This window comes from Pseudomonas delhiensis (assembly GCF_900187975.1).
Lineage (GTDB): Bacteria > Pseudomonadota > Gammaproteobacteria > Pseudomonadales > Pseudomonadaceae > Pseudomonas > Pseudomonas delhiensis.
In genome coordinates, this window is sequence record NZ_FZPC01000021.1 from 1 (window position 1) to 56,159 (window position 56,159).

49 protein-coding genes and 2 pseudogenes (1 of these 51 running past the window's edge) are annotated in these 56,159 nt (G+C 68.2%); 20 read left to right on the forward strand and 31 right to left on the reverse strand.

All coding sequences use genetic code 11. From position 1 onward, the window contains the following. Positions 1-233: 233 nt before the first annotated feature. From rarD to CHC02_RS19050, 4 genes are all read right to left on the reverse strand, one after another. Positions 234-1,139 (reverse strand): EamA family transporter RarD, encoded by a 906-nt coding sequence (gene rarD / locus CHC02_RS19035; protein WP_089393011.1) that lies wholly within the window; start codon positions 1,137-1,139, stop codon positions 234-236. Then, positions 1,136-1,999, reverse strand: a complete 864-nt coding sequence (locus CHC02_RS19040) for a carboxylate/amino acid/amine transporter (protein WP_089393012.1) — start codon at positions 1,997-1,999, stop codon at positions 1,136-1,138. The genes rarD and CHC02_RS19040 overlap by 4 nt, the downstream gene beginning before the upstream one ends. Before the next feature lie 573 nt (positions 2,000-2,572). Continuing rightward, positions 2,573-3,172 (reverse strand): FMN-dependent NADH-azoreductase, encoded by a 600-nt coding sequence (locus tag CHC02_RS19045; RefSeq protein ID WP_089393013.1) that lies wholly within the window; start codon positions 3,170-3,172, stop codon positions 2,573-2,575. A gap of 149 nt (positions 3,173-3,321) precedes the next feature. Further along, complete coding sequence (locus CHC02_RS19050) at positions 3,322-3,636, reverse strand: 3-phosphoglycerate kinase (protein WP_089393014.1); 315 nt, start codon at positions 3,634-3,636, stop codon at positions 3,322-3,324. Positions 3,637-3,691: 55 nt separating this feature from the next. Here CHC02_RS19050 and CHC02_RS19055 point away from each other — a divergent pair, with 55 nt between their 5' ends. The 6 genes from CHC02_RS19055 to CHC02_RS19080 all read left to right on the forward strand — a co-directional run bounded on the left by CHC02_RS19055 (position 3,692) and on the right by CHC02_RS19080 (position 9,413). After that, positions 3,692-4,615 carry a PA3225 family LysR-type transcriptional regulator gene (locus tag CHC02_RS19055; RefSeq protein WP_089393015.1) on the forward strand — a complete coding sequence of 308 codons (924 nt, stop codon included), beginning with the start codon at positions 3,692-3,694 and terminating at the stop codon, positions 4,613-4,615. Positions 4,616-4,630: 15 nt separating this feature from the next. Then, on the forward strand, positions 4,631-5,422 hold the full coding sequence (locus CHC02_RS19060; protein WP_089393016.1) for an alpha/beta fold hydrolase: 792 nt from the start codon (positions 4,631-4,633) through the stop codon (positions 5,420-5,422). 30 nt (positions 5,423-5,452) lie between these two features. Next, positions 5,453-6,013, forward strand: coding sequence for a peptidylprolyl isomerase (locus CHC02_RS19065; protein WP_089393137.1), 561 nt, complete (start codon positions 5,453-5,455; stop codon positions 6,011-6,013). Between the two features lie 72 nt (positions 6,014-6,085). Continuing rightward, complete coding sequence (locus CHC02_RS19070; RefSeq protein ID WP_089393017.1) at positions 6,086-7,918, forward strand: ABC transporter ATP-binding protein; 1,833 nt, start codon at positions 6,086-6,088, stop codon at positions 7,916-7,918. A gap of 138 nt (positions 7,919-8,056) precedes the next feature. Beyond that, a complete protein-coding gene (locus tag CHC02_RS19075) occupies positions 8,057-8,521 on the forward strand; it encodes an REP-associated tyrosine transposase (protein ID WP_089393018.1) in 465 nt (154 codons plus the stop codon). A 625-nt stretch (positions 8,522-9,146) separates the two neighbouring features. Next, the gene (locus CHC02_RS19080; RefSeq protein ID WP_089393019.1) at positions 9,147-9,413 is read left to right on the forward strand and encodes a DUF2790 domain-containing protein; all 267 of its coding nucleotides are present in this window, start codon (positions 9,147-9,149) and stop codon (positions 9,411-9,413) included. 91 nt (positions 9,414-9,504) lie between these two features. Here CHC02_RS19080 and CHC02_RS19085 read toward each other — a convergent pair whose 3' ends face one another. Beyond that, the gene (locus CHC02_RS19085; protein ID WP_089393020.1) at positions 9,505-10,629 is read right to left on the reverse strand and encodes a GNAT family N-acetyltransferase; all 1,125 of its coding nucleotides are present in this window, start codon (positions 10,627-10,629) and stop codon (positions 9,505-9,507) included. Positions 10,630-10,839: 210 nt separating this feature from the next. On the opposite strand from CHC02_RS19085, the gene CHC02_RS19090 reads away from it, so the two are divergent. Continuing rightward, positions 10,840-11,091: a hypothetical protein gene (locus CHC02_RS19090; RefSeq protein WP_009620418.1), complete on the forward strand. Its 252-nt coding sequence runs from the start codon at positions 10,840-10,842 to the stop codon at positions 11,089-11,091. A gap of 3 nt (positions 11,092-11,094) precedes the next feature. Here the strand turns inward: CHC02_RS19090 and CHC02_RS19095 are convergent, their stop codons facing one another. Next, positions 11,095-12,117 (reverse strand): glycosyltransferase family 4 protein, encoded by a 1,023-nt coding sequence (locus tag CHC02_RS19095; RefSeq protein ID WP_089393021.1) that lies wholly within the window; start codon positions 12,115-12,117, stop codon positions 11,095-11,097. Continuing rightward, positions 12,114-12,926, reverse strand: a complete 813-nt coding sequence (locus tag CHC02_RS19100) for a UDP-2,3-diacylglucosamine diphosphatase (protein WP_089393022.1) — start codon at positions 12,924-12,926, stop codon at positions 12,114-12,116. The genes CHC02_RS19095 and CHC02_RS19100 overlap by 4 nt, the downstream gene beginning before the upstream one ends. Before the next feature lie 124 nt (positions 12,927-13,050). Between CHC02_RS19100 and CHC02_RS19105 the strand changes: the two genes are divergently transcribed. From CHC02_RS19105 to CHC02_RS19115, 3 genes are all read left to right on the forward strand, one after another. Further along, complete coding sequence (locus CHC02_RS19105) at positions 13,051-13,812, forward strand: helix-turn-helix transcriptional regulator (protein WP_089393023.1); 762 nt, start codon at positions 13,051-13,053, stop codon at positions 13,810-13,812. Between the two features lie 62 nt (positions 13,813-13,874). Further along, positions 13,875-14,216: a tRNA-binding protein gene (locus CHC02_RS19110; RefSeq protein WP_089393024.1), complete on the forward strand. Its 342-nt coding sequence runs from the start codon at positions 13,875-13,877 to the stop codon at positions 14,214-14,216. Positions 14,217-14,267: 51 nt separating this feature from the next. Continuing rightward, positions 14,268-15,131, forward strand: a complete 864-nt coding sequence (locus CHC02_RS19115; protein ID WP_244161012.1) for a DMT family transporter — start codon at positions 14,268-14,270, stop codon at positions 15,129-15,131. A gap of 437 nt (positions 15,132-15,568) precedes the next feature. Here the strand turns inward: CHC02_RS19115 and CHC02_RS19120 are convergent. The 6 genes and pseudogenes from CHC02_RS19120 to CHC02_RS19145 form a co-directional block, all read right to left on the reverse strand. Then, a pseudogene (locus CHC02_RS19120) lies at positions 15,569-16,059 on the reverse strand (hypothetical protein). 172 nt (positions 16,060-16,231) lie between these two features. Further along, on the reverse strand, positions 16,232-16,669 hold the full coding sequence (locus CHC02_RS19125) for a DUF1493 family protein (protein WP_089393025.1): 438 nt from the start codon (positions 16,667-16,669) through the stop codon (positions 16,232-16,234). Beyond that, positions 16,666-17,100: an STM2901 family protein gene (locus CHC02_RS19130; RefSeq protein ID WP_089393026.1), complete on the reverse strand. Its 435-nt coding sequence runs from the start codon at positions 17,098-17,100 to the stop codon at positions 16,666-16,668. The genes CHC02_RS19125 and CHC02_RS19130 overlap by 4 nt, the downstream gene beginning before the upstream one ends. Positions 17,101-17,514: 414 nt before the next feature. Continuing rightward, a complete protein-coding gene (locus CHC02_RS19135) occupies positions 17,515-19,086 on the reverse strand; it encodes an aldehyde dehydrogenase (NADP(+)) (RefSeq protein WP_089393027.1) in 1,572 nt (523 codons plus the stop codon). A gap of 144 nt (positions 19,087-19,230) precedes the next feature. Continuing rightward, the gene (araD1, locus tag CHC02_RS19140; protein WP_089393028.1) at positions 19,231-20,223 is read right to left on the reverse strand and encodes an AraD1 family protein; all 993 of its coding nucleotides are present in this window, start codon (positions 20,221-20,223) and stop codon (positions 19,231-19,233) included. 28 nt (positions 20,224-20,251) lie between these two features. Then, the gene (locus CHC02_RS19145; protein WP_089393029.1) at positions 20,252-21,556 is read right to left on the reverse strand and encodes an MFS transporter; all 1,305 of its coding nucleotides are present in this window, start codon (positions 21,554-21,556) and stop codon (positions 20,252-20,254) included. A 187-nt stretch (positions 21,557-21,743) separates the two neighbouring features. On the opposite strand from CHC02_RS19145, the gene CHC02_RS19150 reads away from it, so the two are divergent. Further along, the gene (locus tag CHC02_RS19150; protein ID WP_089393030.1) at positions 21,744-23,477 is read left to right on the forward strand and encodes an IlvD/Edd family dehydratase; all 1,734 of its coding nucleotides are present in this window, start codon (positions 21,744-21,746) and stop codon (positions 23,475-23,477) included. A 91-nt stretch (positions 23,478-23,568) separates the two neighbouring features. Further along, complete coding sequence (locus CHC02_RS19155; protein WP_089393031.1) at positions 23,569-24,291, forward strand: FadR/GntR family transcriptional regulator; 723 nt, start codon at positions 23,569-23,571, stop codon at positions 24,289-24,291. 16 nt (positions 24,292-24,307) lie between these two features. Here the strand turns inward: CHC02_RS19155 and rfaD are convergent, their stop codons facing one another. Beyond that, a complete protein-coding gene (rfaD, locus tag CHC02_RS19160; protein ID WP_089393032.1) occupies positions 24,308-25,294 on the reverse strand; it encodes an ADP-glyceromanno-heptose 6-epimerase in 987 nt (328 codons plus the stop codon). Between the two features lie 106 nt (positions 25,295-25,400). Further along, complete coding sequence (locus CHC02_RS19165) at positions 25,401-25,685, reverse strand: Rdx family protein (RefSeq protein WP_089393033.1); 285 nt, start codon at positions 25,683-25,685, stop codon at positions 25,401-25,403. 65 nt (positions 25,686-25,750) lie between these two features. Between CHC02_RS19165 and CHC02_RS19170 the strand changes: the two genes are divergently transcribed. Continuing rightward, entirely contained in the window at positions 25,751-27,937 is a 2,187-nt protein-coding gene (locus tag CHC02_RS19170) for a patatin-like phospholipase family protein (RefSeq protein WP_089393034.1), read from the forward strand. A gap of 270 nt (positions 27,938-28,207) precedes the next feature. On the opposite strand, the gene CHC02_RS19175 is transcribed toward CHC02_RS19170, so the two are convergent. From CHC02_RS19175 to recQ, 6 genes are all read right to left on the reverse strand, one after another. Then, on the reverse strand, positions 28,208-30,295 hold the full coding sequence (locus CHC02_RS19175; protein WP_089393035.1) for a motility hub landmark protein FimV: 2,088 nt from the start codon (positions 30,293-30,295) through the stop codon (positions 28,208-28,210). Positions 30,296-30,576: 281 nt separating this feature from the next. After that, the gene (gene slyA, locus CHC02_RS19180) at positions 30,577-31,011 is read right to left on the reverse strand and encodes a transcriptional regulator SlyA (protein WP_089393036.1); all 435 of its coding nucleotides are present in this window, start codon (positions 31,009-31,011) and stop codon (positions 30,577-30,579) included. Between the two features lie 95 nt (positions 31,012-31,106). Further along, the gene (locus CHC02_RS19185) at positions 31,107-32,123 is read right to left on the reverse strand and encodes a DUF2804 domain-containing protein (protein ID WP_089393037.1); all 1,017 of its coding nucleotides are present in this window, start codon (positions 32,121-32,123) and stop codon (positions 31,107-31,109) included. 94 nt (positions 32,124-32,217) lie between these two features. After that, the gene (locus tag CHC02_RS19190; RefSeq protein ID WP_089393038.1) at positions 32,218-33,375 is read right to left on the reverse strand and encodes a GGDEF domain-containing protein; all 1,158 of its coding nucleotides are present in this window, start codon (positions 33,373-33,375) and stop codon (positions 32,218-32,220) included. 34 nt (positions 33,376-33,409) lie between these two features. After that, positions 33,410-33,694 (reverse strand): hypothetical protein, encoded by a 285-nt coding sequence (locus CHC02_RS19195; RefSeq protein ID WP_089393039.1) that lies wholly within the window; start codon positions 33,692-33,694, stop codon positions 33,410-33,412. Positions 33,695-33,779: 85 nt separating this feature from the next. After that, positions 33,780-35,924, reverse strand: coding sequence for a DNA helicase RecQ (recQ, locus tag CHC02_RS19200; RefSeq protein WP_089393040.1), 2,145 nt, complete (start codon positions 35,922-35,924; stop codon positions 33,780-33,782). 874 nt (positions 35,925-36,798) lie between these two features. On the opposite strand from recQ, the gene CHC02_RS19205 reads away from it, so the two are divergent. Together CHC02_RS19205 and CHC02_RS19210 are read left to right on the forward strand one after the other, a co-directional pair. Beyond that, entirely contained in the window at positions 36,799-37,386 is a 588-nt protein-coding gene (locus CHC02_RS19205; protein ID WP_089393041.1) for a UPF0149 family protein, read from the forward strand. A 162-nt stretch (positions 37,387-37,548) separates the two neighbouring features. After that, complete coding sequence (locus CHC02_RS19210) at positions 37,549-37,947, forward strand: YbaN family protein (protein ID WP_089393042.1); 399 nt, start codon at positions 37,549-37,551, stop codon at positions 37,945-37,947. A gap of 3 nt (positions 37,948-37,950) precedes the next feature. Here CHC02_RS19210 and CHC02_RS19215 read toward each other — a convergent pair whose 3' ends face one another. Genes CHC02_RS19215 through CHC02_RS19230 form a run of 4 tightly spaced genes read right to left on the reverse strand, consistent with a single transcriptional unit; the run spans position 37,951 to position 44,315 of the window. Next, on the reverse strand, positions 37,951-39,369 hold the full coding sequence (locus tag CHC02_RS19215; protein ID WP_089393043.1) for a heavy metal sensor histidine kinase: 1,419 nt from the start codon (positions 39,367-39,369) through the stop codon (positions 37,951-37,953). Further along, on the reverse strand, positions 39,366-40,058 hold the full coding sequence (locus CHC02_RS19220) for a heavy metal response regulator transcription factor (RefSeq protein ID WP_089393044.1): 693 nt from the start codon (positions 40,056-40,058) through the stop codon (positions 39,366-39,368). The genes CHC02_RS19215 and CHC02_RS19220 overlap by 4 nt, the downstream gene beginning before the upstream one ends. 46 nt (positions 40,059-40,104) lie before the next feature. After that, on the reverse strand, positions 40,105-43,194 hold the full coding sequence (locus tag CHC02_RS19225) for a multidrug efflux RND transporter permease subunit (protein ID WP_089393045.1): 3,090 nt from the start codon (positions 43,192-43,194) through the stop codon (positions 40,105-40,107). Then, complete coding sequence (locus CHC02_RS19230) at positions 43,191-44,315, reverse strand: efflux RND transporter periplasmic adaptor subunit (protein WP_089393046.1); 1,125 nt, start codon at positions 44,313-44,315, stop codon at positions 43,191-43,193. The genes CHC02_RS19225 and CHC02_RS19230 overlap by 4 nt, the downstream gene beginning before the upstream one ends. A gap of 190 nt (positions 44,316-44,505) precedes the next feature. Here CHC02_RS19230 and lapG point away from each other — a divergent pair, with 190 nt between their 5' ends. Both lapG and lapD read left to right on the forward strand, forming a co-directional pair. Further along, positions 44,506-45,201, forward strand: coding sequence for a cysteine protease LapG (gene lapG / locus CHC02_RS19235; protein WP_089393047.1), 696 nt, complete (start codon positions 44,506-44,508; stop codon positions 45,199-45,201). Positions 45,202-45,210: 9 nt separating this feature from the next. Next, positions 45,211-47,163: a cyclic di-GMP receptor LapD gene (gene lapD / locus CHC02_RS19240; RefSeq protein ID WP_089393048.1), complete on the forward strand. Its 1,953-nt coding sequence runs from the start codon at positions 45,211-45,213 to the stop codon at positions 47,161-47,163. Between the two features lie 90 nt (positions 47,164-47,253). Here lapD and CHC02_RS19245 read toward each other — a convergent pair whose 3' ends face one another. From CHC02_RS19245 to CHC02_RS19260, 4 genes are read right to left on the reverse strand one after another with little or no spacing between them, the layout of a single operon-like run. Further along, entirely contained in the window at positions 47,254-48,018 is a 765-nt protein-coding gene (locus CHC02_RS19245) for an enoyl-CoA hydratase (protein WP_089393049.1), read from the reverse strand. Positions 48,019-48,041: 23 nt separating this feature from the next. Then, positions 48,042-49,262, reverse strand: coding sequence for a CaiB/BaiF CoA transferase family protein (locus tag CHC02_RS19250; protein WP_089393050.1), 1,221 nt, complete (start codon positions 49,260-49,262; stop codon positions 48,042-48,044). A 21-nt stretch (positions 49,263-49,283) separates the two neighbouring features. Further along, positions 49,284-50,648: an MFS transporter gene (locus tag CHC02_RS19255; RefSeq protein ID WP_089393051.1), complete on the reverse strand. Its 1,365-nt coding sequence runs from the start codon at positions 50,646-50,648 to the stop codon at positions 49,284-49,286. Between the two features lie 53 nt (positions 50,649-50,701). Then, the gene (locus CHC02_RS19260; protein WP_089393052.1) at positions 50,702-51,184 is read right to left on the reverse strand and encodes a MaoC family dehydratase; all 483 of its coding nucleotides are present in this window, start codon (positions 51,182-51,184) and stop codon (positions 50,702-50,704) included. A gap of 242 nt (positions 51,185-51,426) precedes the next feature. Here CHC02_RS19260 and CHC02_RS19265 point away from each other — a divergent pair, with 242 nt between their 5' ends. Further along, positions 51,427-52,302 (forward strand): LysR family transcriptional regulator, encoded by an 876-nt coding sequence (locus tag CHC02_RS19265; RefSeq protein ID WP_058072880.1) that lies wholly within the window; start codon positions 51,427-51,429, stop codon positions 52,300-52,302. A gap of 133 nt (positions 52,303-52,435) precedes the next feature. Then, a pseudogene (locus CHC02_RS19270) lies at positions 52,436-52,671 on the forward strand (EAL domain-containing protein); the annotation flags it as partial. 260 nt (positions 52,672-52,931) lie between these two features. Here the strand turns inward: CHC02_RS19270 and CHC02_RS19275 are convergent. Further along, positions 52,932-53,264: a tryptophan synthase subunit beta gene (locus CHC02_RS19275; protein WP_089393053.1), complete on the reverse strand. Its 333-nt coding sequence runs from the start codon at positions 53,262-53,264 to the stop codon at positions 52,932-52,934. Positions 53,265-53,280: 16 nt separating this feature from the next. After that, the gene (gene pap / locus CHC02_RS19280) at positions 53,281-54,771 is read right to left on the reverse strand and encodes a polyphosphate:AMP phosphotransferase (RefSeq protein ID WP_089393054.1); all 1,491 of its coding nucleotides are present in this window, start codon (positions 54,769-54,771) and stop codon (positions 53,281-53,283) included. 107 nt (positions 54,772-54,878) lie between these two features. Here pap and mnmC point away from each other — a divergent pair, with 107 nt between their 5' ends. Then, on the forward strand, positions 54,879-56,159 hold the 5' portion of the coding sequence (mnmC, locus tag CHC02_RS19285; protein ID WP_089393055.1) for a bifunctional tRNA (5-methylaminomethyl-2-thiouridine)(34)-methyltransferase MnmC2/FAD-dependent 5-carboxymethylaminomethyl-2-thiouridine(34) oxidoreductase MnmC1. The gene runs 678 nt beyond the window's last position; the window shows 1,281 of its 1,959 coding nt (coding positions 1-1,281); its start codon is at positions 54,879-54,881; the stop codon falls past the right edge of the window.

Below are 56,159 nucleotides of genomic sequence, written 5' to 3' on the forward strand. Positions count from 1 at the left end.
TGCAGGTTAGAAACTGTTACCCATGTGCCTGAACCGATTTGTCACCTATGTGGGTGAGTCGTACCGGCAAGCCTTTTTGGTTACTTTTGTGGCGATTGACAAAAGTGACTCGCCCGAGGGGGCGGAACAAGAAGCATCAACGCACTCGGAGCGGCGCGCTACACCCAAACCCGACATTTTTTTGGTTCCCGCGTTCACGGGAACGACGATATGTAGGGCGAACGATTATCCTCCTACTCACCCCGCCGCTCACGCCGCGCCTGCTTGCGCAGCAGCCGCGCGCTGTCCCAGCCGGTGAGCAGGATGGCCAGCCAGATCGGCCCGTAGGTCCACATCTGCTGCGGCTGGAACGCCTCGCCGAGGAGCAGCACCGCCAGCAGGAACAGCAGCATGGGCTCGACATAGCTGAGGATGCCGAACAGCCCCATGGGCAGCAGCCGGCTGGACGCCATCATGGCGGCGAAGGCCAGGGCGCTGATCAGCCCGAGCACCGGCAGCAGCGCCCACAGGCGCGGCGTTTCGGCGAACACCTGGCGGTCGCCGAAGTGCCAGATGGTCCACAGGGCGAAGGGCAGCAGCACCAGCATCTCGAAGACGAAGCCGGACAGCGCGTCCACGCCCATGCGCCGGCGCAGCATGAAATACGGTGGATAACCCAGGGCGGTGATCAGGCTGAACCAGGAGAAAGCGCGGGTCAGCCACAGCTCGTGGAGCACGCCGACCAGCGCGCAGGCCACGGCAATGCCCTGCAGCGGCGTCAGGCGCTCGCCATAGAACAGCCGGCCGCAAAGCACCATGGTCAGCGGCAGCAGGAAGTAGCCCAGGGACAGCTGCAGGGTCTGGCCGACCATGGGCGCGTAGATGAACACGCCCCACTGCACCAGCATCATCGCCGCGCTCAGCGGGAAGCACAGCAGCAGCCAGCGCTCGCGCAGCAGGCGCCGGCCGGCCGCGCGCAGCACCTCGCCCTGGCCGGTGAAGGCCACCAGCAGCAGGACCATGGGGATCGACCAGACCACCCGGTGCGCCACGATCTGGATGCTGTCCAGCGGCGCCAGCCAGCGCAGGTAGCCCGGCAGGGTGACGAAGAGTACCGAGGCGGCCAGGGACAGGGCCACGCCGCGACCGGAGATGTTCATGCCACGGCCCTCCGCGCCAGCCCCAGGCGGTTCACCCCGAGCGAGGCCACTATCACCGCGCCGCCCAGGGCCAGGCGGGCCAGGTCGGCGTGCTCGTTCCAGATCAGCAGGTTGATCAGCAGCCCCACCGGCACGTGCAGGTTGTTCATCACCGCCAGGGTGCCGCCGTCCACCAGGGTAGCGCCCTTGTTCCACCAGAACTGCCCCAGGGCGGTGGCCAGCAGGCCCATGAACAGCAGCACCAGCCACTGCACCTCGGTGGTCGGCAGCTTGGCCGGGTTGCCCAGCAGCAGCCAGCCGGGCAGCGCGACCAGCAGCGCGCCGACGAAGAAGTAGCCGAAGCGCCGGTACTGCGGGATGTCCGACGGGTAGCGCGCCGCCAGGTGCTTGTACAGCACCTGGCCGGCGGCGAAGGTGGCGTTGGCCAGCTGCAGCAGCAGGAAGCCCTCGATGAAGTCGCCGCTGACGCCGTCGTAGCGGATGATCGCCGCGCCCAGCACGGCCACCGCCGCGGCCAGCAGCGCCCAGGGGTTGAAGCGGCGGTTCAGGGCGTCGTCGATCAGCGCCACGTGCAGCGGCGTGAGCACGGTGAACAGCAGCACCTCGGGCACCGTCAGCACGCGGAAGCTCTGGTACAGGCAGACGTAGGTGATGCCGAACTGCAGCGCGCCGACCAGCATCACCCCGGCGATGAAGCGCGGCGCCACCCCGCGCCAGCGGGTCAGCGGCAGGAACACCGCGCCGGCCAGCAGCACCCGGGTGAGCACGGCGAAATAGCTGTCGACCTGGCCGGCAAGGTACTCGCCGATCAGGCTGAAGGAAAACGCCCAGAGGACGGTTACGAAAAGCAGGTAAGGCATGACCGGACAGGCGCACCGAAAAGGGGCGTGGAAAATAGCGGTTTTGCGTGGGTGAAGGAAGGCCCGCGGGCCCGCCGGAGGACGGCCGGGGCCTGGCCGTGAATATAGCGTAGGCGCGGATTTATCCACGACTCCGCTGGCGAGGCCGGCGCCCGGGCCATCGCGGACGGAGTCCTACCCCACCACCGCTGCCCCACCTGTAGGAGCGCGCCCTGCGCGCGATTCGCGGGCAGAGCCCGCTACGACGGTGTTTCCCATAGGGCGGGTTCAAGAGCGCCCTCTCCCCAACCCTCTCCCGCAAGCGGGAGAGGGGGCTGTCCCGAGCGGCCTGGGGGTCTGGCGCCGTCCTTCCCCCTCGTCATTCCCGCGAACGGGAACCCAGTGGGTAGGAGCAACTGTCTTGCAGTTCGCGCCGAGTTGCTCTTCGTAGGATCGAGGGGGACGCCTAGTTCTTGCTCGCGAACCCCGGCAAAGAAAAAGCCCGGTCGACATTCGCGGGGGGAAGTGCGTCGACCGGGCGTCGCGCCCAGGAGCGACGGGCGCGCAAGCGGAAAAGCGGAATCCGCGCGGCGCTCAGGCCACCGCGGCGAGTTGCTCGCGGGCCTTGGCCAGGCCCTTCTCGGCGAACTCGGCGCCCATGTTCAGGCCCTCGGCGTGGACGAAGGTGACGTCGTGGATGCCGATGAAGGCCAGGGCCTGGCGCAGGTAGGGTTCCTGGTGGTCCAGCGGGCCGCCGGCGTAGACGCCGCCGCGGCTGGTCAGGATGTAGGCGCGCTTGCCGCCGAGCAGGCCCTGGGGGCCGGTCTCGGTGTACTTGAAGGTGACGCCGGCGCGCAGCACGTGGTCCAGCCAGGACTTCAGGGTGCTGGGGATGGCGAAGTTGTACATGGGCGCGGCCAGCACCAGCACGTCGGCGGCCAGCAGCTCCTCGGTGAGCAGGTTGGAGCGCTGCAGCGCGGCCTGCTCGGCGGCGCTGTGCTGTTCGGCCGGCTTCATCCAGCCGCCCAGCAGGTCGGCGTCCAGGTGCGGCACCTGTTCCACGGCCAGGTCGCGGACCTGGACCTCGTCGGCCGGGTGGGCGGCGCGCCAGTTGGCGATGAATTCGGCGGTCAGCTGGCGGGAGACCGAACCTTGTTGGCGGGCACTGCTTTCGATGACCAGGACACGGGACATGGGCTTGACCTCCAGCGGTCGATTGCGTCGATGGAGGCCAGCTTAGGGCGGAGCAGATCGATAAAAAAGCAGAAATAATTGCTTCAAAATATCGATTTAGTTGATTTGTATCCTGTCTGCTCCTAGTCTGGAGGACATGTGCCGGGGCCTCAGGCCGGCTTGCAGGTCAGCTTGATGCGCAGCTTGATGATGGCGCGGCCGAAGCTGGCGGTGAGGTTGCTGGTCTTGCCGGCGGCGAGCACCGTCTTGCGCACCTTGGGCGTCTCCGGGCCGTTCTGGAACACCGCGGTGCAGGCGACGTCCTGCTTGCCGTAGTTCTGCAGCAGCACGGCGCCCATGCTGTCGCCGATGTCCTGGGTCTGGACGTCGATTTCCGTTCCGTTGAGGGACTTTTCCACCTCGATCGGATAGGCCAGGGCGGTCAACGGCAGCGACAGCAGCAACGCACAGCAGATTCTTTTCATGTGGCGGTCTCGCTCGGTTCAGGCAGAGCGCCAGATTAGACAAGAGGAGGCGAGGATGAAAGCGCCCCGCGTTACCCTGGATCAATGGCGAACGCTGCAGGCGGTGGTCGACCACGGCGGCTTCGCCCAGGCCGCCGAGGCCCTGCACCGCTCGCAGTCCTCCATCAGCTATACGGTGGCGCGCATGCAGGAGCAGCTCGGCGTGCCGCTGCTGCGCATCGACGGCCGCAAGGCGGTGCTCACCGAGGCCGGCGAGGTGCTGCTGCGGCGCTCGCGGCAACTGGTGAAGAGCGCCGGGCAGCTGGAGGATCTGGCCCACCACATGGAGCAGGGCTGGGAACCGGAAGTGCGCCTGGTGGTGGACGCCGCCTACCCCACCCTGCGCCTGGTCCGCGCGCTGTCCGCCTTCGTGCCGCAGAGCCGCGGCTGCCGCGTGCTGCTGCGCGAGGAAGTGCTTTCCGGCGTCGAGGAGGCGCTGCAGCAGGGCCACGCGGACCTGGCCATCAGCGGCCTGAACATCGCCGGCTACCTGGGCGCCGACCTGTGCACCGTGGAATTCGTCGCCGTGGCCAACCCGGAGCACCCGCTGCACCGCCTGCAGCGCGAGCTGACGCACCAGGACCTGGAAACCCAGATGCAGGTGGTGATCCGCGATTCCGGCCGCCTGCAGCCGCGCGACGTCGGCTGGCTGGGCGCCGAGCAACGCTGGACGGTGGGCAGCCTGGCCACCGCCGCCACCTTCGTCGGCAACGGCCTGGGCTTCGCCTGGCTGCCGCGGCACATGATCGAGCGCGAGCTGCGCGACGGCTCGCTCAAGCCGCTGCCGCTGATCCAGGGCGTCACCCGCGAGAGCCGCTTCTATCTTTACCCGAACAAGGAAAAGCCCCTGGGCCCGGCCACGCAGATCCTCGTCGAGCTGCTCAAGACCTTCGCCAACGTGCCCCTGGACGCCCCCTTCGCCGCGCCGCCGAGCGCCTGACCGGGAGAACCGCCGATGCCCTACCTGCACCACGACGGCCAGCGCCTGTACTTCGAGGACAGCGGCCAGGGCACGCCCGTGCTGCTGGTCCACGGCCTGGGCTCGAGCAGCCGCGACTGGGAGTACCAGGTGCCGGAGCTGCTCAAGCGGCACCGGGTGATCACCCTCGACGTGCGCGGCCACGGCCAGTCCGACAAGCCGCGGGAGCGCTACAGCATCGCCGGCTTCGCCGCGGACGTGGCGGCGCTGATCGAGCAGTTGCGCCTGGCCCCGGTGCACCTGGTGGGCATCAGCATGGGCGGGATGATCGGCTTCGAGCTGGCCACCCGCCGGCCGGAACTGCTCAAGAGCCTGACCATCGTCAACAGCGCCCCGGAAGTGAAGCCGCGCACCCCGCGCGAGTATCTGGAAGTGGCGCGCCGGCTGTTCCTGGCCCACGTGCTGGGGCTGGACACCGTGGGCAAGGCCCTGGGCAAGCTGCTGTTCCCCAAGCCGGAGCAGGCCGACCTGCGGCGCAAGATCCGGGAGCGCTGGCCGCAGAACGACAAACGCGCTTACCTTTCCAGCCTGCACGCCATCATCGGCTGGGGTGTGCAGGAGCGCCTCGGGCGCATAACCTGTCCGACGCTGGTGGTCAGCGCCGACCGCGACTACACCCCGGTGACGCTCAAGCAGGCCTACGTGGAGCGCCTGCCCAACGCGCGCCTGGTAGTGATCGAGGACTCGCGCCATGCCACCCCGCTGGACCAGCCGCAAGCCTTCAACAGCACCCTGCTCGACTTCCTCGAGCAGGTAGACCATTCCTAAAACACCTCAGGAAACATCCGCCAAATGACCCTGTTCAAACGCTTCCTGCTCGCCGCCTGTACCCTCGTCCTGGCCACCTCGGCGCTCGCCGCCGACCCGGCCAAACCCCACGTGCTGCTGTCCACCACCCTGGGCGAGATCGAGGTCGAACTCGACAGCGCCAAGGCGCCGATCAGCGTGAAGAACTTCCTCGGCTACGTCGACAGCGGCTTCTACAACGGCACCATCTTCCACCGCGTGATCCCCGGCTTCATGGTCCAGACCGGCGGCTTCACCGAGAAGATGCAGGAGAAGGACACCGGCGAGCCGATCAAGAACGAGGCCGACAACGGCCTGCTCAACGCCCGCGGCACCCTGGCCATGGCGCGTACCAGCGAAGTGGACTCGGCCACCAGCCAGTTCTTCATCAACCTGACCGACAACGATTTCCTCGACCACGGCCAGCGCGACTTCGGCTATGCCGTGTTCGGCAAGGTCGTGCGCGGCATGGGCGTGGTCGACATGATCGCCAAGGTGCCCACCACCAACCGCGGCATGTACCAGAACGTGCCCGCCGAGCCGGTGGTCATACTCTCCGCCAAGCGTCTCTGAGAATCCCCGATTCCCGCGCTGACGGAGGCCTGAAACGGCGGGCCCAGGAAGGGCCCGCGACAACCGAGAGACATCATGTACCGCCGCTTCGAAAAGCTCATCGACCCCTTCCGCGACGCCCCCGAGCGCATGCCGCCGGCAGACGTCTGGCGCTTCTACACCTACTACCTGCGCCAGGTCTGGCCGGTGTTCTCGGTCCTGCTGGTGGTCGGCCTGGTCGTCGCCCTGATCGAGGTGGCGCTGTTCAGCTACCTGGGGCGCATCGTCGACCTGGCGCAGAACACCGCGCCGGCCGACTTCTTCCGCCTGCACGGCAACGAACTGGCCTGGATGGCCGTGGTGGCGCTGGTGCTGCGCCCGCTGTTCAACGCCCTGCACGACATGCTGGTGCACCAGAGCATCAACCCCAGCATGACCAACCTGATCCGCTGGCAGAACCACCGCTACGTGCTCAAGCAGAGCCTGGGCTTCTTCCAGAACGACTTCGCCGGGCGCATCGCCCAGCGCATCATGCAGACCGGCAACTCGCTGCGCGACTCGGCGGTGCAGGTGGTGGACGCGCTCTGGCACGTGGCGATCTACACCCTCAGCGCCCTGGTGCTGTTCGCCGAGGCCGACTGGCGGCTGATGATCCCGCTGGTGCTCTGGGTGATCGCCTACGTCGGCGCCCTCGCCTACTTCGTGCCGCAGGTGAAGCGCCGCTCGGTGGCCGCCTCGGACTCGCGCTCCAAGCTGATGGGGCGCATCGTCGACGGCTACACCAACATCACCACCCTCAAGCTGTTCGCCCACACCCGCCAGGAAGAGGACTACGCCCGCGAGGCCATCGCCGAGCAGACGCACAAGGCCCAGCGCGCCGGGCGCGTGGTGACCTCCATGGACGTCAGCATCACCATCATGAACGGCATCCTCATCGCCGGCACCACGGGCCTGGCCCTGTGGCTGTGGAGCCAGGAGCTGATCTCGGTGGGCGCCATCGCCCTGTCCACCAGCCTGGTGATCCGCATCAACAACATGTCCGGCTGGATCATGTGGGTGGTCGGCGGCATCTTCGAGAACATCGGCCAGGTGCAGGACGGCATGCAGACCATCGCCATCCCCCGCCAGGTGGTCGATGCGCCCGGCGCCAAGCCGCTGGTGGTGGACCATGGCGAGGTCAGCTTCGACCACGTCGACTTCAGCTACGGCAAGGGCAGCGGCCTGATCCAGGGGCTGGACCTGGTGGTGCGCCCGGGCGAGAAGATCGGCCTGGTGGGCCCCTCCGGCGCCGGCAAGTCGACCCTGGTCAACCTGCTGCTGCGCCTGTATGACATCGAGGGCGGGCGCATCCTCATCGACGGCCAGGACATCGCCCACGTGACCCAGGAGAGCCTGCGCGCGCAGATCGGCATGGTCACCCAGGACACCTCGCTGCTGCACCGCTCGATCCGCGACAACCTGCTCTACGGCCGCCCCGGCGCCAGCGAGGAGGACGTGCAGGAAGCGATCCGCAAGGCCCGCGCCAGCGAGTTCATCCCGCAGCTGTACGACGCCCAGGGCCGCACCGGCCTGGACGCCCACGTCGGCGAGCGCGGCGTCAAGCTCTCCGGCGGCCAGCGCCAGCGCATCGCCATCGCCCGCGTGCTGCTCAAGGACGCGCCCATCCTGATCCTCGACGAAGCCACCTCGGCGCTGGACTCGGAAGTGGAATCGGCCATCCAGGAAAGCCTGGAGACGCTGATGCAGGGCAAGACGGTGATCGCCATCGCCCACCGCCTCTCCACCATCGCCCGCATGGACCGCCTGGTGGTGCTGGAACACGGCCGCATCGTCGAAAGCGGCAGCCACGCCGAGCTGATCGAACACGGCGGCCTCTACGCCCGCCTGTGGCGGCACCAGACCGGGGGGTTCGTGGGCGTGGATTAACCCTGTAGGAGCGCGCCCTGCGCGCGATTTCGCGGGCAGGGCCCGCTCCTACAGGGCAGGCAGCGCATTCGGTAGCGGCCAGCGCTCTTTCCTCAGGGATTGGAAGCGATATTCAGTCCTTTCCCCTGAGGACGGAATATGGACGAACAATCCCCAGGCCATTCGGCGCTGCGCAAAGGTCGGTTTTCCCAGCCTCATACGATCTACCTGGTTACAACAACCACTCGCGACCGCACACCCATTTTTCGTTGTTTTCCTGCCGCCTGTGCGGCTGCACGCTGCTTTGGCGACCCGAGGCTTCTTGACGACTGCCATATGCTGGCTTGGGTACTGATGCCCGACCATGCCCACTGGCTGCTCCAGATCGGTTCTGGGGCGAGCTTGAACAGTCTTGTGAACCGACTGAAATCATGCAGTGCCCGGCACGTGAACCAGTGCCTGGGCAGGTCCGGAACACTATGGGCACGGGCGTATCATGATCGCGCACTACGCCGAGATGAGGACCTACGTGCCGCCGCACGCTATGTCATCGCCAATCCGCTACGTGCCGGCCTGGCGGCCAAGGTTGGCGATTACCCCTTCTGGAACGCGGTCTGGCTGTAGCAGCGCGCCCTCTGCGCGAATCGCGGGCAGGGCCCGCTCCTACAGGTTGACGCCGAATCTCCCGCCCACACCGAACAGCCCGTGAGGCACCGTACCTTGTAGGAGCGCGCCCTGCGCGCGAAATCGCGGACAGAGCCCGCTCCTACAGGTTGACGCCGAATCTCCCGCCCACATCGAACAGCCCGTGAGGCACCGTACCTTGTAGGAGCGCGCCCTGCGCGCGAAATCGCGGGCAGGGCCCGCTCCTACAGGTTGACGCCGAATCTCCGCCCACATCGAACAGCCCGTGAGGCACCTTACCTTGTAGGAGCGCGCCCTGCGCGCGAAATCGCGGGCAGGGCCCGCTCCACAGGAATCCTGCGGCGTATCGCCCAGTCTGTTAATGAAGCCTTAAGCCTCGACCCGGAACCCTGCGACAAGTCGCCGCATCACCCCGGTCGATGATCATTAGCAAGCACATCAATTTCTCGCCTGGGGTGGTTCGGTGGTCATATCTGTTCCACGCCCCGCCATGCGGTGGACGCCTGACGCATCGCCCCCTGCCCGCCCCCGGACCCGCGGCCAGACATCGGATGCCAGTGCTCCAGGGCGGGGCTTCATCCCCTTCGCTATGAGGACCACCAGAATGAAGATTGCTTCTGTCGTATCGGCGGTGATTTCCAGCCTCGCTCCCATGGCCTTCGCCCAGGACGCGATCAAGGAGCCGGGCGCCGACCTTCCGACGGTCGAATACCACTACGGCATGCCGCTGGACATCGACAAGGTGCTGCACCGTACCGACAACTCGCACAGGGTGGGCGTGGTCCCCGCCTACCTGGTGTACCAGGACCACGACGGCGAGACGCACCGCGTGCGCTTCCTCGAATGGGGCGGCCAGGCGAGCCACGTCTGAGCCCCCACCCGGTCTCGGTCCCTGGCCGACTTGGCCACCCCGCGAGCCTGTCGTAGCGGCCGGGGGCCGACCTTCTTCCCGACTTCCCCAGCTACGCCTGCCGATAGGGCAGCGCCGCCCTCGCCTCCTCGGCGTAGGCGCGGATGCCGGCGCGTTCCTGTTCGAGGAAGTCGGCCACCGCGGCGCGCAGGCCCGGGTGCCCGAGCTGGTGCCAGGAGCGCGTGAGCACCGGCTCGAAGCCGCGGACCAGCTTGTGCTCGCCCTGGGCGCCGGCGTCGAAGCGGCGCAGGCCGTTGACCAGCGCGTAGTCCAGGCCCTGGTAGAAGCAGGTCTCGAAGTGCAGGCGGTCGTACTCCGCCAGGCAGCCCCAGTAGCGCCCGTAGAGGGTGTCGCCGTCCACCAGGCTGAAAGCCATGGCCACCGGCCGGCCGTTCCGGCGGGCGAAGACCACGCGGATCATCGCGCCCATGCGCTCGGCCAGCAGGCTGAAGAACTCCCGCGTCAGGTACGGCGCCTGGCCGCGCACCTCGTAGGTGCTGGCGTAGCAGGCGTAGACGAAGTCCCAGTCGGCCTCGGCCAGCTCGGGGCCTTCCATCCAGCGGAACTCCATGCCCTGCCCGGCCACCTGCTCGCGCTCCTTGCGCAGTTGCTTGCGCTTGCGCGAGGCCAGGGCGTCGAGGAAATCCTGGAAGTCCCGGTAGCCGCGGTTGAACCAGTGGTACTGGCAGCCCAGGCGCTCCAGCCAGCCGCCCTGCGCGGCGATCAGGCCGTCAGCGCGCGGGTCGGTGAAGTTCACGTGCACGCCGGACCAGACGCCTTCCGCGGTGCCCTCGGCCAGCACGCCCAGCAGTTCGGCGATGCCATCGTCCGTGCCGAGCAGGCGCGCGCCGCTCACCGGCGAGAAGGGCACGCCCACCAGCAGCTTGGGGTAGTAGCGGATGCCGGCGCGCTGGCAGGCGTCCGCCCAGCCCCAGTCGAACACGTATTCGCCATAGGAATGCGCCTTCACGTAGGCCGGCAGGGCCGCGCGCAGCCGCCCAGCGTCGTCGAGCAGCACGTGGTGCGCCGTGCGCCAGCCGGTGCGCGCGGTGACGCTGCCGCTGTCCTCCAGGCTGGCGAGGAAGGCGTGGCGCAGGAACGGCTGGGCGTCCGGCAGCAGGGCGTCCCACTGTCCGGGCGCGAGGTCGCCGAGGCGGGAAAGTCTGTGGATAGGCATGCCGACAGTCTGGCGCCGGGCGCGACGGAAGAAAAGTGCCGCGACGCCCTTCGTCGCCCCGTCCTTGCGCGCCCGGCCCGCTGTTCTAAGGTGGGGTTACGCGAAAGCACAGGCCCCGCCCCCGGCGGGACAGCCACGCCAGAGCGGCGCGGCGCCTGGCGCCGGCAATGGCGCGGGCGGCGCCCCTGGCCCGACAGCGAGGTCCATTCCATGCAAACCCTGCAATGCACCCATCGCGACTACACCATCATCGCCCGCGTCTTCGAGCACCCGGGACTGCCCACGCCCTATGCCGGCGGCTGCCAGATCATCGCCCCGGACGGACGCAGCACACGGCGCCAGCCGCTGCCGACGAAGATGGCCTTCCTCGCCGACCTGGACGCCGCGCAGCACGCCTCCATCGCCCACGGCAAGTGGCTGGTGGACCAGAGCCTGGACAGCGACCGCGACCTGTTCCACTAGGCCTCAGTCGGCCAGGGCCTCACCCACCCCGTCCGGCTCGCCGAGCGGCCGCTGCAGGGCCAGGAACTGCTGCGCCGAGAGCCGCCAGGACTGCCCGGCGGCCCACTCGGCGCAGGCCTGGCGGTCCAGCAGCAGGGCGCGCCGGCAGGCCTTGCCCAGGTCGATATCGATGGCGCCGGTGACGCCGTCCTCCAGCACGTCCAGCGGGCCCGGCACCGGGAAGGCGGCCACCGGCGTACCGCACGCCAGGGCCTCGTACATCACCAGGCCGAGGGTGTCGGTGCGCGAGGGGAACACCAGCACGCTGGCCGCGCAATAGGCCTCGGCCAGCGCCTGGCCATGGCGGTAGCCGAGGAACTCCACCTGGGGATAACGTGCCTGCAGTTCGCTGCGCAGCGGGCCGTCACCTACCACGCGCTTGAGGCCGGGCAGGTCCAGGCCGAGGAAGGCCTCCAGGTTCTTCTCCGGCGCCAGGCGCCCCACATAGAGGAACACCGGCCCCACGGCCGGCGCTGCGCCCGCCAGGAACTGCGTGGTGTCGACGCCCTTGCGCCACAACGCCAGGCCCTGCACGCCCCAGTCGGCGAAGGCGCCGCGCATGCGCTCGCTGCTTACCAGCACCGCCGCGCTGGGCCCATGGAAGCGGCGCAGCATTGCATAGCCGAAGGACAGCGGCAGCCAGGGCCAGCGGTTGTTCAGGTATTCCGGGAAGCGCGTGTGGATCGCCGTGGTGAAGGCCAGCCCGCGGCGCAGCAGCCAGCGCCGCGCGGCCCAGCCCAGCGGGCCCTCGGTGGCCAGGTGCACGCAGTCCGGGGCGAAGGCCTCGATGGCCGGGCCGACCTTCCACAGGTCCCAGGCCAGGGGGATTTCCGGGTAGCTCGGGCAGAGCCGGCTGCGGAACTCCGCGGGCGACAGCAGGCGCACCTGGTGCCCCATGGCTTGCAGCTCGGCCACCAGCGCGCGCAGGCTGGTCACCACGCCGTTCACCTGCGGCGCCCAGGCGTCGCTGACGATCAGCAGCCTCATGCCGCCGGCTCGACGGCGAGGGCCTCGCTGGCGCGCTGGAGCTGCTCGTCGGCCAGGCGGTAGAGCTGGATGCTGCCGTCCCAGTGCTCGATCAGCGCCGTGCAGGACTCCACCCAGTCGCCGCAGTTGAGGTACTCCACCTCGCCGATGCGGCGGATCTCGGCATGGTGGATGTGCCCGCAGACCACGCCGTTCAGCCCGCGCTTGTGGACTTCATGGGCGATCGCCTCCTCGAAGTCGCTGATGAAGTTCACCGCGGTCTTCACCTTGTGCTTCAGGTACGCCGACAGCGACCAGTAGCCATAGCCGTAGCGGCTGCGCCAGTGGTTCAGCCAGCGGTTGAGGGTCAGGGTGAACTCGTAGGCGGAGTCGCCGAGGAACGCCAGCCAGCGGTGGTAGCGGGTGATGACGTCGAACTGGTCGCCGTGGATCACCAACAGGCGGCGGCCGTCGGCGGTGGTGTGCTCGATCTCGTCGACCAGGCGGATGTTGCCCAGCAGCAGGCTCGAGTAGCGGCGCAGGAACTCGTCGTGGTTGCCGGTGACGTAGATCACCTCGGTGCCGCGCTTGCTCATGGTCAGCAGGCGGCGGATCACATTAGTGTGCGCCTGCGGCCAGTAGATGCCGCCGCGCAGCTTCCAGCCGTCGATGATGTCGCCCACCAGGTAGATGCGCTCGGCGTGGTAGCGCTTGAGGAAGCCCGCCAGGTGCTCGGCCTGGCAGTCGCGCGTGCCCAGGTGGACGTCGGATATCCACAGGGTGCGCACCCGTTGTTTCTTGGTCGGCATCAGGCGTTGGGCGCTGGTCATGGGCGGCCTCCGGCGGGGTTTAGCCGATTCTCCGGCCAGGGGGTGACCCGACAATGACGGCCGCGCGACAGTCCCGTGACAGCCTGCGCCGCGCTAGACTGTGGGCCTGCCCCCGGAGCCCGCCATGAGCCAGATCCTCTCCCTGCGCCGCTACAGCCACGAACACCTCGCCCACAGCCACGACCACGCGCAGCTGGTCCTGGGCCTGTCCGGCGACCTGGAGTTCGAGGTCGCCGGCCTGGGCAGCCGCGTCACCCGCCAGCGCTTCGCCGTGGTCCCGCGCGGCACGCACCACGCCTGCGCCGCCCCCGGCGGCAGCCAGTGCCTGGTGTTCGACCTGGAGGACGAAGACCTGCTGCTGCGCGGCCTGGGCGACCACGCCGAGAGCATCCGCCGCCTGCTGGAACGCCCCGCCGCCCTTGCCCTCAACCCGGCCCAGGGGCAACTGGTGCACTGGCTGGCCGCCAGCCCCCTGCAGGACCCGGTGATCGCCCGCCAGGGCGCCCTGCTGCTGCTCGCCAGCCTGGCCGGCATGCACGTCGCCGAGGCGCCGGCGCAGCTGCCGCTGGCCAGCCTGGACGCCTACATCGACCGCCACGCCGGGCACCCGCTGCAGGTCGCCGACCTGGCGCGCATCGCCGGGCTGTCGGCGGCGCGCTTCCACGCCCGGTTCCTCGCCGAGACCGGGCAGACGCCCATGGACTACGTGCGCCAGCGCCGCCTGCAACTGGGCCGCGAGCTGCTCGGCAGCACGCACCTGGCGGTGGGCGAGATCGCCGCGCGGGTCGGCTATGCCTCGCAGAGCGCCTTCACCGCCGCCCTGGCCCGCCAGTTCGGCAGCACCCCGCGGCAGATCCGCCGCGAGGCGCGCGACAATTCCCGCTAGTCCGCCGACAGACAAAAGCCCCGCCACGCCCTAGACTGCCGCCATCATCAAGGAGATCAGCGATGTCGGCAGACACCATCGAGTGGCAGGACTTCGAGCGCGTCGAACTGCGCGTGGGCACCATCGTCCACGCCGAACCCAACGTGAAGGCGCGCAAGCCGGCGTACATTCTCCAGGTCGACCTCGGCCCGTTGGGGCTGAAGACCTCCAGCGCGCAGGTCACCGCGCACTACGCCATTGAGGAACTGCTCGGGCGCCAGGTCCTGTGCGTCTGCAACTTCGCCCCCAAGTCCATCGCCGGGGTGCGCTCCGAGGTGCTGGTGACCGGCGCCTACGACAGCGACGACAAGGTGGTGCTGGCCGGCTTCGACAAGCCGCTGCCCAACGGCGCGCGCCTGGCCTGAGGCCTTCCATCGCCAGGCGACTGGCCCCCCGGCATCCACGATAGAGAAACAATGCGCGTTCCCCGACTGACACCCCGCTCGGCCCTGGTGGGCCTGCACGTAGGCGCCCTGATGTTCGGCCTGAGCGGCATCTTCGGCAAACTCATCCTCGCCGCCCCGCTGGTGATCGTCTTCGGCCGCGCGCTGTTCGGCCTGCTGGCCCTGGGCGGCGCCTTCGCCGGGCACCTGGCCGCGCAACCGCGGCCGGGCCTGCGCCAGGCCGCCGCGCTGGCCGGCAGCGGGCTGCTGCTGTGCGCCCACTGGCTGACCTTCTTCCTGGCGGTGAAGGTGGGCAACGTCGCCGTGGCCACCCTCGGCTTCGCCAGTTTCCCGGCCTTCACCGTGCTGCTGGAAGGGCTGCTGTTCCGCGAACGCATCCGCCGCGCCGAGTACCTGGTGGTGGGCCTGGTGTGCCTGGGCCTGGTGCTGGTGACGCCGAACCTGGACTTCAGCCAGGGCGCCACCGCCGGGCTGTTCTGGGGCATCGCCTCGGGCCTGCTGTTCGCCCTGCTGTCGCTGGCCAACCGCGCCAGCGTGCGCGGGCTGGACCCGATCCTCTCGGCCTTCGCCCAGAACCTCACCATCGTCCTGTGCCTGGCGCCGCTGGCCGTGTTCGAGCTGCCCGCGGTGCGCGCGCTGGACTGGCTGTGGCTGGTGCTGCTGGGGGTGCTGTGCACGGGGGTGGCGCACAGCCTGTTCGTCGCCAGCCTGCAGTTGATCAAGGCACGCACCGCGGCGGTGATCTTCGCCCTGGAGCCGGTCTACGGCATCGCCTTCGCCGCCGTGCTGTTCGGCGAACAGCCGAGCCTGCGCATGCTGGCCGGCGGCGCGCTGATCATCTTCGCCACCTTCCTCAGCGCGCGCAGCGCAACCTAGGGCGTTATGCGCCGGATCGCGGACAGAGTCCTACCCTGCCACCGCTGTCCCACCTGTAGGAGCGCGCCCTGCGCGCGATTCGCGGGCAGGGCCCGCTCCTACAATGGGGCGAGATGGGAGACGCGAATTTCGATCCAGTCACTCCCGCGAACGACATAGCCCAAAAGACAGTTGCTCCTACATTCCAGGGAAGCACGGGTGTAGGACTCCGTCCGCGATTGGACTCACCGGCCACGCCAGACGCCCCAGTGGCACGGCCTTGGACCTGCTCTTCGTAGGAGCGAGCTTGCTCGCGAACCATCATTCCCAGCGCAAATAAGAAGGCCGCCTCGCAGCATGCGTAACCCGACTCCTTGCCCCGGGGAGGGATTGCCAAGGACTCACCGCACGATTGCCTGCGAAGCGGCCTGTTCGGTCCGGCCCGGGGGCCGGTTGTTTCAGTTGATGCTGTAGCCACGCCCGTTCAGGCAGGCGCCCAGCGCCCGCCGGTAGGTGTCCGCCACGCCCGGTGCCGGCGCCTGGCTGGCCGCGGCCGGGTCGAAGCCGCTCTGGCCCACGGCCCAGGTGTGGCACTCGTAGCGGTCGCGGCTCTGCTGGTCGGGGGTCTGCCCGCGCGCCGGGTAGGCGATCACGTCATAGCTCACACCAGCCGGGGCCTGCTGCACCGCCGGCGGCGGCTCCACCACCACGTACTGGCGGCGGTCGGCATTCCACAGGTAGTAGGTGCCCGCGGCCACGAAGTAGAGCGCACTGCCGATCCACAGCGACCGCGCGTAATCCGGCAGGCCATGGCCATGCCCGGGCCCCAGTAGTGGCCAGGCCCACGCCCCGGCCCGGGACCGTAACCGGGCGGCCCGGCCACGGCGGCGGCCGACAGGCTCAGCGCCAGGGCAGCGGCGATCGACTTGAGCACGGCTTGCGACGACATCTTGATTGCACCTCCGGACACGGGCGCCCGAGCGCCCGCCTTTCATGGTGCCTATCATCGCCGTTCCGCCGGCCGTTGGTTGTCAGCACTTGGTAAAGACTGGGTAAAACAGCCGATACATCGCCCGCGGGCGCGAATCACGGTGAATGGGAGTGCAACCGGCGCGTAGGTATCATCTGCGGATGACGAACCCCTTCACCGGCAACTCCTCCGTCCGCTCGTAGAGCCTCTCGCTCCGCCATTGGGCCGATTCGAATACCGCCTGGCACCATTTCTTCGTCAGGGCCGCCTGGTAGAGCATGCCGAACGTGAAGGCCCTGCTGCCCCGGCGCTCCTTGTCTTTCGGCCTTCTGTGGAAGAAAGGGCCGAAGCCTTCCGGGTGGAAGTAGCGCAAGCAATCGTATTCGGTGATATCCACCTGGAAATGCTGGAAAAAAGGGGGAACCAGGTCATTGGAGTCATCGCCGTCGACACCCAGGTCCTGATTGATCCGGGTCGCGAAATTGAGCGTCTCGAAGTCCCTTTTTCCGAAGCCGAGGTTCTCCTGATAGAAAATCACCACTTCGTCCAGCAGCTTTCTATCTATAGGCAGCTCGGGCAACGTATTCAAAAGAACCTGTCCTCCGCCGAGACAAGCGAGTCGTACTTCCTGACGATCTTATATGCGATTGTCCCGATCTCAGCCACGGTATAAGCCCAGCCTGCAACTGGGACAGCTCTAGCTATGAATGCGCCCACACTTCTCGTGTAGGCGACTCTGGGCGGCCCCCAGCCTGTCAGGGTGGGCAACCGCAAATTGCCGGGAAACCGTTTCTTTTTCAGCACACGCCTCAGATGCAGCGACAGCAGGCTCGTATTCGGTGTAGTACCCGCGAGCTTTCCACGGGGCGGTGCCACGATATTCATACCACCGACAATGGCCAAGGCAGCGGCGACGTCATCAAGTCCCAGTTCTTCCAATGTCGTTTCAATCGCGATGGTCCAGAACAGATCCGTCGCGGTAAAACCACACTCGCCCGCATAGCAATATATTCTGCTCATCTGCACGCTCCCTGCGCATCGGCCCCGCCTGCCACAATGCCGGCCAGGCCTCGATAGGTACCTTCCTTCGACTCAAGCCAGCCGCCATCCTTCTGCAGATACTCCTCGAGTGCCACGCTCAACTCCTCGGTCAGTCAATCCGCGACGACAACTAACACAAGAAAATCCAGTACGCGGACGAAACCTGACCTCAGGAAGAATCCCGCAACCAATAGAGAAATGAGCGAAGCCTCAGGCAGCGCTCCCCCTACAACTGCACCGAATCTGGAGGTTGTCGAGGGCTTGCCCAGGCGTCCTGAACACAGCTTGCGACGGCAAGCTTGATTGCAGTACCGGGCACAGATGGCCGCCTGCACTGGATAAAACAGCCGATACATCGCCCGCCAGCGCGGGCGATGCAGGCCAGGGCGAACCCTAGAGGGGCTCGCGGCTGGCGACGCCGTCCACCAGGCGGGCGATGCCCAGCGGGTTGGCGTCCTTGAGGGCGGGGGGGAGCAGCGCGTCCGGGTAGTTCTGGTAGCACACCGGGCGCAGGAAGCGGTCGATGGCCAGGGTGCCCACGGAGGTGCCGCGGGCATCCGAGGTGGCCGGGTACGGACCGCCGTGGACCATGGCGTCGCACACCTCGACGCCGGTGGGGTAGCCATTGAGCAGCAGGCGCCCGGCCTTGCGCTCCAGCAACGGCACCAGGGCGGCGAAGCGCGAGAGGTCTTCCGGCTCGGCGAGCAGGGTGGCGGTAAGTTGCCCGCGCAGGCCTTCCAGCGCCCGGCGCAGCTCGGCCTCGTCGGCCGCCTCGACGACCACCGTGACCGGCCCGAAGACTTCCTCCTGCAGCAGCTCGTCCCCTTGCAACAGCAGTTCGACGTCGGCCTGGAACAGCTGGGCGCGGGCCTGCCTGCCCTCCTGGGCCTGGCCCGCCAGGTGGCGGATGCCGGGGTGCGCGTGCAGGCGCTGCAGGCCCTGTTCGTAGCTGCGCAGGGTACCGGCGTTGAGCATGGTCTGCGCCGGCTGGTCGGCCATGCGCCCGGCCAGGCTGGCGACGAAGGCGGAGAATTCCGCCGAGGCGATGCCGATCACCAGGCCGGGGTTGGTGCAGAACTGCCCGCAGCCCAGCACCACCGACGCGGCCAGCTCGGCGGCCACCTGCTCGCCGCGCGCCGCCAGCGCCGCGGGCAGGACCAGCACCGGGTTGATGCTGCTCATCTCGGCGAACACCGGGATCGGCTGCGGCCGCGCCGCGGCCAGGTCGCACAGGGCGCGGCCGCCCCTGAGCGAACCGGTGAAGCCGACCGCCTGGATCGCCGGGTGCTTGACCAGTTGCTCGCCAACGCCGGCGCCGAAGATCATGTTGAACACCCCGGCCGGCATGCCGGTGGCCTCCGCCGCGCGGACGATGGCCGCGGCCACGCAGTCGGCGGTGGCCATGTGCCCGCTGTGGGCCTTGAACACCACCGGGCAGCCCGCGGCCAGCGCGGCGGCGGTGTCGCCACCGGCGGTGGAGAAGGCCAGGGGGAAGTTGCTGGCGCCGAACACCGCCACCGGGCCCACGCCGATGCGGCACTGGCGCAGGTCCGGGCGCGGCAGCGGCTGGCGCTGGGGCAGTGCGCGGTCGATGCGCGCGCCATGGTAGTCGCCGCGGCGCAGCACCTGGGCGAACAGGCGCAACTGGTTGCTGGTGCGGGCGCGCTCGCCCTGGATGCGCGCCGGGGGCAGTGCGGTCTCGCGGCAGACGATGGCGGCGAAGGCCTCGCCCAGGGCATCCAGCTCGGCGGCGATGGCCTCGAGGAATTCGGCGCGGCGCGCGTCGGGCAAGGCGCGGTAGGCCGGGAACGCCGCTTCGGCGGCGAGCGCCGCGGCGTCCACCTCCGCCGGCGTGGCCTGGTGGAAGCTGTAGGGCAGCGCCTCGCCGGTGCTGGCGTCGAGGCTCTGCAGGTGGATGGAACCGGCGCCGCTGCGGGCGCCGCCGATGAAGTTGTATCCGAACATGGAATGTCTCCTGGTTCCACGGAAAAAGACCGCCGGGCCTTGTGAGCCCGGCGTTGCCCCCGAGGGCGGGTCGGACCGGTGTCCGTAGCGGGAAACCGCGCTACAGGCGTCGTATGGGCGCCTGGTCCATGCGCGTGGCGGCGCTCATAGCGCCTGGACCAACCCTGCGCGCGGCGTCTCGGCGGCCGGTGCGATGCCGTTGCGAAGGGGCTCGCCGAACTCTCCCAGGCTGATCTCGAAGACATCGCCGGGGCGAGCCTGCACGCCGTCGGCGAACGATAGGGTGGCGGTGCCGAAGTAATGCACGTGGACATCGCCCGGGCGCAGGAACTGCGTGTACTTGAAGTGGTGGAACTCCAGGTTCTCCAGGCTGTGACACATGTTGTCCTCACCGGAGAAGAAGGGCTTCTCCCACAGCACCTGGCCGTCGCGCAGGATGCGGCTGCTGCCTTCCAGGTGATGCGGCAGCTCGCCCAGGCGCAATTCCGGGCCATAGCTGCAGAAGCGCAGCTTGGAGTGCGCCAGGTACAGGTAGTTTCGGCGCTCCATCACGTGGTCGGAGAACTCGTTGCCCAGGGCAAAGCCGACGCGGTAGGCGCGCGCGTCAGGGCCGACGACATAGAGGCCGACCAGTTCCGGCTCCTCGCCCGCGTCCTCGGCGAAGCCCGGCAACGGCAGCTCGGCGCCGGGGCGCACGACGATGCCGCCGTCGCCCTTGTAGAACCACTCCGGCTGCGCACCGGCCTGGCCGGCGGCCGGCTTGCCGCCCTCCACGCCCCACTGGAACATGCGCATGCTGTCGGTAATGGCGGCCGCTTCGGCCTGCTGCTGGTGCATCTTGTCGCGAGTGGCGGCGCTGCCCAGGTGGGTCAGACCGGTACCAGTGACCAGGCAGTGTGCCGGGTCCTCATGGTCCAGCGGCGGCAGCACGCGCCCCTCGCGCAGCAGCACAGGGTAATCGTGAACTTCGCCCAGGCCCCGGGCCAGGACTTCGCCGGCCAGCCCGCGGCCGGCCTCGATGGCTGCCAGAGCCAGCGCACGCACGCTGGTGGCGCCCTGCACCTCGAGGGCGCGCCGGCCCTCCACCACGCCGACCCGGCGTTCGCCGGCGGCGGTTTCGAATTGGATCAGTCGCATGCTCTTGCTCGCTTGTCGGTTGTCGGGTTCAACGGGAAGTGCCGGCCAGCGCCGCGCCTTCGCGCTGGCGCCGCTCCAGGCGGGTGTAGACGACGCCGGTAAGCATCAGGCCCAGCAGCATCACCATCGACAGGAAGTACAGGCCCGAGGCCAGGTTGCCGGTGTATGCCTTCAGCGCGCCTATGCCGAACGGCCCCAGGTAGCCACCTAGATTGCCGATGGAATTGATCAGGGCGATGCCGGCCGCCGCGCTGGCACCGGAGAAGAAGCGCCCCGGCAACGTCCAGAACACCGCCGTGCAGGAGAACAAGGCGAAAGCCACCAGGCACAGCGCCGCCAGTTGCAGCACCGGTGCGCTCAGCCAGGCGCTGAGGAACAGGCCCGCAGCGCCGAGCGCATAGAGAACGCCCAGGTGTCCATAGCGATCGTTGAGGCGGTCCGAGCTGCGCGGCACCACCAGCAGGCCAAGGATGCCGAACAGGTAGGGCACCGCCGAGACGAAGCCGGTGACCAGGTCGCTGCCACCGAACTGGTGGATCAGCGTCGGCAACCACAACCCCAGGCCATAGATGCTCAGAGTCACCGGCAGGTAGTACAGCGCCAGCAGCAGAACGCGACGATCCTTCAGGGCGTGCAGCGGGTTGCCGTGGCGGGTCTGGCCGAACTCACACAGGTCGTTCTGCAACTGTTCCTTGAGCCAGGCGCGCTCGGCCTCGCTCAGCCAGCGCACCTTGTCCGGGCCATCCGGCAGCAGGCGCAGGGTCGGCCAGGCGAGCAACACCGCCGGGGTGCCGATGCAGATGAACAGCCACTGCCAGCCGTGCAGGCCGAAGTAGCCATCGAGCCCCAGCAACGCACCGGACAACGGTCCGGTCACCAGCATCGCCAGCGGTTGGGAAAGGATGAAGAAGCCGAGGATCTTGCCGCGATGGCGCACCGGGTACCACTGGGTGATGTAGTACAGCACCCCGGGGAAGAAACCGGCCTCGGCGGCGCCTAGCAGGAAGCGCATCACGTAGAAGCCGTTGGGGCCGCTGACGAAGGCCATGCCGACAGTGATGGCGCCCCAGGTGACCAGGATGCGGGCGAACCAGCGGCGCGCACCGAAGCGGTCCAGCAGCAGGTTGCTGGGCACCTCGAAGAGGAAGTAGCCGATGAAGAACAGGCCGGCGCCGAAGCCGTAGGCGGCATCGCCGATACCCACGTCAGCGCCCATGTGCAGCTTGGCGAAGCCGACGGCGGACCGGTCCACGTAGGCCACCAGGTACAGCAGGACCAGGAAGGGAATGAGTTTCAGTGTGATCAGGCGGACGAGCCGCTGCTCCTGAATCATGGCGGGGACTCCGATTGTTCTTGTAATTGGGATGGTGCTCGGCCGGGGGCTTATCGGGCAGGCCACCGCGCCATGGAATCGACTATATAGTAATACTATTAGTCACGACAACCCTTCACAAATCACGAATTAGCCAGTAGATTCCTCATAAACCTATCAATTAGTAATACAATAAGAGTACATATCAATGCCTGAGAAAAAGCCCTCCCTGCGCTCGGCCCAATGGTTCGGCAGCGCCGACAAGAACGGTTTCATGTACCGCAGCTGGATGAAGAACCAGGGCATCCCGGACCACGAGTTCCAAGGCAAACCGATCATTGGCATCTGCAACACCTGGTCGGAGCTGACGCCGTGCAACGCGCACTTCCGCAAGATCGCCGAGCATGTGAAGAAAGGCGTTCTGGAGGCCGGCGGCTTCCCCGTGGAATTCCCGGTGTTCTCCAACGGCGAGTCGAACCTGCGACCAACCGCCATGCTCACCCGCAACCTGGCGAGCATGGACGTGGAAGAAGCCATCCGCGGCAACCCAGTGGACGCCGTTGTGCTGCTCACCGGCTGCGACAAGACCACCCCCGCCCTGCTGATGGGCGCGGCCAGTTGCGACGTGCCGGCCATCGTGGTCACCGGCGGGCCGATGCTCAACGGCAAGCACAAGGGGCGCGACATCGGCGCCGGGACCATCGTCTGGCAGATGCACGAGGCCTACAAGGCCGGCCAGATCGACCTCAACGAGTTCCTTTCGGCCGAAGCCGGCATGTCGCGCTCGGCCGGCACCTGCAACACCATGGGCACGGCCTCCACCATGGCCTGCATGGCCGAGGCCCTGGGCACCTCGTTGCCGCACAACGCGGCGATCCCGGCGGTGGACTCGCGCCGCTACGTACTTGCCCACCTCTCTGGCATGCGTATCGTCGACATGGTTTTCGAGGACCTGCGACTATCGAAGATCCTCACCCGCGAGGCGTTCGAGAACGCCATCCGCGTCAATGCCGCCATCGGTGGCTCGACCAACGCGGTAATCCACCTCAAGGCCATCGCCGGACGCATCGGCGTCGACCTGCAGTTGGACGACTGGACCCGCGTCGGTCGCGGTACCCCGACGCTGGTCGACCTGCAGCCGTCCGGGCGCTTCCTGATGGAGGAGTTCTACTATGCCGGTGGCCTGCCGGCGGTGATCCGCCGCCTCGGCGAGCACGACCTGCTGCCCCACCCCAACGCACTGACTGCCAACGGCAAGGCGCTGTGGGACAACTGCCGCGAGGCACCGCTATATGACGAGGAAGTGATCCGCCCGATCGACCGTCCGCTGGTGTCCGACGGCGGCATCTGCGTGCTGCACGGCAACCTGGCGCCCAAGGGCGCGGTACTCAAGCCGTCGGCGGCAACCCCCGAACTGATGCGCCATCGCGGCCGCGCGGTGGTGTTCGAGAATTTCGAGGACTACAAGGCTCGGATCAACGATCCGGACCTGGAGGTGGACGCCAGCTCGGTGCTGGTGATGAAGCACTGCGGGCCCAAGGGCTACCCCGGCATGGCCGAGGTCGGCAACATGGGACTGCCGGCCAAGCTGCTGGCCCAGGGCGTGACCGACATGGTGCGCATCTCCGATGCGCGCATGAGCGGCACGGCCTACGGCACCGTGGTCCTCCACGTGGCACCGGAGGCCGCTGCCGGCGGGCCGCTGGCAGTGGTCCGCGAGGGCGACTGGATCGAGTTGGACTGCCACGAGGGGCGCCTGCACTTGGACATTCCCGAGGACGAGCTCGCCGCCCGCCTGGCCGACCTGCCGCCCCCGCAGGTGCTCATCGACGGTGGCTACGCGCGGCTCTATGTGGACCATGTGATGCAGGCCGACGAAGGCTGCGACTTCGACTTCCTGGTCGGCTGCCGGGGTTCCGCCGTTCCCCGCCATTCCCATTGAGGGGCCGGTGCCCGGCGTGGAGCCGGGCGCCGTCGCCGGCGGCGATGCTATGATGCGGCGCCCCTGCCCTCATGGATCACCGCCCCAGCCCATGGATTACCGCAAGCCAAAACCGCGCAAGAGCATGCACGCCACCCTGGTCCAGGACCTGGGCATGCAGATCGTCTCCGGCCAGCTCGAGCCCGGACAGAAGCTGCCCTCCGAGGCCAGCCTGTGCGAGGAGTACGCCGTCAGCCGGCCAGTCTTCCGGGAGGCCATGCGGGTGCTCACCGCCAAGGGGCTGGTCCATGCCCGCCCGCGGGCGGGCACGCTGGTGCGCCCACGCCGAGACTGGCACATGCTCGACCCGGACGTACTGCACTGGCTGATGCAGACCACCCCGCAGCAGGAGTTCTTCAACACCCTGTCCAGCGTGCGCTGGGTTATAGAACCGGCCGCCGCCGCCCTGGCCGCGACCAATGCCAGCGAGGTCGACCTGGCCGCCATCGAGGAGGCCTACCAGCGAATGGAACAGGCGGTGACCCACGAGGAGCGCCTGCAGCCGGACCTGGACTTCCACACGCGCATCGCCGACGCCACCCACAACGACCTGCTGGCCTACCTGTGCAACATGCTGTCGCTGGCCCTGCGCGAATCGGTGCGCTATTCCAACCAGCGTCCCAATTTCCACGAGCTGGCGCTGCCCCGGCACAAGGCGATCCTCACCGCCATCAAGAACCGCGATGCCCTGGGTGCACGGCATGCCTCGCTGGTACAGCTGGAAGATGCCCGGGTGGCGCTGAGCAAGGTACTCGGCCAGGACCCGCCGGCCTGAATGGTCCTCAGGCGGCCTACTCCAGCAACCATCGGCAATAGCGCCCCACGCCCTCCTCCACCCCCAGCATCGGCGCCCGGTAGCCGGCCTCGCGCAGGAAGGCGATGTCGGCGCAGGTGTAGCACTGGTACTTGCCGCGCAGGCCGTCGGGGAAGTCGATGTATTCCAATAGCCCCTGGGCGATGGCCTGCTGCAGGCTGAGCGGCGGCAGGTCCTGCTGCGCGCGCAGGCTGTTGATCACCGCCAGGGCCACGTCGTTGAACGGCTGCGCGCGGCCGCTGCCGAGGTTGAAGATGCCGCTGCGGCCGGGGTTGTCGAGGAAGTGCAGGTTGACCCGGGCCACGTCCTCCACCGAGACGAAGTCGCGCAGGTGACCGCCGGCCGGGTAGCCGCCGTATTCGCCGAACAGTTGCACCTTGCCGCTGGCGCGAAACTGCTCGAAGCAGTGGAAGGCCACCGAGGCCATGCGCCCCTTGTGCTGCTCGCGCGGGCCATAGACGTTGAAGTAGCGCAGCCCGACGACCTGGCTGCGCGCCTGCGGCAGGGCGCGGCGCACGCGCTGGTCGAAGAGGAACTTGGAATAGCCGTAGGCGTTCAGCGGCCGCTCGTACTCGCGCAGCTCGCGGAAGTCGCGCCCGCCGCCGTAGACCGCCGCCGAGGAGGCGTAGAGGAAGGGCACGCCCAGCTTCAGGCTGGCCTCCAGCAGGTCGCAGCTGTAGCGGTAGTTGTTGTCCATCAGGTAGCGCCCGTCGCCCTCCAGGGTGCTGGAGCAGGCGCCCTGGTGGAGCAGCGCGCGGACCACGCCGAAGCCGCCGCGAGCGTAGCGTCCGACGAAGTCGCGCTTGTCCAGGTAGTCGGCGATGTCGCAGTCGGCGAGGTTGCGGAATTTGTCGCCTTCGGTCAGGTCGTCGACCGCGATGATGTCGGACTCGCCACGCCGGTTCAGCGCCTTGACGAGGTTGCTGCCGATGAAGCCGGCGGCGCCGGTGACGATGATGCTCATGTGGGCACACTCCCCGGTGGAGAATGAAGTGCCCACAGGCTATTCCCGGCAGGGCCGGCGGCCGTTGATGCAAGGCAATGAATGTTAGCTTGCTAACGAAATGCCATCAGGGCCGGTCGTTGTGCCCCAGGTCGCGCTGCGGGTCGATGCGGTCGCGCACCCGCCGCTTGAGCACCTTGGCCTCGGGGAAGCCGCCATCGGCCTTGCGCTCCCAGATCTGCTCGCCGTCGCAGGTGATGCGGAACACCCCGCCGGTGCCGGGCTCCAGGCTCACCCGGGCGAGGTCGTCGGCGAAGGTGCTTAGCAGTTCCTGGGCCAGCCAGGCGGCGCGCAGCAGCCACTGGCACTGGGTGCAATAGGTGATGACGATTTCCGCTCTGGGCTGGCTCATGGCGTCCGGGCTCCTGCTCTGGGATGCCTATAATAGCCGCCTGGAAGCCCCATCGGACCCGCCCAATGCGCCGCCTGCTGTTCGCCCTCCTGCTGCTCCTGCCACTGTCCACCCTCGCCGCCGGGCACCCGCCGAAGATCGGCCTGGTGCTGTCCGGCGGCGCCGCCCGCGGCCTGGCTCACATCGGCGTGCTCAAGGCCCTGGACGAACAGGGCATCCACATCGACGCCATCGCCGGCACCAGCATGGGCGCGGTGGTCGGCGGGCTCTACGCCGCCGGCTACACGCCCAGGGAACTGGAGCGCATCGCCCTCGGCCTGGACTGGCAGCAGGCGCTGTCCGACTCGCCGCCGCGGGTGGACGTACCCTTCCGGCGCAAGCAGGACGACCGCGACTTCCTGGTCAAGCAGAAGCTCAGCTTCCGCGACGACGGCTCCCTCGGCCTGCCCCTGGGCGCCATCCAGGGGCAGAACCTGACCATGCTCCTGGAAAGCCTGCTGGTGCACACCAGCGGCACCCGCGACTTCGACAGACTGGCCATCCCCTTCCGCGCCGTGGCCACCGACATCTCCACCGGCGAGAAGGTGGTGTTCGACCACGGCCACCTGCCCCAGGCGATCCGCGCCAGCATGTCGATCCCGGCGGTGTTCGCCCCGGTGGAGTACGACGGCAAGCTGCTGGTGGACGGCGGCATGGTCGACAACATCCCGGTGGACGTGGCGCGCAGGATGGGCGTCGACCTGGTCATCGTGGTCGACATCGGCAACCCGCTGCTCGAGCGCAAGCAGCTGACCACCGTGGTCGACATGCTCAACCAGTCGGTCACCCTGATGACGCGCAAGAACTCCGAGGCGCAGCTGGCCACCCTGAAGCCCGACGACGTGCTCATCCAGCCGCCGCTCAGCGGCTACAGCTCCACCGACTTCGGCCGCGTGCCGCAGCTGATCGACGCCGGCTACCGCGCCACCAGCATCCTCGCCACGCGCCTGGCGGCCCTGCGCAAGCCCCGCGACCAGGAGGCGGTGGCCCTGGCCGAGGCGCGCACGTCCGACGAGCGCACGCCGGTGATCGGCAGCATCCGCGTGGAGAACGACTCCAAGGTCGGCGACGAGGTGATCCGCCACTACATCCGCCAGCCGCTGGGCCAGCCGCTGGACCTGGAACGCCTGCAGAGCGACATGAGCACCCTCTACGGCCTGGACTACTTCGACCAGGTGCAGTACCGGGTGGTCCGCGAGAAGGACGGCAACGCCCTGGTCATCCACGCCCTGGGCAAGCGCAGCGGCACCGACTACCTGCGCCTGGGCCTGAACCTGTCGGACGACCTGCGCGGCGACAGCACCTTCAACGTCGGCGCCAGCTACCGCGTCAACGGCATCAACCGCCTCGGCGCCGAATGGCTGACGCGCCTGCAGATCGGCGACCAGCAGGAGCTCTACAGCGAGTTCTACCAGCCGCTGGACGCCGGCTCGCGCTACTTCGTGGCGCCCTACGTGTTCAACGAGGCGCGCAACGTCGAGGCCACCGACAACGACGACCCCATCGCCGAATACCGCCTGGAGCGTTACGGCTACGGCCTCAACCTCGGCCGGCAGATCGCCAACAACGGCGAGATCCGCCTGGGCGTGGCCCAGGCCTTCGGCAAGGCCGACGTGCGCGTGGGCCAGCAGGACCTGCCGGACTTCCATTTCAACGAAGGCTACGCGGAGCTGAAGTACTCCTTCGACACCATGGACAACGTCGACTTCCCCCGCGAGGGCGAGGACATCCAGGCCAGCTACCGCGAGCACACGCCGTCGCTGGGCGACGACGACCGCTACCGCCAGTGGCAGCTGCGCCTGGACAAGGCCCTGAGCAGCGGGCCGAACACCTGGGTGCTGGGCGGCGGCTACGGCCGCACCCTGGACGACGCCGACGTGGTGGTGTCGAGCTTCCTGCTCGGCGGCGCGCGCGAACTCTCCGGCTTCCGCCAGGACGCCCTGGCCGGGCAGAACTACAGCCTCGGCCGGGTGATCTACTACCGGCGCATGACCGAGCGCTCCTTCCTGCCCCTGGACTTCCCCTTCTACCTCGGCGGCAGCCTGGAGCGCGGCCGGGTGTGGAACAACGACAACAGCTACGACACCGGCTACATCAACGCCATGAGCATCATGCTGGGCTTCGAGACGCCGCTGGGGCCGCTGTCGTTCAGCTACGGCCTGAACGACGCCGACGAGCATGCGGTGTACCTGAACCTGGGGCGCAACTTCTGACGGCATCCGCCGTTGTCCTCGGGCACCGGTGTCCGGGCCGGCGGCGGATAACCGCGGACGGTTATTCGCCCTACGCACCGATGTTTCTCTGGAAAACGCTCTTGTAGGAGCGAGCTTGCTCGCGAACCCTCCCCCACAAGCGGGAGAGGGGACCGTCCGGCGCGAGGCGAAACCATGAAGCTCCCGGGCTCCCAGTAGGCAGGGCACGCTCCGGATTGCCGGCATGAAAAAGCCCGGCACAAGGCCGGGCTCCAGGTGACTCAGGCTGCTTCAGGCAATCCGCGCCAGCAGCTCGCGGGCCTCTTCCTGCTCCTGCTTGTCGCCTTCCTGCAGCACCTGCTCGAGGATCCGGTAGGCCTCGTCGAGGTCGCCGCGGTCGATGCAGGCGCGGGCCCGGTCGAGGCTGGCCAGCAGCTTGTCCTGCTCGCCGCCGGAACGGCTCGGCAGGCCGAAGGCGCCGGCCTGCTCGTCGTCCAGGTCGAACTCGGTGACCTCCGGCAGCTCGCTCAGGTTGCTGCGGAAATCCTTCAGGAGGTCCTCGGTGTCGTCCTTGCCGCCCTTGGCGGAAGAGCCCTTGGGCGAATCGAAGGCGTCCAGGCTGTTCCAGTCCAGGTCCAGGGACAGTTCGCCGAGGTTCAGATCGGCGGTGTCGCCCAGCGGTGGCTGTGCCGGCGCGGGGTGCTCGCCGACGTCGCCCAGCTCCAGGCCTTCCCACTCGCCGAGGCCGTCGCTGATGGCCTGCTCGTCGTCACGCTCGAGCATGGCGGGGTAGCGGGCCTTGAGCTGGTCGATCTGCTTCTGGTCGCCGCCCATCGCCTGCAGCGCCCTCTCCTGCTCGCGGAAGCCGGCCAGGTCGCCGAGCTCGGCGAGCACCAGCAGCAGCTTCAGGCGCAGGTCGCGGCGCTGCGGTTCGGCGGCGACGGATTTGCTCAACATGTCGCGGGCCTGGCCGAATCGGCCGTAGGCGATGTAGATGTTCGCCCCCTCCAGGCTGTCGCTGCTGGCGGCCGGCAAGCGGGCCAGGGAGGCTTCGTTGGCGCTGGCCAGCGGCGCGACGGCGGAAGCCACCACCGGCCTGGCCGGCTCTACCGGGCGGGCCGGCGCCAGCGGCGGCAGGCTGGCGGCCTCGGCTTGCAGCTGCGGCGGCTCGTCGTCGGGCTTGCGCCGCCGGCTGTAGACCAGGCCCAGCGCCAGCACCAGGGCTGCCAGGGCGGCCCAGGGCCAGTAGCGGGCCAGGGCGGAACCTTCCTCCTCCACTGCGGCTGGCGCCTGGGGCGCCGGCTTGGCGGCTTCGACCGCCGGCGCCGCGGCAGTGGGGGCTGGGGCGGGCACTGCCGCTGGAGCGGCGGGGGCGGCCTCCGCGGTCGGGGCACTGGCGGGGGCAGCCGCTTGTTCGGCCTGGCGCTGCGCCAGTTCGGCCTGCAGCGCCTGCACCTGCTGGTCGCGGCTTTCCAGGGCTTTCTGCAAGGTGTCGAGTTGCTGCTGCAGGGTGTCCATGCGCTGGTTCAGGCGCTCGCGCTCGGCGGTCAGGCCCGCCAGTTGGTCCTGCGCCTGGCTCACGGCCGCCTCGCTCGGCGCCGGCGCGGCGGGCGTGGCGCGGGTCGGTGCACCGGTGGCAACGGTATTCGTGGCAACCGCCGGCGCGGCCTGGCCGGCGGGCAGCACCAGTGGGTAACCGAGGCGCAGGCGGTGCGGGTTGCCGCCGATGAACGCCTGCGGGTTCAGTTGCTGCAGCTGGGCCATCAGCGCCTGGCGGGCGGCGCCCTTGGCGCCCAGGCGCCCGGAGATGCTCCACAGGGTGTCGCCCGCGGCGGTGGTGTAGCGCCCCTCGCCCGCGGCGATGGGCGCGCTCGGCGCGGGTGCAGGGCGCGGCGCCGCGCTGCGCTTGGCCGGGCGGCTGGCCGCCGGCCCGCTGTCGGCATTGCGCGCGGGGGTGCCCTGGGCATAGGTGCCGCCGGCGTAGCCCGGCGGGTCGATCAGCAGCGTGTACTCGCGCAGCAGGCGGCCGTTGGGGCGCTCCAGCTCGAGGAGGAAGTTCAGGTAGGGCTCGTGGATCGGCTGGGTGGACACCACGCGGATGTAGCCGCGGCCGTTGCGGATCACCGGGGTGAAACGCAGGCTCTGCAGGAAGGTGGTGCGGTCCACGCCCATGCGCTCGAAGGTCGCCACGTCGGCCAGGCGGGCGATGAGTTCGTCGCTGCCCAGGTCACCGGGCTGCAGCAGCTCGATCTCCGCATCCAGCGGCTGGTTCAGCGCCGAGTGCAAGGTGATGTCCCCGAGCCCCAACGCGTGGGCCTGGGAAGTCATGAGAGCCGTGAGAACGGCCATTGCCAGCGGCATGCGAGTGAGTCGAGCCATAGGTCCCATCCCAGTTGTGTCCAGGTCTGCAGGCCATCCGTGACCCAGCGGTGCAGTCGGTCATGCTGTCCATGCAATATAGACGCCCATCCGGAGCGCGGGGTTGCCGGATGACGCTATGGCGGCCCGTTGCCATCACGATTAGATACAGGCCGGCCCTAGGTCAAGACAATTCGTCGGAAAGCTGGCGAAATGCCTGAATGCACCCCTGAATGAATGACGGCCCCCGCAGGAGCCGTCAGAAGTTTGGCAATTCTACTCGAAAAAGTGTGAAGAATCGCTCAGTTCTTTTCCAGGTTGGAGAGGATGCGGGAGAGGAGTTTCTGACAGATTGCAATGTCCGCCTCGTCGATGCCGGCCAGGACGTCGTTGCGCACGCTGGCGGCGATGCTCTCGATGTCGGCGATCAGCACGTCGGCCTTGGGCGTCAGGCAGATGCGCTTGGCGCGGCGGTCCTCGGCCACCGCCTGGCGGCGCACCAGGCCCTGGGCCTCGAGGCCGTCGAGCAGACGCGCCAGGGTCGGGCCCTCGACGCCGACCGATTGCGCGAGTTCGCGCTGGGTGGGGATGCCGGAATTGCGCGCCAGGTGCAGGAGCACCAGCCAGCGGGCCTGGGAAAGCCCCAGGTGGCTGAGGCGGCGGTCGAGTTCGGCGCGCCATGCACGCGAGGCCTGGGCCAGTTGGGTGCCGAAGTAGTGCTTGTCTTTTTCTGTCATTGTGCTGCAGCAGTTTTCAGGCTAATTGATTTGGCTAATTATTAGTCGGCTAATCAAGGCCGTACAATGACATTTTGTCGCAGGGCTTTGCCGGTTCACCATTTGGCGTACTGGTCCTCGACGAAACCCCAGAGGTCGTCGATGACCACCGGCGCGCGCCCATGGGGGCGCAGCTCGCCGCGGAAGCGCCCGAAGATCTGCTTGAAGTTGCTCGCCAGCAGGCCCAGGTTCAGGCGCTCGCGGTGCAGGCCACGGGCTTCGAAGGCAAGGTCCACCTGGCCGTCGAAGGAGCGGATGCGCCAAGGGCCCAGTTCCTGGTCGCGGTCGAAGGCGAAGCGCACGCTGTCGACCTTGCACAGTTCGCCGTCGAGCCAGAAGCAGTTCTCGGTGAAACTGGTCTCGTTGACCCCGCACGACAGGTTCAGCCCCACCCGCCGGCCCTGCGCCTCGCCGGACAGGCAGGCCCAGTTCCAGAAGGTCTCGCGGCGCATGTAGCCGGCCGACCAGTCGTGGTGGGCGAAGGCATCGATGGCGCCCAGGTCGAAGTCGCCCAGCGCGCTGCGCACCTGGCCCTCGCAGCGCACCCCGGCGACCTTGCGCGCGTACACCCAGCCGTTCACCGCCGTGGGCGTGCACAGGCTCATGGGCTGGAAGGCCGGTTGCTGCTCGTTGAACGAGGCATCGATGCGCGTGCCGTCGTCCAGCTCCACCAGCAGGCGCTTGCGCAGCGGCCCGGCGGCGTTCTCCAGGCGCAGCCGGTTGCGCCCCTGGCGCAGCTCGCAGGCGCCGTCGTCCGGGCGTTGCGAGAAGCGCGTGCCGATGCCCAGCGGGCACTTGAAGCGGCGTTCGAGCATGCGCCCGCTGCGCGGCTCGTAGAGGTAGACGAAGCCGATGGCCACCAGGCTCAGCTCGGCCAGGGCGCAACCGCCGATCAGCTGCGGGCTGATCAGGCCGAAGTACTGGAACTGGTGGAAGTTGCGCCACTTGCTCAGCGCCCCCAGCTTGCGCCCCATGGGCGAGCGGTAGTCGAAGTCGCGGTGGTTGATGGCCTGCGGGGTCTCGGCGAACACCCCGTAGTGGGGCTGGCCGTTGGCCTGGATCAGTCGGTCCATGGAAAAACGCTCGGCTGCGGGGTCGGCGGCATCCTAGCACCGGCGTGCCAGGGCACGCAGTCACCGGCGGCGCCAGGGCGAGGGACCGAATGGGTCAGGCCACCACCTGGTTGCGGCCGAACGCCTTGGCTTCGTAGAGGGCACGGTCAGCATGGGCGTAGATCGCCTGCAGGGCCGAGGGCGCGCCGGGCTGCAGGCAGGAAACGCCGATGGACAGCGTCACCTCCGCCGCCGTGCTCGAATCCTCGTGGCTGATGCCCAGGCCCTGCACCGCCTGGCGCAGCACCTCGGCGCGCTGCCGGGCCTCGTCCAGGTCGGCGCCGTAGAGCAGCACGGCGAACTCCTCGCCGCCCAGGCGCACGGCCATGTCCAGCGGCCGCCGCGCGCTGGCCGCCAGCGCCGCGCCTATGCTGCGCAGCACCTCGTCGCCGGCCTGGTGGCCGTAGCGGTCGTTGTAGGCCTTGAAGTGGTCGACGTCGCAGAGCAGCAGCGACAGCGGCGTGCCATCGCGCTGGGCCTGGCGCCACAGGCGCTCCAGCTGGCGGTCGAAGCTGCGCCTGTTGTGCAGGCCGGTCAGGGCGTCGTGGTCGGCCATCTGGCGCATCAGCCGGCTGATCAGGAAGTGCTCGCGGGACTTGTATTCCAGCAGGTAGCAGCCCACCGCGCCGACCAGGTTGCCCAGCAGCAGGAACACCAGGTTGTTCAGCAGCTTGGCCGGCGCCAGGCCGGCGTACAGCTCGCAGCCCAGGTAGGCCAGGAGGATCAGCGAGGCCGAGCCCAGCGCCTCGGAAAAACGCAGGCCGACCAGGAAGTAGGCAGCCATGCTCACCAGCAGCAGGCCCTCGTAGGGGTAGCCCGGGTCGACGCGGTGGGCGATGCCCACCACCACGGCGGCGCCGATGCCCACGGCGAGTATGCAGGCGATGCTCAACGGCACCATCAGGCGCACGAAGCGGCGCTGCAGGATCAGCCCGCCGCAGATCACCAGCAGCACCAGCACCGCGCCGCGCACGGCGAGCAGGTCCCAATGCTGCGGGGCGGGGATCAGCAACAGGTCGATGGCCGCCAGCGCCAGCCAGGCCAGCACGGCGAAGCCCAGGGCGCTGCACTTGAGGGCGAAGTTGTCTTCCAGCAGGTAGGCGCGGTACTCGCCCTCCAGCGGCGCGTCGAAGCGCAGGCGGCGGAAACCGCGGGCGAGCTGTTCGGCGTAGGGGTTGGCGCGCACGTCGTCGAGCCAGGCATGGTGGGGCACGTTCACCTCTTCTGGTGGAGGTCTTGGCCACACCTTAGCCGTTAGCGACGCGCGTCACAAGTTTGTCGCTTTCCTGCGCCATTTCCTTGTCAGCCATCAGAGGGCCATCATCGCTTCCGCGAGCGGCGAGCCGGAGGGGCGGCGCGCTCGCCTGCGGCCTTCTTTCCGCCGTCAGCAGCAACAGCAGGATTTCGCACAGGGCGACGAAGCCCAGCCCGCGCAGCAGCGCAGCCGGCCCTGCGCGCCCTTCCGGAAGCTCCAGGGCGAGCAACCCGCACAAGCCGGCGAGCACCACGGGTACGGCAACCAGACGCCACATGGCAGCGACTCCTCCCATCCTTAGTACGTCCAGCTTGCAAGCCGCCGCCGTATGGGGAAATGGGACGAATCCGAAAGCTCTTCTCTCAGGCTTCCAGTTCGGCCTGCAGCGCGGCGCGCACGCAATGCAGCACGCCCTGCGGCACGCGGCCCTCGAAGCGCTCGGCCAGGGCCGACACCGGCGGCAGCTCGCCGTCCTCGTCGAGGAAGGCGTCCTGCACCTCGGCCAGCAGCTCCTCGGGCAGGTCCAGGGCCTGCTCCAGGCTCAGTTGCTGCGCGGCGATGGCCTCGGCCAGCAGGTTGTAGACGTTCTTCTCGGTGCAGTCGAGCTGGCGGGCGATCTGCGCCGGGGTCATGCCGGCACGGGCCAGGCTGACCAGTTCGTGGCTGAGGTCGACCACCGGCGCCGGCGTGGCGGGCGCCGCCTCGGATTCGGTGAGCACGTCGAGGAAGGCCCGGCCGTAGCGCTCCAGCTTGCGCGCGCCGACGCCGCTGACCTGGGCCATGGCGGTGAGCGTGGTCGGCTGGCTGCGCAGCATTTCCAGCAGGGTGGCGTCGGGGAAGATGACGTAGGGCGGCACCGAATGCTCCTGCGCCAGCTTGCGCCGCAGGGTGCGCAGGGCCTCCCACATCTCGCGCTCTTCCTGGCGCACCAACTGGCTGGCCGGGCTGGCGCCGCCGGAGGACGAGGACTTGCTGCGCTGCGGCTTGGGATCGCGGCGCAGGGCCAGCGTCTCCTCGCCACGCAGCAGCGGGCGGCAGGCTTCGGTCAGGCGCAAGCCGTTGAAGCCGTCGACATCCACATCGGCGAAGCCACGGGCGACCAACTGGCGGAACAGCGTGCGCCATTCCTCCTCACCGCGCGCCTTGCCGATGCCGAACACCGCAAGGTGCTGGTGCCCGACGCTGCGTACCTTCTCGGTCTCCTTGCCCATGAGGATGTCCACCAGGTGGCCGACGCCATAGCGCTGGCCGCTGCGGTAGATCGCCGACAGCGCCTGGCGCGCCGGCTCGGTGGCGTCCCAGGTTTCCACCCCATCGACGCAGATGTCGCAATGCCCACAAGGGTTGGGCATCACCTCGTCGAAGTAGGCCAGCAGCGCCTGGCGCCGGCAGCGGGTCTCCTCGCACAGCGCCAGCATGGCTTCGAGCTTGTGCCGCTCCACTCGCTTGTGGCGCTCGTCGCCCTCGGAGTTCTGCATCATCTGCCGCAGCAGCAGCACGTCCTGCAGGCCGTAGGCCATCCAGGCGTCCGCCGGCAGGCCGTCACGGCCGGCGCGGCCGGTTTCCTGGTAGTAGGCCTCCAGGCTCTTGGGCAGGTCCAGGTGGGCGACGAAGCGCACGTTGGGCTTGTCGATGCCCATGCCGAAGGCGATGGTCGCCACCATGATCAGCCCTTCCTCGTTGAGGAAGCGCTTCTGGTTGAAGGCGCGCAGCTCGTTGGACAGCCCGGCGTGGTACGGCAGCGCCGGGAAGCCCTGGTTGGAGAGGAACTCGGCGACCTCCTCGACCTTCTTGCGCGACAGGCAGTAGACGATGCCGGCGTCGCCGCGGCGCTCGGCGAGGAAGCCCAGCAGTTGCTTGCGCGGCTGCTCCTTGGGCACGATGCGGTAGAAGATGTTCGGCCGGTCGAAGCTGGAGAGGAACTGCTCGGCGTTCTGCAGGTGCAGGCGCTGGATCATCTCCTCGCGGGTGCGCATGTCCGCGGTGGCGGTCAGGGCGATGCGCGGCACGTGCGGGAACAGCTCGGCGAGCTGGCCCAGCTGCAGGTATTCGGGGCGGAAGTCGTGGCCCCACTGCGACACGCAGTGCGCCTCGTCGATGGCGAACAGGCCGACGTTCAGGCGCTGCAGGAAGTCCAGCATGCGCGGCTGCACCAGGCGTTCCGGGGCCAGGTAGAGCAGCTTGATCTCGCCACGCTGCAGGCGCGCGGCGATGTCCCGCTGCGCCTCGGGGCTGAGCGAGGAGTTCAGCGCGGCGACCGGCACGCCCAGCTCGTCGAGGGTGGCGACCTGGTCTTCCATCAGGGCGATCAGCGGCGAGACCACCACGGTCAGCCCCTCGCGCAGCAGCGCCGGGACCTGGAAGCACAGCGACTTGCCGCCGCCGGTGGGCATCAGCACCAGGGCGTCGCCGCCGCTGGCCACGCGTTCGATGATGCGCGCCTGGTTGCCACGGAAGGCGTCGTAGCCGAATACGTCTTTGAGGATGCGCTGGGCCTGGTCGAGCATGGGGGACTCCGTTTCGAGCCGGGCATTATACGCAAGCGGGGCGATGGGGGTGGGTCAGCCGTCGCAACGGACGAGAATGACGGATGCGAAGGGGGCATGATCGCGGACGGGGTCCGCTCCTGCGGGAAGACGGTATGCCGTGCCTGCCAGCAACCTGTAGGAGCGGGCCCTGCCCGCGATTTCGCGCGCAGGGCGCGCTCCTACAATGGGAATGGCGCGGGTGGGGCGGCGCAGGAGCGGACTCTGTCCGCGATTCGGCGGATAACGCCGTAGGCGTTATGCGCCCTACGAACTATCGCGAACGACCCAGGGTTCGCGAGCAAGCTCGCTCCTACGAAAAGCAAAAGCGCTTTTGCTCTGGCGTTTGGACTTCCAGAGAAATATCCGAGCGCACTGGAACGCCCCTTCAGAAGGCCGAGCGAAACCGGCGCTCAGGAGGTCATGCGACATGGATGTCGCTAGAGCCCCGATCAGCACAGGGACGTGCTGTCGGGGCGGGCCTCCGTGGCGGGGGAATTCGCGAGGGTAGCCCGGCTTCATCGGGCCCGTATGCGGGGCAAGCCTTTTTGGTTCCTTTTTGCGGGGGTGGCCTTCCACCGTTTGACAAAAGGGACTCGCCCGAGGGGGCGAAACAAGAGGCATCAGCGCACTCGGAGCGGCGCGTTACACCAAGCCCAACCCCGAAGAAGTCTCTGGGTTCCCGCGTTCGCGGGAATGACGGGGGTGGGGATAGGAGCACAGGACCAAGGTTCGCGAGCAAGCTCGCTCCTACGAAAAGCAGAACCCCACGCCAGCCACCAAGCCCCCTGCGACTGGCCCGCGGGCCGCGGAAAGACTACAATTCAGGCCCGCATCCCCGCCGAGGTAGTAACCGATGTCCTTCGCCGACCAACTGGCCCGCCTGCAAGCCTTTCTCGATGCCGATGACCTGCACGAGGAAGCCTTGGACTATGTCGCGGCCCACGGCTACCTGACCGCCTTGGCGATCTGCCCCGACCAGGTGCCCGACCGCGAGTGGATCGACGCGCTCTTCGCCGAGCCGCCGCACTACCGCAGCGACGCCGAGCGCGAGGAAATCGAGGGCTCCCTGCTGCTGCTCAAGGCGCACATCACCCGCCAGCTGGCCAGCGATGAAGAACTGGAGCTGCCCTGTGAGCCCTATCTGGGCGATGAGCCGGACGATTCCGATATCCGCGGCTGGTGCATCGGCTTCATGGAAGGCGTGTTCCTGCGCGAGGCCGTGTGGTTCGAGCAGGCCGAGGAAGAGGTCAGCGAGCTGCTGCTGCCGATCATGGTCGGTTCCGGGCTGTTCGACGAGCAGCCGGAGTTCGACGAGATCGCCCGCGACCGCCACCTGGTGGACGACATGGTCGCGCAGATCCCGGAACTGCTGACCAACCTGTTCCTGCTCTGCCAGGCCCCGGAAGAAAAGCCGGCGCTGCTGAAGCCCCGCCAACACTGAGAAATTGTCCAGGCGCTGCTGCGCGTCGGCGATACTGCGTTAAAAACAGCCGCGGGGTGCTCATTTACGCGGTGTAAACTCCGCTCCCACGGCTGTTTTTGCCTTGCCTCGCTCTAGCTCGCGAGCGCCTGAATCAATTTCAACCCAGCTCCATTGGAAAAGATGCAACGGAGAGTCCGCCATAGCCGCCACGCCTGGGTGCGCTACCTGCTGCTGGCCGTCGGCTGGCTCAGCGTGGCGCTGGGCGTGGCGGGGATCTTCCTGCCGCTGCTGCCCACCACGCCCTTCCTGCTGCTCGCCGCGGCCTGCTTCATGCGCAGCTCGCAGCGCTTCTACGACTGGCTGGTGAGCCACCCCAGGCTGGGCCCCTGGATCAGCGACTACCTCGAAGGCAACGGCATCCCGCTCAAGGGCAAGCTCTACACGGTGGGGCTGATGTGGATCAGCATCGGCTTCTCCTGCTACCTGGTCCCGCACCTCTGGGCCCGGGTGTTCATGCTCGCCAGCGCGGTGCTGGTCAGCCTGTACATCCTGCTGAAGGTGAAGACCCGCCGCATCTGAGGTTCAGGCCGGCAGCGGCTCGCCTCCGCCCTCCCCGTCCGGCCCTTCTGGCGCCGGCACGGCGGCCACGCTGAAGCCGAAGGTGTTCACCCCCGCCTCGCTGCGCACGAAGACGCTGCCGCCGTGCATGCTCGCCACCGCCTTGACGATGGACAGGCCCAGGCCGTGGCTGCTCTGGCTGTTGGCCCGCGCCGCGTCGACGCGGTAGAAGCGCTCGAACAGCCGGGCGCGCTCCTCGTCGCCGATCGGCGTGCCGGGGTTGCTCACCTCCACCCACGCGGCGCCGCCCTCGCCGCTCAGGCGCACCTCGATGCGCCCGCCCGGCGCGGTGTGCTGGGCGGCGTTGTACAGCAGGTTGGTCACAGCGCGCTGGAACAGGGCGCGCTCGACACTGGCGCGGGCCTCGCCGTGCAGCGCCACGCTGACGCCCTGCTCGTCGAAGATCACTTCGAGGAAGTCCAGGGTATTGCCCACTTCGGCGCGCAGCGAGGTCTCCACCCGCTCGGCGGCCAGGCTGCCCTGGTCGACGCGGGCGAGGAACAGCATGTCGTTGACGATGGCGCGCAGGCGCTCCAGCTCTTCCAGGTTGGACTGCAGCACCTCTTCGTAGTCCCCGGCGCTGCGCTCGCGGGACAGCGCCACCTGGCTCTGGCCGATCAGGTTGGCCAGGGGCGTGCGCAGTTCGTGGGCCACGTCGGCGTTGAACGATTCCAGGCGCAGGTAGGCCTGCTGCAGACGGTCCAGCGCCTCGTTGAAGGCCTGGGCCAGGGCCGACAGCTCGGCCGGCAGGCGCTCCGGGCGCAGGCGCTGGGACAGCTGCTTCGGGCTGATCTGCCGCGCCTCGTCGCTCAGCCGGTGCAGCGGCCGCAGGCCGACGCGGGCGATCCAGTGGCCGCACAGCGAGGCCAGGGCGATGCCCAGCGCCGACAGGCCGAACAGCGCCACCAGGGTGGCCTGGCGGGCGTGCTGGAAGGCCACGCTGTCGATGGCGGTGAGCAGCACCAGCGCCGGGCGCTCGCCGCTGGCCGGCAGGCGGCCGACGCGGGTGGACAGCGGCGAGCCGTGCTCCGGCAACTCCAGCTCGCCGTAGCCGCTGCCGGCGGCCAGCAGGCGGCGCACCGGCTCGCTGGCCTGGCCATAGCGCAGGTTCGCGTCGTCGCTGTCGATCCAGAAGCGGATCAGCTCGTACTCCTGGCTCAGGGTGTTCAGCTTGCCCTGCAGGTGCGGCCAGCGCTGCACCAGGTCGGGCTTGTCGAGCATGCGCGCGACCATGTTGAAGCGGGTGTCCAGCTCCGAGCGCTGCAGGCGCTCGATCTGCCGGTCGAGCACCCAGTACAGCGCCGAGCCGATGAGCAGGAACGCGCCCAGCGCGGCAACGGCGAACATGCCGGCCAGGCGGGCGGACAGCGACAGGCCCTTCATCCGCCACCCTCCTGGCCGGCGCGGCTCTCCAGCACGTAGCCCATGCCGCGGATGGTGTGCAGCAGCTTGCTCTCGAAGGGCCCGTCGAGCTTGGCGCGCAGGCGCTTGATGGCGACCTCGACGACGTTGGTGTCGGTGTCGAAGTTGATGTCCCAGACCAGCTCGGCGATGGCGGTCTTGGAAAGGATTTCGCCGCTGCGCTGGGCCAGCACGCAGAGCAGCGCGTATTCCTTGGCGGTCAGCTCCAGACGCGTGGCGCCGCGGAACACGCGGCGGCTGACCAGGTCGATGGACAGGTCGGCGATGCGCATCTGGGTGGCGCTCTCCAGGTGCGCGCCACGGCGCGTCAGGGCCTGCAGGCGGGCCACCAGTTCGAGGAAGGAGAATGGCTTGATCAGGTAGTCGTCGGCGCCCTCGCGCAGGCCGCGCACGCGGTCCTCCACGCGCTCGCGGGCGGTGAGCATGATCACCGGCGTCTGCCGCCGCTCGCGCAGGGCGCGCAGCACGCCGTAGCCGTCGATGCCGGGAAGCATCACGTCCAGCACTATCACGTCGTACTCGCCGTTGAGCGCCAGGTGCCTGCCGTCGATGCCGTCGGCCGCCACGTCCACGGTGAAGCCCTGCTCGCTGAGGCCGCGCTGCAGGTAGTCCGCGGTCTTGCTCTCGTCTTCGACTATCAGTACGCGCATGCCCGGCCTCCGTTCGCTGCGTGCGGCCATGCTACCCAGGCGCGCCTCACGCCGCACCTCCCAGCGCCAGCGGGGCCGGCTGGCGGTGGAACAGGCGGTCCAGCGCCAGGTACACCACCGGGGTGCTGAACAGGGTCAGCGCCTGGCTCACCAGCAGCCCGCCGACCACCGCCACGCCCAGCGGCTGGCGCAGCTCCGAGCCGGTGCCGAAGCCGATCATCAGCGGGATGGCGCCCAGCAGCGCGGCCAGGGTGGTCATCATGATCGGGCGGAAGCGCGCCAGGCACGCCTCGCGGATCGCCTCGGCAGGCGACAGGCCGCGCTGGCGCTGGGCGGCCAGGGCGAAGTCGACCATCAGGATGCCGTTCTTCTTGACGATGCCGATCAGCAGCACCAGGCCGATCAGCGCCATCACCGAGAACTCCAGGCCCCAGCCCCAGAGCAGGAAGACCGCGCCTATGCCCGCCGAGGGCAGCGTGGAAAGGATGGTCAAGGGGTGCACGAAGCTCTCGTAGAGCACGCCGAGGATCACGTACACGGCGAAGAGCGCGGCCAGGATCAGCAGCGGCTGGCTCGCCAGGGAGCTCTGGAAGGCCCGCGCCGCGCCCTGGAAGTCGCCGCCGATGCTGGCCGGCATGCCGATCTCCTGCTGCGCGCGCTGCACCAGGCGCACCGCTTCGCCCAGGGCCGTGCCCGGGGCCAGGTTGAAGGACAGGGTGGCCGCCGGGAACATGCCGTTGTGGTTGATCTGCAGCGGCCCGGAACGCGACGGCGCGACCCGCGCCACCTCGGCCAGCGGGACCATCTCGCCGGTCAGCGGCGAGCGCAGGTGGAACCAGGCCAGGCTCTCGGCGCGGCCGCGCTGGCGGGCGTCCAGTTCGAGGATCACCTTGTACTGGTTGACCTCGGTCTGGATTTCGCCGACCTGGCGCTGGCCGAAGGCGTCGTACAGCGTCTGGCTGATGTCCTCGGCGCTCAGGCCGAAGCGCGCCGCGGCCACCCGGTCGATCTCCAGGGCGGTGACGCTGGCGCCCACCTGCAGGTCGTTGGACACGTCGGCCAGCCCCGGCTCCTGCTTCAGCCGCTCGGTCAGGCGCTGCGCCCACAACGCAAGCTCGGCGCTGTCGTTGCTGCGCAGGGCGTACTGGTACTGGGTGCGCACCGGGCCGGTGGCCAGGTTGATGTCCTGGGCCGAGCGCAGGTACAGGACGATGCCGGGCACCCGGGCCAGCTTCGGGCGCAGGCGGTCGATGAATTGCTCCACCGAGACGTCGCGCTCGCCGCGGTCCTTGAGCACGATCCAGAAGCGCCCGTTGGCCAGGCTCTGGCTGCCGCCGGTGATGCCGATGGCGTGGTTGTAGCTCTGCACCGCCGGGTCGGCGGCGACGATCCCGGCCAGTTGGCGGTGCTTCTCGGCCATGTCGGCGTAGGAAATGTCCTCGGCGGCCTGGGTGGTGCCGAACACGAAGGCGGTGTCCTGCAGCGGGAAGAAGCCCTTGGGGATGCCCACGTAGCCGGCCACCGCCACCACGATGCACAGGCCGAAGCTCGCCAGCACCGTGCGCTGGTGCCGCAGCGACCAGTCCAGGCCGCGGGCGTAGCGGGCCAGCAGCCACCCGGAAAGGCCGCCGTGGCCACTGTGCTTCGGCGCGCCCATGAAGCGCGAGGCGAGCATCGGCGCCACCGTCAGCGAGGCCAGCACCGACAGCAGGATGGCCGCGGTGACGCTGACGGCGAACTCGCGGAACAGCCGGCCGACGATGCCGCCCATGAACAGCAGCGGGATGAACGCGGCGATCAGCGAGAAGCTGATGGAGACGACCGTGAAGCCGATCTCCGCGGCGCCATCCAGGGCCGCCTGCACGCGGTCCTTGCCCTGTTCCAGGTGGCGATGGATGTTCTCCACCACCACGATGGCGTCGTCGACGATGAAGCCCACGGCGATGATCAGCGCCACCAGGGTCAGGTTGTTCAGGGTGAAGCCCAGCAGGTACATGGCGGCGAAGCTGGCGCTCAGCGACACCGCCAGCACCGTGGCGACGATCAGCGTCGCCGACAGCTGGCGCAGGAACAGGCCCATCACCAGCACCACCAGGCCCATGGTCAGCAGCAGGGTCAGCTCCACCTCGTGCAGCGAGGCGCGGATGGTCCGCGTGCGGTCGTTGAGCACCTCCACCTCGATGCCGGCCGGGAGCATCTCGCGCAGGCGCGGCAGGGCCGCCTGGATGGCGTCCGCGGTCTCGACGATGTTCGCCCCCGGCTGGCGCAGCACCACCAGGGCCACGCCGGGGCGGCCCTCGGGCCAAGCCTGCACGTAGTCGTCCTCCGGCGCCCTGACCACCTGCGCCAGGTCGCGCAGGAACACCGGCGCGCCGGCGCGGTAGGCCACCACCAGGTCGTCGTACTCGGCGGGGCTGAACAACTGGTCGTTGGCCGCCAGGGTGGACACCCGGCCGTCGCCGAAGAGCGCGCCCTTGGCCTGGTTGACGCTCGCCGACTGCAGCGCCTGGCGCAGGTCGGCGAGGGTCAGGCGGTAGGCGGCGAGCTTCTCCGGCTGGGCCTGGATGCGGATGGCCGGGCGCTGCTGGCCGACCACGAAGATCTGCCCGACCCCGGCGACCTGGCTGAGCTGGCGCGCCAGCAGCACCTCGGCGTAGTCGCTCAGCTCGATCAGCGGCAGCAGCTCGGAATTGACCCGCAGGATCATGATCGGGCTGTCCGCCGGATTGACCTTGCGCCAGGTGGGCAGGTTCGGCAGGTCCGCCGGCAGGCGCCCGGAGGCGGCGTTGATGGCGGCCTGGACCTCCTGGGCGGCGACGTCGATGTCCTTCTCCAGCTCGAACTGCAGGGTCAGGGTGGTGGAGCCCAGGGCGCTACTGGAGGTCATCTCGGCGATGCCGGGGATGGCGCTGAACTGCACCTCCAGCGGCGTGGCCACGGCCGAGGCCATGGTCTGCGGGCTGCCGCCGGGCAATTGGGCGTTGACCTGGATGGTCGGGAAATCCACCTGCGGCAGCGGCGCCACGCCCAGGCGCAGGAAGGCCAGCAGGCCGAGCAGCAGCGAGGCGATGGTCAGCAGGCAGGTGGCGATGGGGTGGCGCACGCACCAGCCGGACATGCCGGCGCGCACGCTCATGGCCGACTCCGGCGCAGGGCCAGGGCCGGCGCTTCGCCCAGCACCTCGACGCGGGCGCCGGGCGCCAGCCGCGAGTGGCCGTCGAGCACCACCGCCTCGCCGGCCTCCAGGCCTTCCACCAGGCTGCGCCCGTCCACTTCCTGCAGCACCCGCACCGGCGCCACCTCGGCCTTGCCGTCCACCACCCGGTAGACGAAGGCGCCTTCCAGGCCGCGGCGCACGGCGCGGCTGTCCAGCAGCAGGCCGCCGCGCAGCACGCCGGTGCGCAGGTCCACGGCGACGAACTGGCCGGGCCAGAGCTTGCCCTCGGGGTTGTCGAACACCGCGCGCACGCGGATGGTGCCGGTGCTGCTGGCCACCTGGTTGTCGATGCTGCGCAGGCGGCCCTCGCCGAGCAACTGGCCGCCATCGCGGCTGTAGGCGCTGACCGGGGTGTCGCCGCCGAGCAGCGGCTGCAGCCGCGGCAGGCTTTCCTGGGGCAGCGCGAAGACCACCGAGATGGGCGCGATCTGCGTCACGCTGAACAGGCTGCTGTCTTCGTTGGTGCGCAGCAGGTTGCCGACGTCGACGTTGCGGATGCCCACGCGGCCGGACACCGGCGAGGTGATGCGGGTGTAGGACAGGCGCACGCGCTCGGCGTCGATGGTCGCCTGGTTGGCCCGCAGGGTGGCGCGCAGCTGGGCGGCCTGGGCCTCCTGCTGCTCGAGGATCTGCCGGGAGATGGAGCCGCGCTCGATCAGCGTGCGGTAGCGCTGCAGGTCCTGCTCGACGATGCGCAGTTGCGCCTGGTTGCTCTGCCGGGTGGCCTCGGCCTGCTCCAGGGCGGCGGCGATGGCGCGGTCGTCGATGGTCGCCAGCAGCTGGCCGCGCTCGACCAGTTGGCCCTCCTCCACCAGCAGGGCGGTCAGCTGGCCCTCGACCTGGGGCCGCAGCAGCACGCTGTGCAGCGAGGTGACGGTGCCGACACCGGCGAGGTTCTGCGCCAGGTCCTCGCGCACCACCCGCACCAGGGTCACCGGCACCCCGGGCGCCGCGGCGGCCGCCCGCGGCTCGCCCTGGCGCGCGCCGAGGCCCCAGGCCAGGGCGCCCGCCAGCACCACGCCGAGCAGCCCAGCCGCCATCCCTATCCGCCTGCCTTGCGCCTGCATGCCGCCCTCCTCGTCGACGCGGCCCGGCGGACCGCATCCTGCGTTTATAGGCCAGGCCGCGGGACCCCACCCTGACCCGAAGATGACAATGCTGACAGTTTCGCGCCATCGACAGCCGCCAGCCAGCGCCTAGACTTCACTCATCCCTCCTGGAGCCCCGGCGATGCGGCCACTGCAAGGAGCCCTCCGGCTGTTCGTCCGCCCGTCCGGGGCCGGCCTGGCGCTGCTCCTCGTCCTGGCCCTGGGCCTCCAGGCGCAATGGGACTTCGACGCCATCCTGCGCAAGGCCGAGCAGCACTGGGGCGACCTGGGCCCGGCGCGCCAGCGCATCCGCGACTGGGGCGAGCTGCTGCAGCGCAGCCAGGGCCTGGACGAGGCCGGCAAGCTCAAGGCCGCCAACGATTTCTTCAACGCCAGCCTGGCCTTCCGCGACGACCGCGGCGTGTGGGGCCAGGAAGACTACTGGGCGACGCCCGTCGAGGCGCTGTACAAGGGCGCCGGCGACTGCGAGGACTACGCCATCGCCAAGTACGTCACCCTGCGCCAGCTCGGCATCCCCGGCGAGCGGCTGCGCATCACCTACGTCAAGGCCCTGCGCCTGAACCAGGCGCACATGGTGCTGACCTGGTACGCCAGAGCCGACGCCGAGCCGCTGGTGCTCGACAACCTCATCCCGCAGATCCGCCCCGCCTCGCAGCGCCAGGACCTGCTCCCGGTCTACGCCTTCAACGCCGAGGGACTGTGGTTGCCCGGCCCCGGCGGCGGCAAGCGCACCGGCAGCAGCAAGCAGCTGTCGCGCTGGCAGGACCTGTTGACCAAGATGCGCGGCGAGGGGCTGGTCCTCGACGAGACGCGCTAGGAGGCATGCATGTCGCTACTCAAGCAACTCTTCCTGGCCATCTGCCTGTTCCTGGTGGTGGCCTTCGCCGGCAGCTTCGCCACCAGCCTGGAGAGTTCCCGCGAGCAGCTGATCAGCCAGTTGCGCTCCCACGCCCAGGACGCCGCCACCGCCCTGGGGCTGTCGCTGACGCCCCACGTCGACGACCCGGCGATGATCGAGCTGATGGTCAGCTCCATCTTCGACAGCGGCTACTTCGCCAGCATCCGCGTGGTGCGCATCGCCGACGGCCAGGTGCTGGTGGAACGCAGGGCCGCCCCCGGCAACGGCGAGGTGCCCGGCTGGTTCGCCCGCCTGGTGGACCTCAAGGCCGAGGGCGGCGACGCCCTGATCATGCGCGGCTGGGAACAGGCGGCGCGGGTCGAGGTGGTCAGCCACCCGCAGTTCGCCCTGGCGCGGCTGTGGGACGGCGCCCTGGGCAGCCTGGCCTGGCTGCTCGGCTGCGGGGTGGTCAGCGCGATCCTCGGCGGCTGGCTGCTGCGCACCCAGCTGCGCCCGCTGGACCAGATGGTGCAGCAGGCACGGGCCATCACCCGCCGCGAATTCCTCACCCTGCCCCGCGAGCCGCGCACCCCGGAGCTGCGCCGGGTGGTGCAGGCGATGAACCAGATGGTCGAGAAGCTCAAGGCGCTGTTCGCCGAGGAAGCCTCGCGCAGCGAGAAGCTGCGCGAGGAGGCCTACCAGGACAGCCTCTCCGGCCTGGCCAACCGCCGGCTGTTCGACGCCCGCCTGGAAGCCCAGCTGACGCCCGGCGAGCAGAGCGCCGCCGGCTACCTGCTGCTGCTGCGCCTGAACGACCTGGCCGGGCTCAACCAGCGCCTGGGCGGCCAGCGCACCGATGCGCTGATCCGCGAGGTGGCCGGCCTGCTGCAGGGCGCCCAGGCCCAGCATGGCAAGCCCGACTGGCTGGCGGCGCGCAGCCGCGGCGGCGAGTTCACCCTGCTCGCCCCGGGGCTGGACGGCAGCGGCGCCGAGCGCCTGGCCGAAGCCCTCAGCGACCAGTTGGAAAGCCTCCGGCGCACCGGCGCCAGCGACGCCCAGCCGGTGGCGCACCTGGGCCTGGCGGCCTTCCGCCCGGGCGAGGCGGCGGCCGGCGTCCTGGCCCGCGCCGACCAGGCCCTGGCCAGCGCCCAGGCCAGCGCCGAACGGCCGTGGCAGCGCCTCGACGAATCCAGCGGCCAGCCGGCCCAGGACAGCCACGCCTGGCACGCCTGGATCGACAGCGCGCTGCAGAAGAGCCAGCTGCAACTGTGGTTCCAGCCGGTACGCGGCTGCGCCGACGGCGCCCTGCTGCAGCGCAAGCTGCTGGCGCGCCTGCTCGATGCGCAGGGCCAGGCGGTGGCCGCCGGGCAGTTCCTGCCCTGGGTGGAACGCTTCGGCTGGGCGGCGCGCCTGGACCAGGCCATGCTCGAACACGCCCTGGCCCACCTGGCCCGGCACCCCGAGCCCGTGGCCCTGAGCCTGTCGGCCGCCAGCGTGCGCGAGCCCCGGGCGTTGCGGCAACTGCTCGATGCCATCGAGGCCAACCCGCAACAGGCCGCCCTGCTGACCCTGGAGCTGGACGAACGCTACCTGCCGCCGCCGGCCGAGCTGGAGCAGCTCGGCCAGGCCGTGCGCGAAACCGGCGCGAGCCTCGGCCTGCAGCACTTCGGCGGGCGCTTCAGCCTGATCGGCAACCTCACCCACCTGGGCCTGGCCTACCTCAAGCTCGACGGCAGCTACATCCGCGCCATCGACCAGGACCAGGCCAAGCGCCTGTTCATCGAGGCGGTGTTCCGCGCCACCAACAGCATCGACCTGCCGCTGATCGCGGAGATGGTGGAAAGCGAGGGGGAACTGCGGGTATTGCGCGAGATGGGGATCAAGGGGGCCATGGGCCGCCTGGTCGGCGCGCCGGCGCCGTGGGACGAACAACCGTCCTGAATCAGTGCAGGAGGTGCCCACGGCGCACAGGATCGAAGCTCCGAGTGCCAGGCTAGCAGGCGTCTGAACCCGTTGGCGGACAGCCCCGACTCAGCCCCGGCGCCTGGAAATGAACTCGCGCATCGATCGACTAGGCTCGCCAGTGTCGAAGGCGTCACCGAAGCACGGGATGCTGGAGTCGATGGCATCGCCCAGCGCGTACCCCTCCCAGTCATTCAGCAGACACTTCTGGGCAACCATCACCCCTGGCTGAATCTGCAGCAAGGGCTCCAGCACACGCTCCACCGCCTGGTCCAGTTCGGCGTCGTCGGCCAGGTCCGTGACCAGCCCCCACGCCAGGGCCGTCTGCGCGTCGATCGCTTCCGCCGACAGCATGAGCCAGCGCGCCCGCCCACTGCCAATCAGCGCAGGCAGCAAAGCCGCATGGATCACCGAAGGAATGCCCATCCTGACCTCCGGCATGGCGAAGCGAGCATTGCCCGCGGCCACCCGTATGTCGCAGGCCGCGGCGACTTCGAGCCCTCCTCCCAGGCACCAACCCTGGACTCTCGCCACCACGGGAACCCTGCACTGCCTCAAGGCAATGCACAGGTCGCGCAGGGAGGAAATGAAGCGCCTCCCCTCCTGCGCGTCGAAATCCACCATTTCCTTTATGTCGGCGCCGCCGATGAAGGCCTTGCTACCCGATGTGCTCAAGACCACTACCCGAACGGCTTCGTTCGACGAGATGGCATTCAAGGCCGCGAGTACGTCGCTTACCACTTCGGTACCGAGAATGTTCAATGGGCCTGCATTCCTGATGCAGAGCACTGCAACGCCTCGTGAGTCGATGGAGAGGCTGACGTGATGGTTCATTGGCTGATTCCCTTTGCTGGTCATCAATCGCCGGCAACGATTCCGGCGTTCTTCAGCGCGTCGATCCGTGCCTTGTCGAAGCGCAGTTCGGAGAGTATTTCGCTGGTGTGCTCGCCAAGCATCGGCGGTGCCCTTCCGGCACTCACGTCCCCGGCCAGCAGCGGATTCCTGACGCAGGGAATGTCGCCTGCGCGGGGATGCCGAAGCATCTGGCGAACGAGGCGATGCCTGACCTGCGCATCATCGAATGCCTGCTGCAACGTATTGATGGGCCCCCAGGGAATACCGGCGCCATCGAGAACTTCCTTCCAGGCCGAGCGGGTCTTCCTCGCCAGGAGCACGGCGACCGCCTCGCGCAACGCCGGCCTGTTGTGCAGGCGCTGCTCGTTGCTGGCGAACCTGGCATCGCTGGCAAGACCAGGCTCGCCCGCCAGAGCACAGAACCTGGTGAACTGTTGATCATTGCCGATCGCCAGGATCAGATGGCCATCGGCGCAGGCGAATACTTCGTAGGGAGCCAGGTTCGCATGGGTGTTCCCCATGCGCTCGGGCACCCGCCCGGAAATCAGGTAGCCAAGGTTATGGTTCGCATTGATGGCGATGGCAACGTCTGAGAGAGCGAGATCGACGTACCGACCGCTGCCGGTGCGAACCCGCTCGATCAACGCCGCCAGGACTGCGGCCGTTGCGTACATTCCGGTGCTCAGGTCGATGATGGATGCGCCGGTGCGCAAAGGCCCCGCCCCGGGTTCCCCGTCGGGATGCCCGGTATAGCTCATGAGCCCGCCGAAGCCCTGGAAGATGTAGTCGTAGCCGGGGCGCCCCGCCATCGGCCCGGTCTGGCCGAAACCGGTGATCGACACGTAGATCAGGCCCGGATTGCCATCGCTCAGGCTTTCATAGTCGAGGCCATGCCTGGCCAGCGATCCGGACTTGTAGTTCTCGATCACGACGTCGGCCTGCCTGGCCAGTCGCCGGACCACCTCGGCCCCCTCGGGCCGGGAGAAATCGATGGCGATGGAACGCTTGCCCCTGTTGCAGCTGAGGAAATAGGCGGACAGCCGCTCCTCGCCATCGGCCACCTCAAGGTAATGAGGCCCCCAGTCCCTACTGTCGTCCCCGCCCCAGGGGCTTTCCACCTTGATCACATCGGCGCCCAGGTCCGCAAGGTTCTGGGTACACCAGGGGCCAGCGAGAATCCTCGAAAGATCGAGAATGCGGATACCTTCCAATGCAGTATTCATTTTGCTCACCTGTGCAATGACTCAGTGGCCCGTGTGCTTTTCGGCAGGCACTCGCTCGCGAAACCCGAAGACGATCAACAGTCCGGCCAGGATCTGGATGGCGGAGACCAGGTACAGGCCGACCACCATGCTGCCCGTGGCCTCCTTGAGGATTCCGAGAATCCAGGACGACAAGAGCCCGGAAATCTGCCCGAGGCTGCTGATGATCGCGATGCCCGCCGCAGCCGTGGTACGGGAGAAATAGCTGGGAGGAATGCTCCAGAACACGACGAAGGCGGCGTACTGACCGATCCCCACCAGCGTCAGGAAAACAGTGGCCGCCACCCAGTTGTCATGCATCGACGCGAGCATCAGGGAACCGATAGCGGTGATGCCCACGCTGCACATGAAATGCCAGCGCCTTTCTCCATGCCGGTCGGATCGGCGCCCCACGTAAACCATGGCGATAGCCCCCGCCAGGTTCGGGGCGATGGTCAGCAGGCCGATGGCGAACGCATTCTCGACGCCGGACTGCTTGATGATGGCGGGCCCCCAGACATTGAGGACACTCAGCGCCCAAGGGCTGAAAAAGTAGGCGACCGAGGCGATGAAGACCTTGGGGTCGGTGAGCAACTTGAGCAGCACGGCCTTGCCTCCATGCTGTTGCACCTTGCCTTGCTGGTCCCGTTCCAGGTTGGCCAATACCCGTCGCTTTTCGTCCTCGCTCAGCCATTTGGCGTCCATCGGGCCATCGCTGAGGTAGAAGAACGCCACGAAACCGATAATGACGGCGGGCAGGCCTTCGAGCAGGAACATCCACTGCCAGGACTTCATGACCGTGGAGCCTTCGAACAAATCCAATATGCCGCCGGAAACAGGGCCGCCAATGACCCCGGCTATGCACAGTCCCAGCATCAGCAACGAGGTGACACGCCCACGTCTGTTGGCCGGGAACCAGTAGGTCAGGTACAGGATCAAGCCCGGGAAGAACCCGGCCTCGGCGGCGCCCAGCAGGATACGCGCGATATAGAATTGCTCGGGAGAACTCACGAAGGCCGTTCCGGCCGAAACCAGCCCCCAAAGCACCATGATCCTCATCAAGGTGGTTCGGGCACCCAGCTTTTCCAGCAGAATATTGCTTGGAAGCTCGAAGGCTATGTATCCAAGATAAAAGATTCCGGCCCCCAGGCCGTAAGCGGCGTCGGACAGTCCGATATCATCCTTGAACCTCAGGTAGGCGAAGCTGACATTGGCCCGGTCGATATAACAGATGACGTAGGCCAACAGCAGAAAGGGGATCAGTCTCCAGGTAATCTTTCTGTACAGTAGTGTTTCTTCTGCTTCCGACGCCAGGTCCGCCGAAGTACTTCCTAAATTGCTTTTCGATAAAACTTCCAACTGGCTCATAGTGACTCCGTTCTTATTCTAATGTCACAGGAAAGAGCGCCACCCCGGTATAATTACGCGCGCTTGCGAAGCAGATATCTCTGCCTGCCGCGCAATACTTTCTCACTTCGCTGATTGACGATGCATGAGGCCATTTCCAGCACACCAGTCGTCCGGCCAGGAATCAGTTCGATAATTTCCAGCGAACTGTAGAGCGTGTCTCCCACATACACCGGCTTGAGAAACTCGCTGCTTTGCCCCAGGAATGCCTTCAGCGAATCTTCCACCATGTGCGGAAACAGCCCCGCGCCGGCGGCCGTCTGGATCGCAACCTGGAACCCGTGCGCCAGCATGTTCGGCATACCGTGCGCCCGGCAGTATTCGATATCGTAATGAACCGGATGATTATCGCCGCTGGCCAATTGAAAGGCCGCGAAAAGCGCATCGGTCATCGTTCGGGACGGAAGAATGAAACGCTCGCCTATTTCGAAATCCTCGAAATAGCGTTGCGCACAGATCCGATGACTCTCGCAGGGAAGATCAGGGGAAGAATGCATGTATCGTAGCCCTATTATTTTTGAAATAGAAACATCTCAAGGTCGGTACGACCACAACGACACAATCAGACTAGAGGCCTGCCGGGCTGGAAAACAGTTGAAATATTCGAAGGGGGTGATCGGGATATTGGAAGGGTATGCTCAGACTTAAAAAACAGACTTGCCGAAACTTCCGATGATGGTGAGGATATATTCGGCCAGGCGCCCCCTACCGACGACTCAATGCAAACCCCGAGGTGCCCATGCGATACGAGTTGACCGATCTACGACTGTTTCTCGCCATTGCCGAATCGGAAAGCCTCTCGATCGGAGCATCCAGCCGCTTCCTCTCCGCACCGTCGGCCAGCTACCGGCTCAAGAATCTGGAGCAGGCCCTGGGAACCACATTGTTCTTGAGAAGCGCCAAGGGCATGGCGCTAACGCCAGCCGGGCGCGTATTCCTGGACCATGTGCGTGGAATCCTCACGTCGGTCCAGCATATGGAAGGTGACCTGTCGCGCTTCTCCAATAACATCAGGGGGCAAATACGAATTGTCGCCAACAGCAGTTGCCTGGCCGGCCTGACCGCGCCACTTAGCCGCTATCTGGTCGCACATCCCAATATCAATGTGGAACTGGAGGAGCGGCTGAGCGAAGACATCGTTCTTGCCGTTACGGAAAATACGGCAGACATAGGCCTGCTGGCAGGCGAGGTCGATGTGATGGCGCTCGAGTCCAAGCCATACGGGCAGGATGAACTGATATTGATCACTGCGGTTTTCCACCCCCTGGCCAACGCACAGCAGGTCAGCCTTGCCACCGCACTGGATTCCGACTTCATCTGCCTGGATCGCCGCAGCAGCAACTTCCTGTTCCTCTCCAAGCTGGCGGGAAAACTGGGGAAACGCATCAATGCCCGGGTGAACGTGCAGAACTTCCCCACGCTGCTTCAACTGGTCGAGGAAAACGTAGGGGTCTCCATTGTGCCCCGCAGCATTGCCAGCACAGCCATCAGTGAACATCGAATTGCCGGAGTCTCTCTGGAGGAATCCTGGCGACATCGCAAGCAGTGGTTGGTGGCGAATAGCTTCTCGAACCTTCCGCACTATGTCAGAAGCTTCATCTCATACATGACGTAACGCTCGGAACGCGGCTCGCAAGACCATACGAGAGCACTGCATCTTTTGCAGTCGCTTCCGCGGCCATTGGGCTGCCTCGTCGCACACAATCTCGAAGGCGCGCCTGGTCGGGCCAAATCGGGACTGGCCATGCCATTGGGGCCTGGCCTACCTGAAGCTCGACGGCAGCTACATCCGCGCCATCGACCAGGACCAGGCCAAGCGCCTGTTCATCGAGGCGGTGTTCCGCGCCACCAACAGCATCGACCTGCCGCTGATCGCGGAGATGGTGGAAAGCGAGGGGGAACTGCGGGTATTGCGCGAGATGGGGATCAAGGGGCTATGGGGCGGTTGGTCGGGGCGCCGGCGCCGTGGGGGGAAGAGGGCTAGGGCGAATTCCCCCTGCGCTTGGGCGGCACCGTAGGGCGCATAACGCCTACGGCGTTATCCGCCATCGCCGTCCTGCACCGAGTCTCCGGCCGGCGGCGGATAACCGCGAACGGTTATTCGCCCTACGGTTTCAGCCCGGCAGGATGGGTTGAACGAAACCCATGCGGTCGTGGCAATGGGTATCGCTTCGCTCAACACCATCCTACGACGTGTAGGAACGGACTCCGTCCGCGATCGGCTCCGCCGGCCGCGCAGGGCCCTCAGAACAACCGCTCGTCTTCCTCTTCCACCAGGGCGCCCAGCCCATCCAGCCCGGCGCGGGTGGTGGCGCGGTCCTCCAGCTTGCGCCGGGCCGCCTCGGGCAGGTCGGTGTAGCGGATCAGCCCGCGGCTCACCAGCACGCCCACCAGGTCCTCGATCACCCGCACCAGCTCCAGGTCCGAGCGCTGCAGGGACTGCAGGCGCGCGTCCAGCGCCCCGCTCAGCCAGCCCAGCACTTCGGGGTCGTCGGCCGGCATGCCCTGGCCGCCGGCGAAGGGTTCGCGTTCGACCCGCACCAGGCGGCCGTTCTCATCGCGTTGCACGTAGACCATCGCCGCCTCGCCTCCTTCACTTGTCCTTCCTGTACGCCGCCTCCAGCGCATCGTTGAGGGTGCGCAGCACCTTGACCCGGGCGAAGCGCTTGTCGTTGGCCTCGATCAGGGTCCAGGGCGCGATCTCGGTGCTGGTGCGGTCCACCATGTCGCCCACCGCGTCGACGTACTGGTCCCACTTGTCGCGGTTGCGCCAGTCTTCCTCGGTGATCTTGTAGCGCTTGAAGGGGATGCTCTCGCGCTCCTTGAAGCGCTGGTACTGGGTGTCCTTGTCGATGGCCAGCCAGAACTTCACCACCACTATGCCGAACTCCACCAGCTGCTCCTCGAAGTCGTTGATCTCCGAGTAGGCGCGCAGCCAGTCGGCCGGCGGGCAGAAGCCCTCGACGCGCTCCACCAGCACCCGGCCGTACCAGGAGCGGTCGAAGATGGTGAACTGCCGGCGCGCCGGCATGTGCCGCCAGAAGCGCCACAGGTACGGCTGGGCGCGTTCTTCCTCGGTGGGCGCGGCGATGGGCACGATGTGGTACTGGCGCGGGTCCAGGGCGTCGGTGACGCGGCGGATGGCGCCGCCCTTGCCGGCGGCGTCGTTGCCCTCGAACACGGCGACCAGCGAATGCTGGCGGAAGCGCTTGTCGCGGATCAGCGTGGCCAGGCGCGCCTGCTCCTGGGCCAGTTGGGTCTTGTACTGGTCCTTGCTCAGCGCCAGGCTCAGGTCGAGGCTGTCGAGCAGGCCACGGTTGTCCAGGCTGGCCACCAGCGGCGCGGCGTGGGGCTGGCGGCGGGGCCGGTCCTTGACGTCGAGCGCCGCCTGCAGGCCTTCGAGGATGGTGCGGCCGATGGTCAGGCTGCGGTAGCGCTCGTCCACGCCCTCGACTATGTACCAGGGCGCATAGTCGCGGCTGGTGCGGCGCAGCACGCGCTCGCCGTAGCGCACGAACTTGTCGTAGACCTCGCTCTGCAGCCAGTCGATCTCGCTCAGTTGCCAGGAACGCTGCGGGTCCTTCTCCAGGGCCTTCAGGCGCTCCTTGAGCTGCTTCTTGGACAGGTGGAACCAGAACTTGAAGATCAGCGCGCCCTCGTCGCAGAGCATGCGCTCGAAACGCTCGGCGGCGTCGATGGCCACGTCCAGGCGGCTGTCCTTGATGTCGCCGTTGACCCGCGCGTGGAGCATCTGGCTGTACCAGTTGCCGAAGAAGATCGCGGTGCGCCCTTTTGGCGGCAGGCGCCGCCAGAAGCGCCACTGCGGCGGGCGCGAAAGCTCCTCGTCGGTGGGCCAGAGGAAGCTGTCCACCTGGATCAGCCGCGGGTCCATCCATTCGTTGAGCAGCTTGACCGTCTCGCCCTTGCCGGCCCCCTCGATGCCGTTGATCAGGATGATCACCGGGAACCGCGCCTGCCGCTTGAGCTCGTACTGGGCCTCCAGCAGGGCTTCGCGCAGCTCCGTGACTTCCCTCTCGTAGGTTTCCTTGTCGATGGAATGGCCGATCTCGGCGGATTCGAACATGCACTGCCTCCTGACTGCGGGTTGCATTGAAGGTAGCGGATGTGACGCAGACTGTCTGCGCGAGGGATCGGCTAAAATGCGCGCTTCGCTTTACTGCCGGTACGCCCATGTCCGATATCCACAGCGCCCAGCTCGACTGGGACGACAACGGCCAGCCCCTGTCGCGCGCCTACGGCGACGTGTACTTCTCCCGCGCCTCGGGCCTTGCGGAAACCCACCACGTGTTCCTCGACGGCAACCAGCTGCCGCGGCGCTTCGCCGCACTGCCGGCGGGCGGGCGCCTGTGCATCGGCGAGACCGGCTTCGGCACCGGCCTGAACTTCCTCTGCGCCTGGCGCCAGTTCGAGGCCCTGGCCCCGGCGGACGCGCGCCTGCATTTCGTCAGCGTGGAGAAATACCCGCTACGCCGCGACGACCTGCTGCGCGCCCTGGCCCTGTGGGACGAACTGCGGCCCTGGAGCGAGCAGCTGCTGGCGCAGTACCAGGCCATCCACCCCGGTTTCCAGCGCCTGGTATTCGCCGGTGGGCGGGTGGTGCTCACCCTGCTGGTGGGCGACGTGCTGGAAACCCTGCCGGAGCTGGACGCGCGCATCGACGCCTGGTTCCTCGACGGTTTCTCCCCGGCGAAGAACCCGGAGATGTGGACCGAGCCGCTGTTCGCCGAACTGGCGCGGCTGGCCGCCCCCGGCGCGACCCTCGCCACCTTCACCAGCGCCGGCTTCGTCCGCCGCGGGCTGATCGCCGCCGGCTTCGCCATGCAGCGGGTCAAGGGCTTCGGGCAGAAGCGCGAGATGCTGGCGGGCCAGTTCCAGGGCCAGCCGCAAGGCGCCGCCAGGCCCTGGTACGCGCGCCCGCCGGCGCCCGCGGGCGAGCGCCGTGCATTGGTGGTCGGCGGCGGCCTGGCCGGCTGCGCCACGGCCGCCAGCCTGGCCGCGCGCGGCTGGAAGGTGAGCCTGGTGGAACGCCATGGCGAGCTGGCCACAGAGGCCTCGGGCAACCCCCAGGGCGTGCTCTACCTCAAGCTCTCGGCCCACGGCACGGCGCTGTCGCGCCTGGTGCTGGCCGGCTTCGGCCATACCCGCCGGCTGCTGGAACGCCTGCGGCGCGGCCGCGACTGGGACGCCTGCGGCGTGCTGCAGCTGGCCTTCGACGAAGCCGAGGGCAAGCGCCAGGCGAAGCTGGCCGAGGCCTTCCCCGAGGACCTGCTGCAAGCCCTGTCGAAGGACGAAGCCGAGGCCCGCGCGGGCATCGCCCTGCCGGCTGGCGGGCTGTTCTTCCCCGAAGCCGGCTGGGCGCATCCACCGGCGCTGTGCCGGGCCCTGGCCGAACACCCGGACATCGAGCTGCTGAGCGGCCATGAAGTGCGCCTCGAGCGCGACGGCGGGCAG

Bases quoted from the DNA above. Each gene is read 5' to 3' on its own strand.
- CHC02_RS19225 (WP_089393045.1), bottom strand. From the start codon at position 43,194: ATGAGCGTGCGCGCCGGCATGTCCGGCTGGTGCGTGCGCCACCCCATC.
- CHC02_RS19170 (WP_089393034.1), top strand. From the start codon at position 25,751: ATGCGCCGCCTGCTGTTCGCCCTCCTGCTGCTCCTGCCACTGTCCACC.
- CHC02_RS19050 (WP_089393014.1), bottom strand. From the start codon at position 3,636: ATGAAAAGAATCTGCTGTGCGTTGCTGCTGTCGCTGCCGTTGACCGCC.
- CHC02_RS19135 (WP_089393027.1), bottom strand. From the start codon at position 19,086: ATGTTCGGATACAACTTCATCGGCGGCGCCCGCAGCGGCGCCGGTTCC.
- CHC02_RS19165 (WP_089393033.1), bottom strand. From the start codon at position 25,685: ATGAGCCAGCCCAGAGCGGAAATCGTCATCACCTATTGCACCCAGTGC.
- CHC02_RS19055 (WP_089393015.1), top strand. From the start codon at position 3,692: ATGAAAGCGCCCCGCGTTACCCTGGATCAATGGCGAACGCTGCAGGCG.
- CHC02_RS19145 (WP_089393029.1), bottom strand. From the start codon at position 21,556: ATGATTCAGGAGCAGCGGCTCGTCCGCCTGATCACACTGAAACTCATT.
- CHC02_RS19115 (WP_244161012.1), top strand. From the start codon at position 14,268: ATGCGCGTTCCCCGACTGACACCCCGCTCGGCCCTGGTGGGCCTGCAC.
- lapG (WP_089393047.1), top strand. From the start codon at position 44,506: ATGCGGCCACTGCAAGGAGCCCTCCGGCTGTTCGTCCGCCCGTCCGGG.
- CHC02_RS19230 (WP_089393046.1), bottom strand. From the start codon at position 44,315: ATGGCGGCTGGGCTGCTCGGCGTGGTGCTGGCGGGCGCCCTGGCCTGG.
- CHC02_RS19205 (WP_089393041.1), top strand. From the start codon at position 36,799: ATGTCCTTCGCCGACCAACTGGCCCGCCTGCAAGCCTTTCTCGATGCC.
- slyA (WP_089393036.1), bottom strand. From the start codon at position 31,011: ATGACAGAAAAAGACAAGCACTACTTCGGCACCCAACTGGCCCAGGCC.
- CHC02_RS19045 (WP_089393013.1), bottom strand. From the start codon at position 3,172: ATGTCCCGTGTCCTGGTCATCGAAAGCAGTGCCCGCCAACAAGGTTCG.
- CHC02_RS19130 (WP_089393026.1), bottom strand. From the start codon at position 17,100: ATGAGCAGAATATATTGCTATGCGGGCGAGTGTGGTTTTACCGCGACG.
- rfaD (WP_089393032.1), bottom strand. From the start codon at position 25,294: ATGAGCATCATCGTCACCGGCGCCGCCGGCTTCATCGGCAGCAACCTC.
- CHC02_RS19275 (WP_089393053.1), bottom strand. From the start codon at position 53,264: ATGGTCTACGTGCAACGCGATGAGAACGGCCGCCTGGTGCGGGTCGAA.
- CHC02_RS19095 (WP_089393021.1), bottom strand. From the start codon at position 12,117: ATGAGGCTGCTGATCGTCAGCGACGCCTGGGCGCCGCAGGTGAACGGC.
- CHC02_RS19105 (WP_089393023.1), top strand. From the start codon at position 13,051: ATGAGCCAGATCCTCTCCCTGCGCCGCTACAGCCACGAACACCTCGCC.
- CHC02_RS19040 (WP_089393012.1), bottom strand. From the start codon at position 1,999: ATGCCTTACCTGCTTTTCGTAACCGTCCTCTGGGCGTTTTCCTTCAGC.
- CHC02_RS19245 (WP_089393049.1), bottom strand. From the start codon at position 48,018: ATGAACCATCACGTCAGCCTCTCCATCGACTCACGAGGCGTTGCAGTG.
- araD1 (WP_089393028.1), bottom strand. From the start codon at position 20,223: ATGCGACTGATCCAATTCGAAACCGCCGCCGGCGAACGCCGGGTCGGC.
- lapD (WP_089393048.1), top strand. From the start codon at position 45,211: ATGTCGCTACTCAAGCAACTCTTCCTGGCCATCTGCCTGTTCCTGGTG.
- CHC02_RS19185 (WP_089393037.1), bottom strand. From the start codon at position 32,123: ATGGACCGACTGATCCAGGCCAACGGCCAGCCCCACTACGGGGTGTTC.
- CHC02_RS19175 (WP_089393035.1), bottom strand. From the start codon at position 30,295: ATGGCTCGACTCACTCGCATGCCGCTGGCAATGGCCGTTCTCACGGCT.
- CHC02_RS19080 (WP_089393019.1), top strand. From the start codon at position 9,147: ATGAAGATTGCTTCTGTCGTATCGGCGGTGATTTCCAGCCTCGCTCCC.
- CHC02_RS19100 (WP_089393022.1), bottom strand. From the start codon at position 12,926: ATGACCAGCGCCCAACGCCTGATGCCGACCAAGAAACAACGGGTGCGC.
- CHC02_RS19195 (WP_089393039.1), bottom strand. From the start codon at position 33,694: ATGTGGCGTCTGGTTGCCGTACCCGTGGTGCTCGCCGGCTTGTGCGGG.
- CHC02_RS19060 (WP_089393016.1), top strand. From the start codon at position 4,631: ATGCCCTACCTGCACCACGACGGCCAGCGCCTGTACTTCGAGGACAGC.
- CHC02_RS19150 (WP_089393030.1), top strand. From the start codon at position 21,744: ATGCCTGAGAAAAAGCCCTCCCTGCGCTCGGCCCAATGGTTCGGCAGC.
- CHC02_RS19085 (WP_089393020.1), bottom strand. From the start codon at position 10,629: ATGCCTATCCACAGACTTTCCCGCCTCGGCGACCTCGCGCCCGGACAG.
- pap (WP_089393054.1), bottom strand. From the start codon at position 54,771: ATGTTCGAATCCGCCGAGATCGGCCATTCCATCGACAAGGAAACCTAC.
- CHC02_RS19220 (WP_089393044.1), bottom strand. From the start codon at position 40,058: ATGCGCGTACTGATAGTCGAAGACGAGAGCAAGACCGCGGACTACCTG.
- CHC02_RS19260 (WP_089393052.1), bottom strand. From the start codon at position 51,184: ATGCATTCTTCCCCTGATCTTCCCTGCGAGAGTCATCGGATCTGTGCG.
- CHC02_RS19265 (WP_058072880.1), top strand. From the start codon at position 51,427: ATGCGATACGAGTTGACCGATCTACGACTGTTTCTCGCCATTGCCGAA.
- CHC02_RS19210 (WP_089393042.1), top strand. From the start codon at position 37,549: ATGCAACGGAGAGTCCGCCATAGCCGCCACGCCTGGGTGCGCTACCTG.
- recQ (WP_089393040.1), bottom strand. From the start codon at position 35,924: ATGCTCGACCAGGCCCAGCGCATCCTCAAAGACGTATTCGGCTACGAC.
- rarD (WP_089393011.1), bottom strand. From the start codon at position 1,139: ATGAACATCTCCGGTCGCGGCGTGGCCCTGTCCCTGGCCGCCTCGGTA.
- CHC02_RS19155 (WP_089393031.1), top strand. From the start codon at position 23,569: ATGGATTACCGCAAGCCAAAACCGCGCAAGAGCATGCACGCCACCCTG.
- CHC02_RS19250 (WP_089393050.1), bottom strand. From the start codon at position 49,262: ATGAATACTGCATTGGAAGGTATCCGCATTCTCGATCTTTCGAGGATT.
- CHC02_RS19090 (WP_009620418.1), top strand. From the start codon at position 10,840: ATGCAAACCCTGCAATGCACCCATCGCGACTACACCATCATCGCCCGC.
- CHC02_RS19255 (WP_089393051.1), bottom strand. From the start codon at position 50,648: ATGAGCCAGTTGGAAGTTTTATCGAAAAGCAATTTAGGAAGTACTTCG.
- CHC02_RS19075 (WP_089393018.1), top strand. From the start codon at position 8,057: ATGGACGAACAATCCCCAGGCCATTCGGCGCTGCGCAAAGGTCGGTTT.
- CHC02_RS19215 (WP_089393043.1), bottom strand. From the start codon at position 39,369: ATGAAGGGCCTGTCGCTGTCCGCCCGCCTGGCCGGCATGTTCGCCGTT.
- CHC02_RS19110 (WP_089393024.1), top strand. From the start codon at position 13,875: ATGTCGGCAGACACCATCGAGTGGCAGGACTTCGAGCGCGTCGAACTG.